Raw genomic sequence first — 44,386 nt, 5'->3', positions numbered from 1 at the left:
AAATCACTTCCCAAGATGCCCACCGTCTCTCCGATGCGTCTCCGCCGTCTCCAGCGTCCCAACAACCGCCTCAGCAGCGCCGGTGAAGGGGTATTTACGGATTAGGTCTGGGACCTGCAACCCCCATTTTGAAAAAACTTCACAATTCTCGGCAGAAACTTACTCATATCAATGAAAACAACAGGTTAGCTTCATAATTCCCGTCGCTATCTTGCTCACGTATAGCTTAATACCAGGGATTGGATAGCCTTTCAGCGGAATCGTACCCAATGCTTGGTATGCACCTAAGAGCCGAGCTATAGAAAACGCCACCCGAGTCTCCTCGGGTGGCGCAAATCACGGCAATGGTCGCGGGGTTAGTTCAGATCAAAGCGATCCGCATTCATCACCTTGTTCCAGGCCGAGACAAAGTCACAAACGAACTTGCCCCCGGCATCGGCCTGTGCGTAAACCTCGGCCAAGGCGCGCAGTTGCGAGTTTGACCCAAAGACCAGATCGACACGGGTACCGGTCCACTTGACCTTGCCGCTGGCGCGGTCACAGCCCTCATAGACACCTTTGCCCGACGGTTTCCATTCGGTGCCCATGTCCAGAATGTTGGTGAAGAAGTCGTTGCTCAGTGTTCCAATGCGATCCGTGAACACACCATGCTTGCTGTCACCAAAGTTGGCACCCAGCACACGCAGACCACCGACAAGCGCAGTCATCTCGGGTGCGGACAGGTTCAGCAACTGCGCGCGGTCGACAAGCAGCTCCTCGGGCGAGACGGTATAGTCAGCCTTCTGGTAATTGCGGAAGCCGTCGGCGACGGGCTCCATTACCGCGAAACTGTCGATATCTGTCTGCTCTTGGGTTGCGTCGGAACGGCCCGGAGTGAACGGCACCTCGACATCCTGACCGCCGGCCTTTGCTGCCTGCTCGATACCAACAGCACCGGCCAGAACAATCACATCGGCCAGCGACACTTTCTTGCTGCCGGACTGCGCGTCGTTGAACGATTTCTGAACGCCTTCCAGCGCCTCCAGCGCCTTGGACAGCTTCATCGGCTCGTTGACGTCCCAGTCTTTCTGCGGCGCAAGGCGGATACGGGCCCCATTGGCACCACCGCGCTTGTCCGACCCACGGAAAGTCGAGGCCGAGGCCCATGCGGTCGAGACCAACTCGGATACCGACAGGCCTGAAGCGGCGATCTTGGCTTTCAGGTCGGCCACATCCGCATCGTCGACCAGATCGTGATCCACGGCTGGGACGTTGTCCTGCCAGATCAGCTCTTCGGTCGGGGCTTCGGGTCCGATATAGGCCGCGCGCGGCCCCATATCGCGGTGGGTCAGCTTAAACCAAGCGCGGGCAAACGCGTCTGCAAATTCTTCGGGGTTCTCGTGGAAGCGTTTCGAGATCGGGCCATAGATTGGGTCCATGCGCATCGCCATGTCGGCGGTGGTCATCATGGTTTTGACCTTCTTCGACGGATCATGCGCCGCCGGAGCCATGTCCTCTTCCTTGACGCCGATCGGTTCCCAGATATACGCGCCCGAGGGGCTTTTGGTCAGGTTCCACTCGTATCCGAACAGCAGGTCAAAATAGCCGTTATCCCATTTGATCGGGTTCGCGGTCCAGGCGCCCTCGATACCGCTGGTCATAGTGTCGTCACCCTTGCCCGAGCCGAACTTGTTTATCCAGCCAAAGCCCATTTCCTCGATCGGTGCGGCCTCAGGGTCCGGACCAACCAGATCGGGGTCGCCCGCGCCGTGTGCCTTACCAAAGGTGTGGCCACCGGCGACCAGAGCGACGGTTTCCTCGTCATTCATCGCCATCCGACCAAAGGTGTCTCGGATGTCGCGACCGGAGGCCAGAACGTTCGGCTCTCCGTCCGGGCCTTCCGGGTTCACATAGATCAGGCCCATCTGCACAGCAGCCAGTGGGTTTTCCAGATCGCGTTCGCCTGAATAACGGCTGTGCGGGTTATCGGTCGGAGCCAACCATTCGGTTTCCGAACCCCAATAGATGTCTTCCTCGGGGGCCCAGATATCTTCGCGGCCACCGGCGAAGCCGAAGGTCTTGCCGCCCATCGACTCAATGGCGCAGTTGCCAGCCAGGATCATCAGGTCGGCCCAGGAAATCTGGTTACCGTATTTCTGCTTGATCGGCCACAACAGACGGCGCGCTTTATCGAGGTTGCCGTTATCCGGCCAGCTGTTCAGCGGCGCGAACCGCTGGTTCCCGGTTGAGGCGCCGCCTCGACCATCTGCCGTCCGGTAGGTCCCGGCGCTGTGCCAGGCCATGCGGATGAACAGACCACCGTAGTGACCATAGTCGGCAGGCCACCAGTCCTGTGAATCTGTCATCAGCGCATAGAGGTCTTCCTTGAGCGCCTTCATGTCCAGCTTCTTGAATTCTTCGGCATAGTCGAAATCCACACCCAACGGATTTGACGCAGGCGTTTTCTGATGCAGGATCGACAGGTTCAGCTGATTTGGCCACCAGTCCCGGTTGGACCGGGTTCCCGCACCGTGCATTACCGGGCAACCGCCCGTTTTGGGGTTATCACTTCCGTCCATATCGATCTCCAATCCTGGCTAATTTCCGGCAGGTTCGCGCGGTTAAAACTTGGTCGATCAAGAACACATGTAGATGCCGTTGCTTCACACCCCAATAGCGCGCCGAAATCTGCGCGCTTTTTCTTATGTGATGTTTGCGACACTTTGGTCTTGTCACCGTCAGAAGTAGCAAATTCAAACCATGCAAAAAAGTTTTGTTTAATGATGATTGTGATAGGGTTTGGTTATGAAACTTTAATACGCGGCGCCGTGCACAACAGGGTCTGCCAAAAGACCGCGCAGTGACCTTGGGTCACTTACGGAGGCAGCGATTGTTTTTCTCGAAACACGGTCACACTCTGACGCGAGAAATAGTGCAGCGGTCCGCCAGGAAGATGCCTGCACCTGAAATCAGGATGATCCGCGCATTCATCTGTCCGGCCAGAGTGGAGGGGAATCGAATTGGAGTTCGACTACGTCATTGTTGGAGGCGGTTCCGCGGGTTCAGTCCTTGCCAACCGCCTGAGCGAGGATCCCGCCAAACGTGTCTGCCTGCTTGAGGCCGGAGGCCGCGGTGACAATATCCTGGTCAGACTGCCTTCGGCTGTCGTAGCTGCTCTGCCCGGTCGCCCCAAAATCAACAACTGGGCTTTTCAGACGGTTCCGCAACCGGGGTTGAATGGGCGCCGGGGTTATCAGCCTCGTGGCAAGACCCTGGGTGGGTCCAGCGCGATCAATGCGATGCTTTATATACGCGGCCAGCGTCAGGATTATGACGGCTGGGTTGATCTGGGTTGTGACGGATGGGGCTGGGACAGCGTCCTGCCCTATTTCAAACGATCCGAGAATAATGAGGACGGTGCCGATGATCTGCATGGTGACAACGGCCCATTGCACGTATCCCGCCAGAAGGAACCGCGCCCGATCACCCATGCCTTTGTCAAGGCGGCAGAGCAGATGCAGCACCGCCGTACGCAGGACTTTAATCGCGGTGACAACGAAGGGGTTGGCCTCTATCAGGTCACACAGTTTCACGACCCGGCCAAAAACGGCGAGCGCTGCTCGACCGCTGCTGCCTTTATCCTTCCGGTGATAAGCCGCCCAAACCTGACGGTCATTACCCACGCGCACGCCAAAGAAGTAACCTTTGAAGGTAAGCGCGCAACCGGCGTAATTTACTGCAAAAAGGCGAAAGGTCCGGACATCACTGTCAAAGCCAGGCAAGAGGTGCTGATCAGCGCCGGCGCACTGAAGTCCCCGCAACTGCTTCAGCTGTCAGGAATCGGGGCAGCGGAAGACCTGTCAAAACACGGAATTTCCGTGCGTCATGATCTGCCCGGCGTCGGCAAGAACCTGCAAGACCATCTGGATTTTGTTCTCTCGTACAAAACCAAAGACACCGACAATTTCGGTATCAGCCCTGTTGCCGGGGCGCGGTTGTCTCACCACCTATGGCGATGGCGCAAAACCGGGGTTTCGATGGCCGCCACGCCGTTTGCAGAAGGCGCAGCGTTCCTGAAGACTTCCCCTGATCTGGACCGACCGGATATTCAGCTGCATTTTACCGTCGCACTGGTCGACGACCACGCCCGTAAATTGCATTATGGCCACGGTTTTACCTGCCATGTCTGTAAGTTGCGCCCTGAAAGCCGGGGCACGGTTGGCCTGAACAGCGCAGACCCCTTTGCTGCGCCTATCATCGACCCGGCCTTTTTGTCAGACAGCCGCGATCTGGACACCTTGATCAAGGGCGCGCGCTTAACACGGGACATTGTTCAGGCCCCGGCGCTTGAACGGTTCCGGCACAAAGAGATGTTCGGAACTGAAACGGCCCAGACCGATGCCGATTGGGAACACCACATCCGTGCCCGCGCCGACACGATTTACCACCCGGTGGGCACCTGCAAAATGGGTGTGGATGAAATGGCGGTGGTTGACCCTCAGTTGCGTGTGCGCGGCATTGACGGTCTGCGCGTGGTGGACGCTTCGATCATGCCGACATTGGTATCCGGCAACACCAATGCGCCGACCATCATGATCGCGGAAAAAGCCGCCGACATGATCAAAGCGGCTTGAGGAACGCTCAGGCGTCCTTCATCAGTGCCTGCAGACCGACGCGATAATCCGGATACAGCAGGTTCACGCCCAGCTCATCCTTGATCCGATTATTTCTGACCCGCTTGTTCTCGTTATAGAAACTGCGGGCCATCGGGGTCAGATCCGCCTTGTCAAACGGAACCGCCGGGGGCAGGGGCAGGCCCTGCAATTCGGCGGCATAGGCGATCACGTCCTGCGGTGGCACGGGTTCATCGTCACAGACATTGTATATGGCCCCCGGATTGGGCGCCGCCATCGAAGCCTCCAGAACCTGCGCAATATCCGTCACATGAATGCGCGAGAACACCTGCCCCGGCTTGATGATACGCCGCATGCCCGCACGTTTGAGTTTGGAAAACGGGCCGCGACCAGGGCCGTAGATACCGGCCAGACGAAAGATGTGCACCGGGAGGCCCGGGATGCTCTGCCATTGCTGTTCCGCTTTCACCCGCCAACGGCCACGCTCGGCGGTTGGCGCGGGCGGGGTGGTTTCGTCGACCCAATCCCCCTGATGGTCGCCGTAAACGGCGGTCGTGGACAGGTAACCGACCCATTTAAACTGCGCTGCCCGTTCGGCGATGTCGTCCCACAACTCTTCCAGTACGGGGTCGCCATCAACCTTGGGGGCCGTCGAAACCAGCATATGGCTCACACCATCCAGATTCGGTTTTTGCCCCGGCCAGACCAACGGATCAGCCCCCGAAGCCCGAATGTTGGCAGATTGGGCGGGATCACGTGTGGTGCCGCAAATTCGCCAGCCCTGTGGCCCCAGCAACCGCGACAATGCCTGCGCCGAATATCCGTGACCAAACGAAAAAAGAGTGCCTGTCATACCGCCTTTGATGATCCCCAATCCGGGCGAATGCAAGCACTTGAGTTGCAATACTTGATTCGAATCCCCTAATGCGCCTTTCTTTTGGGTATGAGTAAAAAAACGCCCAACCTGCAAGCTGCTTACGCCTTGGACTCACCCGAAGACCACAAACGGCTTTATGCCGAATGGGCCGGGGATTATGACGATACCTTCGCCGCGCGCGAGGATTATCAGCTGCACATCCAAACGGCCCGCGCTTTTGTTGGCGCTGGTGGACAAGGTCCAGTTCTGGATGTCGGCGCAGGCACTGGACTATGCGGTGCCATCTTGGCCGGGTTGGGCGTCGGTCCGATAGATGCCACCGACATCAGTGGCGAAATGCTAGATCAGGCCATGCGCAAGGATATCTATCGCGACGCGATCGTGGCCGACCTGAACCAGGGTATTCCAGTTCCGCGCGAATGTTATTCCGGTATTGTCTCGTCTGGCACTTTCACACATGGCCATCTTGGCCCCGAAGCCCTGACCGCGTTGCTGCGCGTGGCCCGACCGGGTGCGCAATTCGCCTTGTCGATCAATGCGCGGCATTACGAGAAACTCGGGTTTGCGGAAGCGCTGCACAGGTTGGCTCAGCATGAGATTCGGAACCTGTCCCTGCCCGAGGTACGAATCTATGGTGATCTCGCAGCAGGTCCGAACAAGGACGACACCGCGCTGATCGCCCTGTTCGAACGGGTCTGACTTTAGCGAACGGGCGCGCCTGGCGTATCCTGCCCCGGATACGCCACGGTTACTTTTACGTATACATCTGCTTTTTAAAGGCCCGCGTCCGCGTCGTCGCCTCGGCAGAGCCGTCGTGGTAGGTTCCGAACCACTTGTCGAACGGAATCTCCGAAGTGCCATAGTTGCACTCAAAATACCGGTGATGCAGCTGGTGAAAGAAATCCCCGGCGCGCGCGGCGTCTGTGTTTGCAGCCTTGAGTTTTTCAAACCCGGAATGAGACAGCACCGGACTGATCTGTTGAAAATAGGTGTGGAACAGCACATGCAACGGGTGCGACGGAACGATCAGGTGGATAAAGTAGGTGGTGAAATACAAGATGTTCTCAAACCAGTGATTTGAAATGCCAGACCAGGGTCCCGTATTGACGTTGCGGTGATGCACCGCATGCACATGCTTGTACAGCTTGGGGTGATGCTCCAGCCGGTGCACCCAGTAAAAGTGCAAGCCTGACCACATAGGAATGAACATCATCCAGACAATGAACCAGACCGGTGCGCTGGCCCATGTCACTGAGGGCACAAAGCCGTTGGCCATCGCCCAGTAGATGATCCATTGATAGACGGTCGCCACGGTCATGGCGCTGGCCAGCGTCCACCAAATATTGTCCCAGACCTGACTGCGAAAGGTGAAGGTGCCGTTGTTGCGAGTCAGATCACGACGGTCGAATTTTTTATACATGCCCTGCCCTTTGCGCATGTACAGCCACCAATGCAGTCCACCGGCTACAAGGATTTGTGGCACCATATTCAGCAGCCAGATGCGGAACATCCAGCCTGGTGCGAAGGATTTCATAGTCTCTAAAGCAGGGAAAAACACCGCATATGAGGTAATCGCCAACGCTAGGCACAAAGTTAACGCGGTGATCTGCAACCACGCACCGCTATACCATTTCAACACGGCGGAAGGTTTTGGAGGCCAGTTGAACAGCGGGTTCAGGCCTACTTGCCCCTCAGGGCGATAGTTCCAGCGGGCGGCTTCGGGGTCATACGAAGTATCGGTCATGGCTGGGGCTCACTATGTGGCGTAGTCGGAGTTTTCAGCATCAAGGATCGCCTTGATCTCGCGCAGATGCGCCTCGGCCTGGTCGGGGTAGTCATCCAGCTCTTGCGCGGTCTTCTCGGCAATCTCATCAGACAGCACGCGCAATGGCTGACCGGTTTGCAGCGCACGGATGTAAGTTTCAGCGGCGCGTTCGAAATAATAGAGTCTATTAAAGGCATCTGCGGGGTCACTTCCGATTACCAGAACCCCATGATTGCCCATGATCATGACCTTCTTTCCCGGGTCCGACAGCATCCCGGCACAACGTTCGCCTTCGTTTTCAAAGGCGAGACCGCCATAACCCTTATCCACAACGTATCGGTTGAAAAAAGTGGCCGTATTCTGGTCGATCGGCGGCAATGTGCTGTCGGCAAGCGAGGCCAGAACGGTGGCAAAAATCGAATGCACATGCATAATGCAGCGCGCATGCGGGCAGTGACGATGGATCGAACCATGCAAGCCCCAGGCTGTCGGATCGGGTGCGCCGGGCTGGGTCATGATCTCAGGGTCATTGGCATCCAGGAACAGCAAGTTCGACGCCTTAATGCGAGCGAAATGCACCTGATTTGGGTTCATCAGGAATTGCGTTCCGTCCTCATTCACCGCTAGGCTGAAGTGATTTGCCACACCCTCATGCATGTTCAGCCGCTCTGTCCAGCGGAAGGTGGCGGCCAAATCTACGCGTTCCGGCCAATGATCAATATTCGGTCGCAGGTTGGTAACAGTCATTTCGGGCTCCGCTGCGGGTTTCTGAGGTTTCAAAAAAAGCGTGCCTGCCACGTCCGAGTTTGACCAACGAAAAAAACGCAACTATTCCATTAGTTGAGCTAATGGCAGGATTATGCTAATGCAGAAATCTCTTCCCCCACTGGGCTGGCTGCGCACATTCGAGGCCGCAGCGCGTCATTTGTCGTTCACCGGCGCAGCCCGGGATCTGAACATGACCCAAAGCGCGGTCAGCCAACAGATCAAATCGCTGGAAGGATATCTGGGCCAACCTCTGTTCCTGCGCCGCCCCCGAGCCTTGGAACTGACCGAGGCCGGCATCACCTATCTGCCGGTGGTACGCGAGGCCTTTCGAACCCTAGTGCGTGGCACGCAGGCCGTAACCGGGGCGCAGCAAAACGCCGTGCAGGTGCAAAGCAACATTACCTTTGCTGTCAACTGGCTGGCTCCGCGCCTGCCACAATTCCGAGCGGAACATCCCGAGGTGCAGTTGAACATCTTCACAGAACTGTGGGAACCGCGGGAAATGGCCGAAGGGTCTGCCGTCGAAATCCGATATTCGCTTCGCCCGTCGGATACAGTGCGCACCGAGCTTCTGCGGACGGATCACTATTACCCGGTCTGCTCCCCGCAATATAAGGTGACGCTGGACACGCTGCAGCAGCAACCCTTGTTTGATTGCTCGAACTTGCTGTCGAATTGGGCGAACTGGGCAGAAGATCAGTCTCTAATATGGGGTAACCCGCCGATCACATACTCGACAACCTATCTGGTCAGCCTATCGGTTGCGATGGCCGGAGGCGGGTTGTGCCTGACCCATGACACGATTGCGCGAGGGTTGATCGAGCAGGGACGTCTGGTTGCCCCATTCGCTCATCGGGCGGCGATGCCCGAGGCCTATTATCTGCTGTTGTCCCCTCAGGCCGAGGAAACGCCAGGGGCCGTGGCCTTTGCGGATTGGCTCCGACGCGAGATGGAGGCGGACAGGTTGGCCTGATGGGGTGCTCCCGTCTATCGTCAATGCCCCATTTGGGCATCTCCTCTGGTTGGGCCGGGCAGCGCTGACGCGCTGCGTGATGGTTTCATGACAGCTGCGCAACAGGGGTTGAACCTTTGCGTGCATTCGGGAAAGTTGAGCCATGGAACATACACCTTTCCCAAGCTGGCCCGATGTCGCCCCTCGACTGATCTCTGTCGCCGCGGGTCGTGAGGCTGCGGATCTGGTCATTCGGCGTGGTATCTGGGTGAACGTGCACAGCCGCGAGACTTTACCCGATCATGACATTGCCATTGCTGCGGGACGCATCGCGTTTGTTGGCCCGGACGGGTCCCACAGTATCGGCCCGGATACGCAGATCATCGAAGCACGGGGGCGCTATATGCTGCCCGGCCTGTGCGACGCGCATATGCATATCGAATCGGGAATGCTGACGCCCGCTGAATTTGCCAGGGCGGTGATTCCGCACGGCACCACCTCGATGTTCACCGATCCGCATGAGATTGCCAATGTGCTGGGGCTGGACGGCGTGCGCATGATGCATGACGAGGCGCTGATGCAGCCGGTCAACATCTATACGCAGATGCCATCCTGCGCCCCTTCGGCACCAGGGCTTGAGACCACCGGCTATGAAATCACCCCTGAGGACGTGACCGAAGCGATGTCGTGGCCCGGCATCATCGGGCTGGGCGAGATGATGAACTTCCCAGGTGTCATTCATGGCGATCCCAAGATGCTGGCCGAGATTGCAGCGACACAGCGGGCTGGGAAAACCGTGGGCGGCCACTACGCTTCGCCTGATTTAGGGTCTGATTTTGCCGCTTACGTTGCGGGTGGGCCCGCAGATGATCACGAAGGAACCTGCGAGGCTGACGCCATTGCCCGCGTGCGGCAGGGGATGAGATCGATGATGCGTCTGGGCTCGGCCTGGTTTGATGTCGAAAGCCAAATCACCGCCGTAACGGAAAAGGGGCTGGATTCGCGCAATTTCATTCTGTGTACGGATGATTGCCATTCCGGAACGTTGGTCAATGACGGGCATATGAACCGGGTGGTGCGCCACGCGATTGCCTGCGGTTGCGATCCGCTGGTCGCTTTGCAGATGGCAACGATCAACACGGCCTCCCATTTCGGGCTGGAACGTGAGATCGGTTCGATTACTCCGGGGCGCCGGGCGGATATCATCCTCAGTTCGGACCTGCGCGACCTACCCATCGAAACCGTCATCGCGCGAGGTCACGTTGTAGCCGAGAATGGCGCGATCACGGTCGAGTGCCCGCATCTGAACTGGCCGGACACCGCGCGCAATACAGTACATTTAGGGCATGCTCTGACAGCAAGTGACTTTGAAATCCACGCCCCCGCCGGTGCCAACCGCGTACAGGCCAATGTGATCGGGGTCGTTGAGAACCAGGCGCCGACCAAGGCGCTGAAGGCCGAACTGCCGATCATCGGCGGATTGGTCGAAGGTGAAGGTGAGGTCTGCCAGATCGCTCTGGTCGAACGCCACCGTGCGACCGGAGGGGTGACAAATGCCTTTGTCTCGGGCTTTGGCTATCAGGGCAAGATGGCCATGGCCTCGACTGTGGCACATGACAGTCACCACATGATCGTGGTGGGTACAGATCGCGACCAGATGGCACTTGCCGCCAACCGGTTGGCGGAGGTGGGTGGTGGCATCACCATTTTCCGCGATGGAAAGGAACTGGCGCTGGTGGAGCTGCCTATTGCCGGGCTCATGTCCGATAGTCCGGCGACGCAGGTCGCGGCAAAAGCAGAAGAGATGGTCGAGGCGATGCAGGCCTGTGGCTGTCAGTTGAATAACGCGTATATGCAGCATTCGCTGCTGGCGCTGGTCGTGATCCCCGAATTGCGGATTTCCGATCTTGGGCTGGTGGATGTGCGTACATTCGAAAAGATCGACCTTTTGGAACCTCTTGCATGACAATAATTAAAACACCTGACGTCCCCAACCCCGAGAAGTTCACCGATCCCGCGGCGGCGGTTGCCCGTCTGGAAGAGCTGTATGAAAAGGCCACTCGGTTTTTGTGCGACAGCTTTGCGCAAGCGATGGAGCAGGGCACCCCTGTCGAACGATTCAGAGCCTATTACCCGGAAATTCGCATCAAAACCTCGTCCTATGCGCATGTCGACAGCCGCCTCAGTTTTGGGCATGTCTCGGAACCTGGCACGCACGCGACGACGGTGACGCGCCCCGACCTGTTCCGGTATTACTTGACACAGCAGATCGCCCTGCTGATCCGGAACCACGATCAGCCGGTGACGATCGGTGCGTCGGATACCCCTATCCCCGTTCATTTTGCCGTCTCCAACAATCCCAATCTGGTGGTTCCGCATCAGGGGGCTGCCGGTTTCACCCTGCGCGACGTGTTCGACGTGCCGGACCTGACCACCACCAACGACGACATCGTCAACGGCGTTCACGATCATGAGGCTGAACACGGACCCCTGTCGCTGTTCACGGCCCAACGGGTTGATTATTCGCTGGCCCGGCTGTCGCATTATACAGCCACTGATCCCAGTCATTTCCAAAACCACGTTCTGTTCACCAACTACCAGTTCTATGTGTCCGAGTTCGAAAGCTATGCGCGGGCGCAGCTGGCCGACCCGAACAGTGGCTACACCAGCTTTGTTTCAACCGGGAATGTCGAGATCACAGACCCCGAAGCAGCGATTGAGCAGCCCCTGAAACTGCCGCAAATGCCGACCTATCATCTGAAACGGACGGATGGGTCAGGAATTACGCTGGTAAATATCGGGGTTGGCCCGTCGAACGCGAAAACCGCCACTGATCATATCGCAGTGCTGCGCCCGCATGCCTGGCTGATGGTTGGGCATTGCGCCGGGTTGCGCAACACTCAGGCGCTGGGGGATTTTGTCTTGGCCCATGCCTATCTGCGCGAAGACAAGGTGCTGGACGACGATCTGCCGGTCTGGGTGCCGATCCCACCACTGGCCGAGGTTCAGGTGGCGCTGGAACACGCCGTGGCCGAGGTCACCGAACTGGAAGGGTACGAACTGAAACGGATCATGCGCACCGGCACCGTGGCCTCGGTCGATAACCGCAACTGGGAGCTGCGCGATCAGTCCGGCCCGGTCCAACGCCTCAGCCAATCGCGAGCGATTGCCCTGGATATGGAAAGCGCCACCATCGCCGCCAATGGCTATCGCTTTCGGGTTCCCTATGGCACATTACTGTGTGTCTCGGATAAACCTCTACATGGCGAATTAAAGCTTCCAGGTATGGCTTCGGCGTTCTATACAACTCAGGTCAGCCGCCATCTGGCGATCGGAATACGCGCGATGGAACACCTGCGCGGCATGCCGTTAGAGCGTCTGCACAGCCGGAAATTGCGTTCATTTGACGAAACGGCCTTCCTCTGAAGCAAAAAAACAACGGATTCCCCCTATTTTTAGGGTTTTCAGCGCTACTATTCGTTGTGTTCGCCCACAATATCCCGTTACAGTTACGCGGTGAGGCCCTATTTATCGGGCACGTTAAGGAGACCAAGAAATGGCAAAGCCTATGACAAAGACTCAGCTGGTTGCTGCTCTCGCTGAGGAAATGGGAACCGACAAGAAAGCTGCAAACGCGGCGCTGGAGGCCGTGACCGGCCTGATCACCCGCGAAGTGTCTGCTGGTGGTGCGGTCACCCTGCCCGGCGTTGGCAAAATCTACTGCCGCGAGCGCCCCGAGCGCATGGTGCGCAACCCCGCCACCGGCGAGCAGTTCAAGAAAGAGGCCGACAAGGTGGTCAAGATGACCATCGCAAAGGCCCTGAAGGACAGCGTGAACGGCTGATCCCAGCTTTTACGGACAAGCGATTGAGGGCCGCCAGTTGGGGGCCCTTTTTCTTTTGCGTATCTAGAATTCGGCTTTTTTTGTTTCTGTGCAGTGAATCCGAAAGGGTTGTTCGATACTGACTGTGTTCTTCCGTTCGCGATGCTCATTTAGATATGGCGAATAGTTCACCAACCAGAACTGTCTGGTGACTTGTTGCCGGTTTTGAAGTACTGTGGTGCGTAGAGGAGGTAATCGAAATGAAAGCCATCCTTGCCATTCTTGTCACCCTCTTCGGTTCGCAATCGATTGCACAAGAGGATGCAATCAGCGGCCGCTTGATCTGTGAGGTCCTGGCCAGCAAGTTCGTTCCGACAAGTGATGAAAACAGCGTCTCCTCCGCCCTTCAAACTGATGGGTTTTCGTCTGGCACTGTTTTCAACTTCGATTTCACGCACGACTTGAATGACGGCATAGAGATTTTTCTGGGAGAGCCCAACCGGACAAACATTCTGATTGAAGAGCCGTTTCCAGCAAGTAGCTTCAAAGGGCTATCACGTATAACAAATAGCGCCGAATACCGCACCGTCTTCAGTGAGGTTTCACTCGATAAATTCTTGATCAACTACAAGGGCAACGACCAGCTGTACCTTAAGAAGTGTCGCTCTGATGATTGGGAAGGGTTCTATATAAAAACTTATGTAAGCGGCCAGCACACTCAGGTTGTGTCGTTAAAGTGCAGCCCATTTGTCGATGCCATTGACGAGGTCCTGGCGCGCCTGAAGATTAGCTTCGCTGGCCCATCTACCCAGTAGCGCCTTGGGTAAAAGTATTCCCGACACTGGATCACAGCCCCCCTAACTGAGTTTCATTAGATCGGGTTTGGACCCGCACAAGTGACCAAAAGAAAAAACAGGCGCTTAGTAAAGCGCCTGTTCTAAAATGGGTGTTAACCCCGTGCTTAGTGAACGGTCTCAACCTTGTGGAAGTCCAGATCGCGGTCCTCGGGCATCGAGTCGATGCTCAGCACCTCTTTGCGCTTGGTTATCAGGATATAAACCACACAGGCCAGATAGAGGCCGACGACCACGGCTCCGATCCACTGAATCTGCAGCCACTGGCTCTGGAACAGCAGGGTCAGGACAAACAGCAGCACGACGTTGCCCGCCACGTAGGTCGCCTTGCCGAACCGCTCGACCGTCATGTTCAGGTTGTCGGTATAGAGCCTGATCAGCGAGTCCAGCGAGTTGATGACGAAGGTCACGCCCACTATCACCATCGCGATGTTGGTTATGCCCGCGGTGCTGATACCGTTCAGGTGATAGTAATAGAGAACGGTGAACCAGATCCCCAGCGGGATGGACGGAAAGATCAACAGCGCCGCCAGCAACTGCCACGTGGTCAGACCACCAACAAAGCGCGAAGTGAACTGCCCGATCATGATCGACCATGCGAACCACCAGAACAGGTAGAAGGCGTGGTAGTCGGTCAGCGGCAGGACGAATTTGTGCAGGTTGCTGAAATACGCGCCAATATTGCTGCCGGTTTCGGCGAACCCGGTGACACCCATGCCTGCGGCTGCCCACATGCCGATGATCAGCGCCAGGAACAGGAAGGTCGAGCCGACCGAAAGGATGCGCACATATTTCAGGTCAGTCGACGAATAGGCCGCCGCCAGAATGACCACGAACACGATGATATAGAAAGTTGTGACGACGGATTCACCGTCTCCGACCTCGGGCAGGTAGCCCGGAAGGTAGATCAGGAACAGGCTGGCAGTGAAGGCGCAGGTTCCGATGATGACTACGTTGTTGATCAGCTTGACCAGCGGGATTTCGAAGAATTTCACGCGCGGCTCGATCACACAGAAGTAGAAGGCCGTCAGGAAATAGAACGCCCAGATCAGAAAACCCCAGAACCCGAACTCGATCGCTAGCGGGTTGGCAAATGCATAGGCCGGATCTTCGGCATATCCTCCGAACTCGGTCAGCGGGAACATGATCAGGCCGACATCCAGACCGGATGTGAACAGGATCGCAATGAAGGTGAACAGGTGGACGGGTGTGACGCCGACACAGCGCAGGTTCCACCATTTCACCACAAAGAAAGCGACCAGCCCCAAAGCCAGCAGGACGCCAAAAGACAGAATATATTCTAAGAGCACTGACAAACCTCCCAATTTAGTCAGACCATTTGGCGGATATCTTTAATTGTTCAGTCAATCAATAAAAATTTCACAATATGACCCCTTACCGCGCACTTGGGGCTTTTTTGACGTGTACGCTTGCGACAAGACGGAAAATCGTGAACAGTTTCAGCTATGTGACAGGGGGTCCCAATGGATCTGCGCGCCATCGCCATGGGGCTGGTTTTTGCCTTCATCTGGTCATCGGCCTTCACCTCGGCGCGGATTATCGTCGCCGATGCATCCCCCCTGTTTTCTCTTGCTTTGCGGTTTTTGATTTCAGGCTGCCTGGGCGTCGCCATCGCCCGTGTCATGGGCCAAAGCTGGAACCTGACGCGGGCGCAATGGCGCGCTACGATCCTCTTCGGAATTTGCCAGAATGCCCTTTATTTGGGTCTGAATTTCTATGCCATGCAAACGGTAGAGGCTTCTATGGCCGCCATTATCGCTTCGACCATGCCGCTGTTGGTGGCATTGGCTGGCTGGTTGTTTCTGGGGGAAAAGTTGCGCCCCTTTGCGGTGCTGGGCCTGATTGCGGGTTTTGCCGGGGTCGCATTGATCATGAGCACGCGGATCAGTGGCGGGGTGGATCTGTTCGGGGTTACCTTATGTTGTCTGGGGGCGCTGGCGCTGACCTTTGCAACCCTATCCATACGCAACGCCACCTCGGGCGGGAATTTTATGATGGTCGTTGGTCTGCAAATGTTGATTGGGTCCGCCGTTCTGTTTGCTGCAGCGCCACTGTTCGAGACGATCTACATCCACCCGACCGTGCCCCTGGCCCTGGCTTTCACCTATACAACCCTGTTCCCCGGCCTCCTCGCGACATTGATCTGGGTTCTGCTGCTGAATCGGATCGGGGCCACCCGGGCGGCAACCTTCCACTTTCTCAATCCGGTTTTTGGTGTCACCATTGCGGCCATTCTGCTGGGGGAAAAACTGGGGCCGCTGGATGCCCTGGGTGTCGGCATCACAACGCTGGGTATTCTGGCGGTTCAGTTGTCCAAGCAAACCGATCAGGGTGGAAAGGCCGCAATCTGACGCCATAGCTACTTAGTGCGCGGCCTTACTCGGCAGCCATGTCACTCAAGAAGCGATTGGCGCCTCCGAGCACGACTACGCGAGGGCGATGAAATAGGGCTTTGATTTCCGCGCCGCTACCCCCAGATTATGCCCCAAGACAAACGACCGGAGGAGCCATGACCCGCTTTCACAAAGACCCCGAGGCCATTGCCGCCCTGTCACCCGAAGAATTCCACGTGACCCAACGCAGCGGCACAGAACGTCCGGGCACCGGCAAATACCTCAACAACAAAGAGCCCGGTATCTATGTGGATATTGTTTCGGGCGAACCATTGTTTGCCTCGACCCACAAATACGAATCCGGATGCGGCTGGCCCAGTTTTACCAAACCGATCATCCATGAACATGTCGAAGAGTTTAGCGACCAGTCCCTTGGCATGATCCGAACCGAGGTTCGCTCGAAACATGGGGACAGTCATCTGGGCCATGTGTTCCCGGACGGCCCACGCGAACATGGCGGGCTGCGCTACTGCATCAACTCAGCCGCCCTGCGGTTCATCCATCGCGACGAGATGGAGGCCGAGGGATACGGCGAATACCTGATCCATGTGGAGGAAGTCCAATGACCGAACAACGCGCTGTCCTTGCCGGGGGATGTTTCTGGGGTATGCAGGACCTGATCCGTAAACTGCCGGGCGTCTCCCGCACCCGTGTCGGTTACACCGGAGGTGACGTACCCAATGCCACCTATCGCAACCATGGTACCCATGCCGAAGGGATCGAGATTTGGTTCGACCCGGCGACAACCTCTTACCGCGACCTGCTGGAGTTTTTCTTTCAGATTCACGACCCGACGACGTTGAACCGCCAAGGCAATGACCGTGGCATGAGCTATCGCTCGGCCATCTACTATGCCGATGACGACCAGAAACAGGTGGCGCTGGATACGATTGCCGATGTGAACGCCAGCGGTCTTTGGCCCGGCAAAGTGGTGACCGAAGTCGAGCCCGTCGGTGATTTCTGGGACGCCGAGCCCGAACATCAGGATTATCTTGAGCGTATCCCCAACGGTTATACCTGCCACTTCCCGCGCCCTGACTGGGTTTTGCCAAAACGTGACGCGGCTGAATAACGGGATGGCCCCTTGCGGGGCTAACCCGACGCCACCCTCGGACGACCACTGGCTTCGACTGTGACCTGCGCTTCGACAAACACCTCTTGCGCCTCAACGCGGGCGGTTCGGATGTCGCGGTCCACAACGATTCGGATATCCGCCGCCCCGGCTTGACGTACGGCACCCTCTGCCTCTGTCCGCAACACCGACTCGAGCAGGTCCAACGCCTTTTCTGATTCTGTGAAATCCTGCGGGCCGTCCTCAAGATGCACCCGAAAGCGACCCTCGGACGGTGAGGTAACCGTACCGGACCGGCGCAAGGTCAGCCGACCAACCACCGCGCCGATGGCATTTGCCACGCCAGCATGTTCCGGCAATGTCATGCGGCAGTGCAGCCGATCACCGACCGCCGGATAGTAACTGGGGGCCGATGCACCAAGCCCCACCACATCCACGTTCAGGGCAGCATCCAGCGCCAGCAATCCACGATGGCGGGACAACCCCTTTTGTGTCAGCACATGACGGGCGAGATCAGCAGGCGAAACACCAAAATCTTCGACCTCTTCCGCAAAAGCAGTCTCTAACAAGGTCAAAGCGGTCTGTTCCGTCAGCTGATCCACAATCATCTGCGCCAGCTCTTCCGGCGACCCGGCCAGCTTATCCCCGCTGCCCACACGTTTGCGCGCTACCAGTTCCAGCGCTTTGTGCGCGGCATCTGAATCCCACGCATCCAGACGCCCCAGAACATGACTGGCATCCGACGGCGTCACGCCCGAGACCTGTACGATTCCCCGGTCTACCAACCGCGTCAGGGCTCCGCCCTCCATACGGGTCCGCAACAAGTCGCTGAGAGGCAAAACCTGATCCCCCATCCGTTCCAGCAGCGCCTGCTCTCGCGCGCCCAGACCTTCGGCATGGATACCGGGCACGCGACGGGCGAACCGGGTATCGTGTTCACCCACTGTCGTGGCGCGCAATTGCTTGTCTAGGACGTCATGAACCACCTCTGGGGCTTCCGAAGCGATTAGGGACACCGGCAGAACCCGTCTGGGGCCAAGAAACACGCCTCCCCCCAACCCTTCGGTGACCACGTGTACCTGACTATCACCGCCCAGCCCGTGCGTTCGCATCGCCACAGCTTCAACCATGGTTCGAAATCCTCCGACGCGTGCGCCGGCCGGATCAATCGCCGGTTTGCCATCCCGGATCAAAGCCACATCGGTGGTCGTCCCGCCAATATCCGAGACCAGTGCGTTTTCAGCCCCCGTCAACCAGCTTGCCCCGACAATCGAGGCCGCCGGTCCGCTGAGAATAGTTTCAATCGGCCGCTCCCGCGCCTGTTCCGCGCTCATCAGTGCGCCGTCTCCGCGAACCACCATCATGGGCGCGGTGATCCCCATTTCCAGCAACCGATCCTGTGCACGCCCGATCAATCGGTCGATCATTCCGATCAGACGGGCATTCAGCACGGCCGTCACCGCCCGTTTCGGGCCATTCAGCTTGGCCGATAATTGATGCGAACAGGTCACAGGCGCACCGGTTTTTTCAGTGATGATCCGCGCCGCCTCTAATTCATGAGCGGGGTTTCGTGTGGCGAATTGAGAGGCGACTGCAAAGCCGGAAACCCCTGTGTGAGAGTCTAAAAACGTCTCCAGCGCTGCCACATCCAGGGGTGCAGTTTCGTTTCCAGCATGGGAATGACCGCCCCCGATCGCCAAGGCCGGATCGCCTTTCAATGCCTCGCGCAGCCCGTGCTTTTCGAGATCACTATCCTTGAACCCGACATAGATCAGCGCCACACGCCCGCCCTGCCCTTCGACCAGAGCATTGGTGGCCAGTGTCGTTGACAACGACGCCATCGAAATCTGATCCGGCGCCACCTGCGCCGCATCCATGACCGACTGAATCGCCTTACCCACACCAATCGCCAGGTCGGCCCGCGTGGTCAGCGACTTGGCCGAGGCGATCACCTCATTCTCATCCCGGATCAGCACCGCATCCGTATAGGTTCCGCCCGTATCTACCCCCAAAGCCAGTGCCATCGGGATCTCCTTCCTGTTCGCTTCAGGGGGGTGTAGCGGATTGGAGCGACACGTCCAGCCTGTTTGCGGCACTCATGCCAGCTGTTTCACCGCCCAGCGCGCAGCATTAGCCACCGTTGGATCGGAATCATCGGTCAAACCCTCTGCAACTGGTCGCAAATGGGGCAAACCTGAATTTCCGATGGCATAAAGAACATTGCGCACAAACCGATCACGCCCGATCCGTTTGATGGGTGAACCGGAGAACTTTTCCCGAAACTTTGCATCATCCAATACCGCCAACTCGGCCAGTGGCGGCGCTTTCAGATCGTCGCGTGCGGCATAGCGGACATCGCTCGCCTCAACTGCGAACTTGTTCCAGGGGCAGGCCGCCAGACAATCATCACAGCCATAAATCCGATTACCCAGCTTACGGCGCAATTCTTCGTCAATCGGGCCTCTGTGTTCGATGGTCAGATAGGAAATGCACCGCCGTGCGTCCAATTGATACGGCGCGGGAAACGCGTCCGTCGGGCAAGAGTCCAAACAGGCCCTGCAGTTCCCGCAATGATCGTCCTCCGCCGGGTCTGCGGGTAGGTCCAAGGTTGTAAAAACAGACCCTATGAAAGCCCAATTTCCCCAATCTCGACTCAGCAGATTGGTGTGCTTGCCTTGCCAACCGAGCCCTGCGGCATAGCCCAGAGCTTTCTCCGGGACGGGCGCAGTATCGACAAACACCTTCACCTCGCCACCCGATTCAGCAATCAGCCAGCGCGCCAGTCGCTTGAGCCGTTTCTTCACCAGATCATGATAGTCCTTGTTTTGCGCATAGACCGAAATCGCCCCACGATCGGGGTGCGCCAGCACTTCGGTTGGATCATGCTCGGGCGTATAGCTCTCGGCCAGCATGATCACCGATTTTGCTTCGGGCCACAGCGCCGCCGGGTCGCCGCGCCAGTGGGTGCGTTCGGTCATCCAGCCCATTTGCCCATGATATCCCGCATCCAGAAAAGCCTGCAGCCGTTCCGGTACCTGCGGCACATCCCAAGGGCGACATATCCGACACGAGACAAAACCCTCGGACAAGGCTTGGGCGACCAGCCGTTCCTTCAAATCCGATGCGTTGTTCATCTGGCTGCAAATATCCTCAGGGCTCAGAAGAGGCAGTCAGCCCCTACACCATGACCCTATCAGAAATCCAGATCGGCGTAATGCGGCGGAGGCCGAAACCCTGGCACTTGATCTGCTAAAATTGACCGGAACGCCGGGCGGGATTTGATTTTGGCGTACCAATCCTTGACCACCTGTGACCGGTTCCAGTCCACGTCCGAGATGTAATCCAGAGCCGACAGATGCGCCGCTGCGGCAAAATCGGCCAGCGTCATCTGATCGCCCGCCAGCCAACGGCGGTGATCCAGCAGCCAGGTCATATAGTCCAGGTGATACTTGATCGCCCGTGCACCTTCCTTGACGTTCTTGCTGTCAGGATAGCCTTCACCTGTCACCTTCTTGTTCACCCGCTCATACAACAGTTTCGACGTGACCTCATGATGGAACTTGTCATCAAACCAGCCTACCAGACGCCGCACTTCGTAGCGCGCTTCAGGTGTTTTCGGCATCAAAGCAGGTTCGGGGCGGGTCTCTTCGATGTATTCGCAGATGGCTGCGCTTTCCGACATGACCTGCCCATCCAGACGCAGCACAGGCACTTTGCCCGCTGGGTTGCGGCGCAGAAAATCCGGGTCTTTCTCCCAGTATTTTTCCTCGACCAGCTCAACCTCAATCTTTTTTTCCGCCAGTGACAGACGGACCTTGCGGCAATACGGGGACAGGGGAACGTGAAACAGACGCGCCATGGATTTCCAATCGAACCAGATTAATACCCCTCAGCTTTAGCCTTGAGGGGCAATGAGTTTCAATCCTCGAAACAATTCGCGCGACCATCTGCGCGGATGGTGGCCGCCCCGTCCCGGATCGACGCCGCACGCCTGCGGGTCCAAACCGAGGGGTCTTTGACAGATCGATCGCGTGGGGCTGGCAGGATCGCCGCGATCCGGGCCGCCTGAACCGGGCTCAGCTGCGCTGCGCTCACATTGAAATTGCGTTGCGCCGCAGCCTCAACACCAAACACACCTTGGCCGGTTTCGGCCACGTTCAGATAGACTTCGAGAATACGCTGTTTGCTCCAGAATATTTCCACAACCGGCGTGATCGAGGTTTCCAGCGCCTTGCGTACCCAGCTGCGCCCTTGCCACAGGAACACGTTCTTCACCACCTGCTGCGTGATGGTTGACGCCCCGCGTGACCCACCATCTTCCAACGCGTCACGGATGGCCTCGACGTCAAAACCCCAGTGCAGGCAGAAATTCGCGTCCTCTGCCGCCACGACTGAGCGTGCCATGACGGGCGAGATTTCCTCGATCGGCACCCAATCCCGCTCGACCTTGCCCAATCGGCGCCATTCGGACCAGATCGTATGGGTAACGGGCGGGTTCACCACGGAATAAAACGCCACCAAACCCACAACAAAGACCACAATGCCCAGTGCCCCCCGGATCAGCCATCGGCGAATCCGCGACAGAGTTTGTGTCTTTGCCTTTGACGCTTTGCTTTTCTTACTGCTCGACTTGCGCGCTGCTTTTTTTGCCATGCTGTTGCTATACGACGCGGCGCTGAGGTTGGGAACGGTTTATATCGCCAAAGCGCGCGCCTCGCGCGGGCGAACGACCGGGCGTGCTGTCTTGGGCAAAACAGGGTTGCGGGAACGCAGCTCGGGGAACAGGCGCAGCACCTCAGCTTGGGTGTCGTGATCCGCTTGTGTTACCGCATGGCCGGGATAATAGCTTTCGCTTTTTGCCCCGTTGGCCATGATGATTTCATGCCGCGAAAACAAAAGGTGGATATACTCGACCTCATCGCCCTCGATGCGGGTCACGGTGTTTCCGTTAACAAGGCAATGCGCTGCGATCAGTACCTCGGATTGCCCGAACAGATAGGGTGCACGCCAATCCGTAACCAACATCCGATGCTGTGGCGACACTGTCAGCGGACGGTCCAGCCCCAGCACTCCGGCCTCGAACCGGATGGGGGCCTGCTTACCCTGCGCCTTCACTGTGGTTCGGCCAATCCACAGAACTGGCTGTGCGCCATGATCGGCAGTATTGACCTGATCACCCACGCGCAGATCTTCGATAAGGCGTTGACCCTCCGGCGTATCGATCAGGGTTCCTGGCGTGAAGCAGGGCGGACCAAGATCATCATTGATGATGTCGACAGATCCAAACGACCCACCCGAGTCGCTGAAATCGGTGACGGACGAGCTGACAAATGTTCCGTTTTGCAGAACCTGTCCGTCCGTAGGCGTAAACACCTCACGCCCATCGGCCAGATAGAAAGTCACGCCAGTATAGGTAACCGTACTTCCGTCAGACAGCTGAATCGTGACCATGTCGTTGAAGTAAGAAGCCGTAATATCGGACCCATCAACCGAATCCCCGTCCAGTCTGTTGATGAGGTTATTGTCGTTCTGATCGATGATGTCGAATTTCTGGACCGTCAGAGCCGTGCCGGGCGTGGTACCGTTAGCTCCGGGGTTGGCCGGATCCAATACAAAGAACTGGTCCGTATAGGTCGTTGGCATGCGCCTGCTCCTGCCTACTCGTATGACTGGGTTGCAGTTTGGCTGCAAATCCCGAAGAAACTATGGCCATAGCTAGGCGCGTTCCGCGCAAAAACGCAATAAATTCACAAGAATTGCCGAAAAATAGATGAAACCCGCGTGGTTCTTACGACACGCGGGTTTCCTATACAGAACGATGACCGAATTTTATTCCGCCGGAACAGCGGTCACTTCACTGGTCAGAGGATGGCTGAGCTTGTTCAGCATCTCTTTCGGGCAGACTTGTAGGAAATTGGCTTTTTCCACATCCCAATGCTGCAAGATGTCAGCGGCCTTGCGGCTGTAGGTTTCGGCCTGGTGGGTTTCAATCAGGGTTTTCAACTGATCCTCCCAGTGGTCAACCGTCACCGGACAGGTGACCAGCGTTTCCATGTTCATCAGTGCCTCGGCCTTACCTTCGGGGTCATACAGGTAGGCCATGCCACCAGTCATACCCGCACCAAAGTTGGCACCGATATCGCCCAAAATCACAGCGACACCGCCAGTCATGTATTCGCACCCGTTCGAGCCACAGCCCTCGATCACCACAGTGGCACCCGAGTTCCGCACCCCAAAACGCTCACCCGCGCGGCCTGCTGCGAACAGATGGCCATCGGTCGCGCCATAAAGAACGGTATTGCCGATGATTGTGTTGTCATCCGCCTTCAGCGGGCTGACCTGCGGCGGACGCACAACGATAGTTCCGCCCGACAGACCTTTACCGACATAATCGTTGGCATCGCCAGACACTTCCAGCTTCAGACCCGGGGCCGCAAACGCCCCCAGCGACTGACCGGCCGATCCTTGCAACTTGACGTGCAGGTGGTCGGACTGGAACGTGTTCCGCATCCCGAAATTCTGCACGATATGGCTGGAGACACGGGTTCCGACTGTCCGGTGCGTGTTCTGGATCGCGTAAGACAGCTGCATCTTTTCACCATCCTTCAGGAACCGCGCCGCATCGCGCACGATTTCCGCGTCCAGCGTATCCGGCACCGCGTTGCGATCCTTGTCGCGGTCATAGACGATGTCATGCGCGCCATCGACGGTGATCAGCAGCGGATTGAGGTCGAGATCGTCCAGATGAGCCGAGCCGCGGCTGACCTGCGCCAGCAGATCGGCCCGTCCAATGATCTCGTCGATCGAGCGCGCGCCGAGGCTTGCCAGCAGCTCACGCACTTCCTGCGCATAGAAGGTGATCAGGTTCACCACTTTGTCTGCGTTACCGGTGAATTTGGCGCGCAGATCTTCGTCTTGCGTACAGACGCCAACCGGGCAGGTGTTCGATTGACACTGGCGTACCATGATACAGCCCATTGCGATCAGGGCGGCGGTGCCGATGCCGTATTCCTCGGCCCCCATCATCGCAGCCATGACAATGTCACGCCCGGTGCGCAGGCCACCATCGGTCCTTAGGGTAACGCGGCTACGCAAGTTGTTCATTGCCAGAACCTGATGCGCCTCGGTCAGGCCCATTTCCCACGGCAGACCGGCATATTTGATGCTGGTCGCGGGGGACGCCCCTGTGCCGCCATTGTGACCCGAAATAAGGATAATATCGGCTTTTGCCTTGGCCACACCTGCCGCAATCGTGCCAACTCCGGACGACGCCACCAACTTAACCGTCACCTTGCAGCGCGGGTTGATCTGCTTCAGGTCATAGATCAGCTGAGCCAGATCCTCGATCGAGTAGATGTCGTGGTGCGGCGGCGGCGAGATCAGGGTCACGCCCTTAGTCGAATGCCGCAGTCGCGCGATCAGGTCTGTGACCTTCATGCCGGGCAGCTGACCACCCTCACCGGGTTTCGCACCCTGAGCGACCTTGATCTCTAACTCTTCACACTGGTTCAGGTATTCCGCAGTCACGCCAAACCGGCCCGAGGCCACCTGTTTGATCTTGGCCGACGGGTTGTCACCATTGGGCTCTGGCACGAAATGCGCCGGATCTTCGCCGCCTTCGCCCGAGTCGGACTTCGCGCCGATTCGGTTCATCGCCACGTTCAGCGTCTTGTGGGCTTCGGGGCTCAACGCGCCCAACGACATGCCCGGGGTCACAAACCGCTTGCGGATCGAGGTGATCGATTCCACCTCTTCAATCGGTACTGGTTTGCCCAGCGGTTTGAAATCCATCAGGTCGCGCAGATGGATCGGCGGGTTCGACTGCATTTTGGCCGAATACTGCTTCCACAGCTCATAGGAGGCGCGGTTACAAGCCATCTGCATCATATGCATCGAGGTCGCTTCCCACGCGTGAGTCTCACCTGATTTCCGCGCTTTGTAGAAACCCCCGATGGGCAGCACATCCAGACCGCTATCCCAGCCCTTGGCATGAATTTCCTCAAGCTTGGTCTGAATGCCGGTGACGCCGATGCCAGAAATCCGGCTGGTCATGCCGGGGAAGTATTCGGCCACCATGGCACGGCTGAGACCAACAGCTTCAAAGTTCAGGCCGCCGCGATAAGAGGAAATCACCGAAATGCCCATCTTGGCCATAATCTTCAACAGACCCTGGTCGATGGCTTCGCGATAGCGCGCGACATTCTCGGTCAGAGTGCCGTCCAGCAAACCGCGATCAATGCGATCAGCCAGTGAATCCTCGGCCAGATAAGCGTTCACAACGGTCGCGCCGCAGCCAATCAGTACGGCAAAATAATGCGGGTCCATACATTCCGCCGACCGGACATTCAGCGAGCAGAATGTACGCAGGCCCTGACGGGTCAGATGCGAATGCACCGCACTGGTGGCCAGGATCATCGGCATCCCAACGCGCCCCTGGCCCGAGTTCATGTCGGACAGTACCAGATGCCCAGCCCCCGAGCGCACAGCTTCTTCGGCTTCGGCTCTAACACGGGCCAAAGCGGCGCTGAGCGCGCCCTGACCGGGCTCGAAACTGCAATCGATTTCTGCCAGCGGAGTATGGAAATTCTCGACCAGCTCGTCCCATTGTGCGTTACCGACAAAGGGGCTTTCCAGCACGATGATCTCGGTCTGGCTGCTGTCCTCGTCCAGAACGTTTTTCAGGTTGCCGAACCGGGTTTTCAGCGACATCACCCGGTATTCGCGCAAACTGTCGATTGGTGGGTTGGTCACCTGACTAAAGTTCTGACGGAAGAAATGGCTGAGCGGGCGATACTGTTTCGACAGAACCGCCGAAGGTGTGTCATCCCCCATCGAGGCCAGCGCCTCTTTGCCATCCTCGGCCATCGGGGCCAGAATTTGTTCAAGGTCCTCAACGGAATAGCCCGCCGCAATCTGACGTTTGCGTAGTTCTTCGCCCGAGAAGATCGGAGCTTCGGTTGCTTCGGCCAACGCGTTATCGAGATCATTGATTTTGCCGACCCAATCGCCAAAAGGCAGCGCGGCGGCCAGCTTGTCCTTGATCTGCGTGTCGCGGAACAGCTTGCCCTTCTTCATATCAACCGCGAGCATCTGGCCGGGACCAAGCGCACCCTTTTCAGTCACGCTGGCCTCGTCAATCGGCACCATCCCAGCCTCAGAACCCGCAATCACCAGCCCGTCGCCGGTGACGACATAACGCATCGGGCGCAGACCGTTGCGATCCAGACCAGCACAAACCCAGCGGCCATCGGTCATGGCCAGCGCGGCAGGGCCATCCCATGGCTCCATCACAGAGTTGCAGTAGGAATACATATCACGCCAGGCCTGCGGCAGTTCCACCGCCTGCTTGGACCAGCTTTCCGGCACCATCATGGTTTTCGCCATCGGGGCCGAACGGCCGGCACGCACCAGAACCTCGAAAACAGAGTCTAATGCGGCCGAATCCGACGATCCACCGGCAATGATCGGCTTAATGTCCTCAGCGTGATCTCCGAATGTCCCAGAGGCCATGCGGATCTCATGGCTTTTCATCCAGTTGACGTTGCCTTTCAGCGTGTTGATCTCGCCGTTATGCGCCAGCATGCGGAACGGTTGCGCCAGCCACCACTGCGGAAATGTGTTGGTAGAATATCGCTGGTGATAGATGGCAAAGGCGGATTCGAACCGTTCGTCCATCAGATCGGGGTAGAACACCGCCACCTGTTCAGCCAGCATCATACCCTTGTAGATGATCGAACGGCAGCTGAGCGACGCCAGATACAGGCCGGAGATTCCTGCGGCCAGCGCCGCCTTCTCGATACGGCGGCGGATAACATACAGCTCGCGTTCAAAGGTTTCTTCGTCCACACCTTTGGAATTCGAGATCAAAATCTGCTCGATCTCGGGGCGTGTCGCGTTGGCTTTTTCGCCCAGACAGCTGACATCAACCGGCACGTGACGCCAGCCGTAGATGTAATAACCCATCCGCAGAACCTCGGTTTCCACGATGGTCCGGCACTGTTCCTGCGCGCCAAAATCGGTGCGGGGCAGAAACACTTGGCCAACCGCAATCAGCTGGTTCAAATTAGGTTCGTGGCCGGTCCGGCGGATCTGGTCATAGAAAAAGGACACCGGGATCTGTACGTGGATACCCGCGCCGTCACCGGTTTTTCCGTCCGCATCCACGGCCCCACGATGCCAGATCGCCTTGAGCGCATCGATCCCGGCATCGACAACCTTACGGCTTTTCTTGCCATCGACAGAAACCACAAGACCCACACCGCAAGAAGAATGCTCGTCTTCCTCGGAATAGAGACCGTTTTCCGCCATCCATTTGCGTTTCGCTTCCTCGGCCCGCACCCAATCGGAATCGTATTTTGTCATTGGCTGTCTCCTTCTTCCGAGGGGGCAAACATGGCTTCGACTTGCGCCTTAGTCATCTGCTTGCGTTCTCCTGCGAACGCGTACCCGTCGGGCTTTTTGTCGATAAATAGTTCCAGTTGCAGTTCGTGGCCTGTGTCTTCGAACAGGCCCGCTGCCATTTCTGTGTGACCATGCAACTCGCCCGGTGCGGTGACCCGGTACCAAAGGGCCGATCCGCATTCGGCGCAAAAGGCGCGTTCAGCCCAGTCGGACGAGGTGAATACTTTGACCGGGCCCAAGGCGGCATAGCCTTCCTCGGCCTGAAAGGTCACCAGCATCGAACTGGTCCAGCGGCGGCATTGATCACAATGGCACGCGCCCAGCGCTTTGCGCACCGGAGTAGCGGTGACTTTGACCGCGCCGCACATGCATTGGCCTTGCAATTCGGGCATTCGACCCTCCTGTCGCTGGGCTGTAGGGTTATTCGGCCGCGATGGCGGCTTTGGTGTTGAACCGGTCGATGATCGCATCGGCGCAATCGCGCCCGTCACGGATCGCCCACACCACCAGCGAGGCACCGCGCACGATATCCCCGATGGCATAGACACCATCCATTTCGGTCTCACCGGTCTGGAAAGCCGCCTTGACAGTGCCCCAGCGGGTTACGGGCAGATCTGGTTGACCAAATAGGGTGGGCAGATCTTCGGGTTCAAAACCCAGCGCCTTGATGACTAGATCGGCCTCTTCCACATAGTCCGCGCCTTCGATCACCTCGGGGGCCTGGCGGCCCGAGGCGTCGGGCTGTCCCAGACGCATCTTCTGCACCATCACACCGGACACGGAGTCATCACCGGTGAACCCTTTGGGCGCGCTTAGCCATTCAAAGATCACGCCCTCTTCTTCGGCGTTCTGCGTTTCCCGCTGCGACCCCGGCATGTTGGCACGGTCACGGCGGTAAAGGCACTTGACCGAAGTCGCGCCCTGGCGCACCGAGGTTCGAACGCAATCCATCGCAGTGTCACCACCACCAATGACTACTACTTTTTTGCCCTTGGCGTTCAGTCGTCCGTTGTCGAAATCGGCGACCTCGTCGCCAAAACTTTTGCGGTTCGATGCGGTCAGAAAGTCGATGGCTTTTTCAATGCCGTTCAACCCACTGCCGGGCATCGTCAGATCGCGAGACTTGTAAACGCCGGTCGCGATGATCACTGCATCATGCTTGGTGCGAATTTCAGCGAATTTATCGGCGTGGACGTCACAGTTCAGGACAAAGTCAACCCCGCCGTCTGCCAGCAGATCGTTGCGGCGTTGCACAATGTCTTTTTCCAGCTTGAAGCCGGGGATTCCGTACATCAGTAGACCACCTGCACGGTCATAACGGTCATATACCGTCACCTGAATACCCGCACGGCGCAGCATATCTGCGGCTGCCAGACCTCCGGGTCCACCGCCGATGATGCCAACGCTTTCGCTGCGCTCAGCTGCGGGGGCGGCGGGTTTGACCCAGCCCTGATCCCAGGCGGTGTCAGTTATGTATTTCTCAATCGTCCCGATTGTAACGGTGCCGTGGCCCGATTGTTCGATCACGCAATTGCCTTCGCACAAGCGATCCTGTGGACAGATACGACCACAGATTTCGGGGAAAGTGTTTGTGGCCTGGCTGGTCTCGTAAGCCTCTTCCAAACGACCTGTTGCTGTCAGGCGCAGCCAATCGGGGATGTTGTTGTGCAGTGGGCAGTGAGACTGGCAATAGGGCACACCGCACTGACTGCAGCGGCTGGCCTGTTCTTTGGCCTTGGCGGCAGCAAATTCTGCATAGATTTCGTCAAAGTCTTCCTTGCGGTCCTCGGCGGCACGCTTTTCAGGCATGACTCGGTCGATCTGCACAAATTTCAGCATCGGTTGCTTGGCCACGGGTCGGACTCCATGAATTGGCTAGGTCGGGCTTCTTTAAGGGATACGATATCGGATTAAAAGTCAATTATACTGACCTAAATTGAAAAAATTTAATCCAGATCGCCAATTCCAAGGGAATATTTCATTATTTTAGTTCCGATTCGGACCTATATGTGCGCTTTCTTTTTTCACTTCACCCTTATACCCATTGTGGCAAACAACACGTGACGGCAGCACGGGCAGTAAAATGAATCTTTTTCAGCTGATTCTCGCAGCAATTATTCAAGGCATTACCGAGTTTTTGCCGATCTCGTCGTCAGGCCACCTGATCCTGCTGCCCAGCCTGACCGGGTTGGATGATCAAGGCCTGGCCATCGACGTTGCTGTTCATGTCGGATCGCTGGGTGCGGTGGTTCTGTATTTCTGGGCCGACGTGAAACAGGCTGCTGCCGGCTTGCCACGCGCGATGACGGGCCGCATCGACACTCCGCAAGCACGACTGGCGATGAGTCTGATCGTTGCAACGATTCCAACGGTTATCGTCGGTGCCATTCTGTTTAAATCCGGCCTCAACCAATCCTTGCGATCAATAGCGGTTATCGGCTGGACGATGCTGGGGTTCGGCTTGCTGCTTTACTGGATGGACCAGAAAGGACCACAAACCAAAATAGCCAAGGAATGGGGCCTGCGCGATGCATTCATCATGGGATTGTGGCAGGTTCTGGCGCTGATCCCCGGCACCTCGCGCTCGGGCATCACGATCACCGGCGCGCGACAACTGGGTTATAGCCGCGAAGACGGTGCGCGGATTGCGATGCTGATGTCGATCCCGACAATCATCGCCTCTGGTGCTTTGCTGTCCGCCGACGTCATTCGCGAGGCTGACGCGCAATTGGCCAGAGACGGCGCTATTGCAGCGCTGTTTGCGTTCTTCGCGGCCCTTCTGGCGCTGACCTTCATGATGCGCCTTCTGCGCAGCGTCAGCTTCACACCCTATGTCATCTATCGCGTGGTTCTGGGTGCGATCCTGCTGATCATTGCCTACAGCTGATCAGGTGCGCAGATTGTCCGCCGAATTCTGGATGTCGTCGTACTGACCAGCAGGGCGAAACTTCCACAGGTAATCCGGCAGGACGGATTCCAGCGTGGCGGGCTCGATCCCCAGGTCACCGAAGCCTTTGGCCCCTTCGGACACCACGTTGTCGCGCCGCAGGTTCTTCAACTGATCGCGGGTTAGTATGTGGTTCGGAAACAACTGGAAGCTGACGAATTTTGCGATATCCAGCACACCGGCCATGATCCTGGCCGCAAAGAAGGGCACCCCGAGAATGACCCGGCGACGGTGGATCACCTCAAGCATCTGCTGCATCAGCGCGCGGAAGGTCTTCACCTCGGGTCCGCCCAACTCATAAACACCCGCCTCGGCATGACCCAGAACGCCTTGAACAGCTGCCTTGGCGACGTCATCCACATAAACTGGCTGGAACTTTGTCTCGGCCCCGACCAGAGGCAGGAACGGTCCCATCCGGGTCATCCCGGCAAAACGGTTAAAGAACTGGTCCTCGGTCCCGAAAATGACCGACGGGCGCAAAATTACCGCGTCCGGCATATGAGTCAGCACGCCAGCCTCACCATGCGCCTTGGTGCGGGAATAATCACTGTTGGACTCCGCATCCGCACCAATGGCCGAGATATGTACCATCCGAGCAATGCCCTGCGCCGCCGCGTGGCGGGCGATCCGCTCTGCCCCTTCGGCCTGCACGGTATCGAACGCATTCTTGCCCAGTTCGTTGAGGACACCCACGCAGTTCACCACCGCATCCGCGCCCTGCATCGCCGCCGCGACCGAGGCATCATCCCGAATGTTGCACAGGATGGGCTCCACCTGACCGACAACGCCGTAAGGCTTGACGAACATGGCCTCATTCGGGCGTCGCACCGCGACCCGCACGCGCCACCCTTCGTTTGCCAAGCGCCGCGCAATATATCGGCCGACAAATCCAGATCCGCCATAAATCGTGACCATTTTGGACATGAGTGGGCTCCTGTTGATGGGTCCTGCTTCGATCTACCCGCCAACGCCCCGGCAAACAAGGCGCAATAACGCCGCGCGCCGGGGAAAACCGTACGATGCGGGTGCTTTTAGGCTGGAGTCAAAAAACTTTCAAAAATCTTTCCGAATCCGGTTGACGCCCCCCGCCAGTAGGCTTAAACGCCCCACCACGACACCTGCCCAGGTGGCGGAATTGGTAGACGCGCTAGCTTCAGGTGCTAGTGTCCGTATGGACGTGGAGGTTCGAGTCCTCTCCTGGGCACCATTTCTTCCGCTAAAACAGTTACTTCAACGGGTTGCGGTTAACTTCGCTACACACGAACGAAGTGGGGCGACTAGGCCTGTCGTCATTGGACTGGACCACCTGACAACAGCTTCAAAACTCTGGTGAAACAAGTGACGGCGCCCGCATCCCCCCGGCCCTTCACGCCTGCGCGGCCAGTTCCAACATCTCACGCCGCCTGATGTCAGCCTGCCCTTTCACCCTGTTCACAAACAGCGCGGGCAAATCCGGGCCTTTATCAGCCTGAAATTTCCGACTTGTTTCGTCTCCGATCAACGCGGCGTATTTGACCCATGTACGGAACCCGAACACATCCCGCAGGCTGATCAGTTGTTTTGTGTTGGTACCAGTCTGTAGCGGCGGCAGCTTCAGGCGCCCAAAGTGTTCACCCTCGATGCCCTGCCATTTCTCCGGAGCCTTGAATCGGTTCTGATCTTCCGTCTCGGAGTATTTGAACTCGGGATATTCCTGCCCGTATTCCGAGCAGCCGTGAGAGATCTTGGACTGCACCCCGGTTATTCCAAAATTCGCCTGCAAATCCTGAAATGCCGCCAGACTGGCTTTCACTTCGGCAATGCTCTCGCAAAAGATGTAGGCTTTGTAGGGATACTTGATACCATCGCGCAGCTCGATCATGCATTTTCTGGCATTGTCGCCAGGCAGATCGAGATTGAGCAGCAAGAAATAAGTTTGAAACATCGCCTCAAGGTTTTCCGGCAAAATCTGAACCTTATAGCAATCATGACATAGGCCCGGTATAACGCTGGTTTTCTTAAAAAATTCAAGCTTTTCCCCGCAATACGGATGCTGCCCCTGAATCGTCATGACCCGACCGGAAAATATTTGCCCGATGGGCACGGCCTGCCTGATCCCTGCGGATTTCAGGACATTCAACCAATTCTCATAGGCCGCAATGCTGCGCGCAGAGTCCAGAAATGACTGTTGCCAATCGGGCTGCAGGGATTTTCCGATCCGCGCCTGGGCTTTTCCGAAAGCACCGGATGGTGCGACCGGAGCTTTGGTCGATTCCAAAAGCAACGTAAGACGCCGGATCGCAGGCAAATCCGTGGGATTGACCGCCAGCCAGCTTTCCAGTTTCTCCAACTGTGCCCGGTTCTGCACTCTGACCTCCTGCGATGGGGTTGCCATGGTGATTGCTCCGATCGGGACCGGCGTCAACTGAATTGATCAGCGATCAACGGTCAGGGTGAACATCATGACCGGCGAATCTGTGGTTACGACACCGATTGCTCTGAAACGATCTCACCAAAACGCGTGAAGAACTTGGCCGACAGCTTTTTGGCCGTTCCGGCAATCAGACGGCTACCCAACTGTGCAATCTTGCCGCCGACATCAACCTTGGCAGTGTAGGTCAGAACCGTCTCGTCGCCGTTTTCAGCTAGGGTGACCTCGGCCCCACCCTTGGCAAATCCTGCCGCTCCGCCTTTACCTTCGCCGGACAGGGAAAACCCGGCAGGTGCATTTGACGTGTCCAGAGTGACCTCTCCGGCGAACTTCGCTTTGACCGGTCCGATCTTCAGGACAACTTTCGCCTCAAGTTCTTCGGGCGAATTCTGGATCAGTTCTTCGCATCCCGGAATACATTCCCGCAGGACATCGGGGTTGTTCAGAGCCCGATAAACCACGTCCCGTGGGGCCGTGATACGGATTTCGTCACTGAGTTCCATGCGTGTTTCCTTTGTTCGACAACCTTAGATTTACCAAAACCGCCGTTTCCATCGTCCGTTTGGACATAAGTGCAGCAGGCAAAACAAATCCGGCCTTTCGTACAACCAGTTCTGCTTTCAACGTATCAGCCTTTCAGCGGCTGGCCACTCTTGAAACGCGGACCGCATTCGTTTTCACGGCGGCTTTCACATCATCAGAGCTTAAGGGGCCGAGGTGAACCCTATTGAATTACAGCGTTTTCCCATGCGGAAATGAATTTTTTTCGTTTCAGATCATCCAAAAATGTCAACAAGGCCGGATTTAACCCAATCGTTTCCTGCTCGTTTGACGTCCCAGCGGACGACAAAAGTGGCAGTGGCGGCTGTCTGTTGGCTGCAGATTCTCCGGTGATCAGAAATCGGACAAAACGTTCCGCGGCCTCGGCGGCCTCGGTTGCTTCTGAGACCATCGCCGTGCGCATCATCGTTGTCTGAAAGTCCGAGGGCAGAATAACCTCAAGCGCGTCTTTACCCTCGGTACGGACGGCTGCATAACTGCCCAGCACATTATAGGCGACCAATATCGTTCCATCGGCCAGGTCCGAGATCATTTCACCGGAACAGCAGTAAAGCCTGACATCCAACCCCCCCATAACCTCCATCAGGCGCCAATAGGTTTCCGAGGCACGCGCATCCTGCGTCGCAAACAGATAGCCCAGCCCTGATTGGCGCACGTCATAGGTTCCAACCTTGCCGTGAAATTCTTCGGGCCGTTCTCGCAGCGCTTCGATCAGGCCCTGGCGGGTATTTGGTACCGGCTGCCCCTCAAACGCCGTGCGGTTGATAACAATGGTTGCCGGCTCGGACGTGAAAGCAAAAAGACTGTGGTGCCACTGCGCCCATGGCGGGACAGGCATATCGTCTATGGGCAGCGCATAGCCATCATTTGCAAGCTTCAGCTGCAAATCCATGGCGCTGGAGATAATGACGTCAAAAGCAGCGGGAGTGGCGCGAACGCGCTTGTCGATATCGGCCGTACCGGACACCAGATATTCGATACTTATCGAAGGATTTCCGGCAACAAATTCATCAATGATCGGTGCGAACAGAATTGTATCGGTGCTGGAGATGACGCGGAGATGCGCGCCTTGAGCACCGTCATTGAAAATCAGACGGTCTTCCCACTCTTCCCCCGACCCTAGATGGGGGATCAGAATTAGAATTACAAAGACAAAGAAACGCATGCGCCGCCCTCTGGCTGGTTTTTCAGGACAAGCGTACCGCCATGGGCCGTCGCCACGTCCTGTGCGATGGTCAGGCCCAGACCCGAGCCAATCGTCCCGGCCGCATTCTGTCCGCGTTCAAAACGGCGGGTCAGCATGTCGATCTCATCGGGCGGAAAACCCGGCCCCGAATCTGTGACTGTGATCCGGGCATTTGGGTTTGCAGAAACATCAATCTCGACCGTGCTGTCGGACGGTGCGTATTTCAGCGCATTGTCGACCATGTTGCGCACCGCATTCTGCAGCAGGATCGGGTCGCCGGAATAGGGCACAGACGGGTCACCGGTCAGGGACAGCGACAGCTCTTTCATTTCGGCAATGGGGGTCAATCGCTGCACAAGCTCACGGGTCAACGTGACAAGGTCGATATCCTCGCGTTCCAGATGGTCCGCGCGGAAAGTAATCATTGCATGATCCAGCAACTGCCCAGCCGCGCGCGAGCTTTCATCGATCGCACGCACCATCGCACGCAATGCCTCGCGGTTGTCTTTCCGCTCGACCCGGTGCAACGTCGCCTCGGCATAGGACCTGACTGTTGCCAACGGTGTGCGCACCCGGTGCGCAGCCTCGGCAATAAAATCCTCGGACTGGCTGAGTGACTGATCCAAACGCCCCATCAGCGAATTCAGCGAGGACACCAAAGGTGCCATTTCGCGTGGCACCGGCTTTTTGAACGGGCTGAGATCTTGCGGCCCCCGGCGCGTAACCGAATTTGTCAGTTTTTTCAGCTGCCCGATAGTCGACGACGTGACCCAGAACGAAAGCGCGGTCGTCAGCAGAAAGAACCCCAACCCCAATAGGGCGGCGTTGCGTGAAATCTGATCCATCGTTTCCGCAAGCGCATCCTGGGTCTGACCAAGTGCAACCTCGATCTCGGTTTGCCGTCCCAGCCCGACAAGGGTGCGACTGGCGCTGACCTGTCGGACACGCTCACCGCGCACCTCGCCAGATCTGAAAACCCAGTTCCCTTCTGCCGGACCACCTGCAAGATGCAGATCTTCGTAACCGGATAGGAACTCTCCGTCCTGAAAAATCGCATAAAACACCCGGTCGTCCGACGGTGTGCTGAGCATTGAAAACGCGGCATAGGGAATATCGACCTCAAGCACCCCATCCCGCAGTGCCGCCGCGTCGAGGATGGACGTCACCGAAGCCTCAAGCAGGTTATCCTGACCCTGCTGAGCCACTTTGGCCGCATAGTTGCGAACGGCAAAAAACAGAAGGATCGCAAGAATGGCCGCACCGCCGATCAGTGTCAGCACCAGCCTGTTGCGCAAAGATCCTGAAACCGTCGGGCTAGTCGTCATGATCCAACCTGTAGCCCAGACCGCGCAGCGTGGTGATTTTCAGATCTGACGCCTCAAGGTGCTTGCGCAAGCGGCCGACATAAACCTCGATCGCGTTATCCGAGACGTTGTCGTCATAGGAAAACAGCCTGTCAGCCAGTTTCTGTTTCGAGAACACATGACCTGGCGCGTTGATGAACAGCTCCATCATGCGCAATTCCCGGTTTCTTAGGGACACTACTGCTCCGCCTACCGTCAAATGACCGGCCACCGGATCAAACACCACCCCGCCGATCTCGATTGTTGTCTTTGCGGCCCCGGATTTTCGACGTAGCACCGCGCGACAACGGGCCTCAAGCTCGGCATGGTCGAAGGGTTTGGTTACGTAATCATCGGCCCCAAGGTCGAGCGAACCGATTCGGTCCGACACCTGACTGCGCGCGGTCAGAACGATCACAGGCGTGTCCAGCCGACCCGCCCGGTGCCGTTTCAGAAAGTCGCGACCATCCCCGTCTGGCAGCATGATGTCCAAAAGGATCAAGTCATATTCATCGGTTTCGACAAAGGCGGTTGCATCTTCGATATTCGCTGCGTGATCAATGACATGGCCATCCAACCGCATACGGGAACTGATCGCATTCGCGAGGTCCAGATTGTCTTCGACAAGGAGAAATTTCATCAGGCTCAGACAGTATTTTTGCGCGTGACAGGTTGATGTCAGGTTGATGTGGTTTTGTTGCCTCTAATCTGAGCCGCCATGCGGCCTGTTGTCAAACGGGAGGAAATCATGACGACATTCAATTTGGGCCGGCGCGCCCTGATCGCAGCTGTGGCTGCCATTGGTCTGACGGGGCCGGCACTGGCCGAAGATCAGGTGGTCGATAGCATCCACTTTCTGATCCCCGGCGGTGCTGGCGGCGGTTGGGACGGCACTGCCCGCGGTACGGGCGAGGCGCTGACCAACGCCGGTCTTGTGGGCACCGCATCCTACGAAAACATGTCGGGTGGCGGTGGCGGCAAGGCCATCGGTTTTCTGATTGAAAACGCCGACAGCAACCACGGCACGCTGATGGTAAATTCGACCCCCATCGTGATCCGGTCGCTGACCGGTGTTTTCCCGCACAACTTCCGCGACCTGACGCTGGTTTCAGGCACCATCGGTGACTATGCCGCCATTGTTGTGGGCAAGGACAGCCCAATCAACTCGATGGAGGACCTGTTGGTCGCCTTTGACGCAGATCCCGCAGGGACGGCGATTGGCGGCGGCTCGGTCCCAGGCGGCATGGACCATCTGGTTGCCGCCATGGTGATGGAAGCCGCTGGCAAGGACGCGCTGGCGGTGAAATACATCCCCTATGATGCAGGTGGTAAAGCCATGGCAGCCCTGTTGTCGGGTGAGATCGCCGCGCTGTCGACCGGGTTCTCGGAAGCGGTCGATCTGGCGAATGCGGGCGAGGTCAAGATCATCGGTGTCACTGCCGACGAACGTGTGGATGCCGCACCGGATGCGATGACCATGAAGGAACAGGGCATTGATACGTCCTTTGTGAACTGGCGCGGGTTCTTCGCAGCCCCCGGCCTGCCCGAAGACAAGCTGGCCGCCTATCAGGACGCCATCGCCAAGATGTACGACACCCCGGAATGGGAAGAGGTGCGTGCCCGCAACGGTTGGGTAAACATCCACAACTCGGGTGATGATTTCCAGTCATTCCTGGAACAGCAGGAACAGCAGATCGGCGATCTGATGAAAAAGCTGGGCTTCCTCTAAAGGTAAACCTTTGGCAGAGCGGTGAACCGCTCTGCCATCCCCAACGATCACAAAAAAGGAGGGGGTATCATGGCGCTGGATCGCTGGATCGCGCTTGTTCTGCTGGGTGTGTGTTTGATGTATGGCTACGCCGCCTGGTTTACGATGGACAGTAGCCTTCCCCCTTTCATGCAACGCAACCCCATCTGGCCAAGCACTTTCCCGAAAGTGCTGTCCATTCTGGGCATCGTCACAACAACAATCATCCTTCTGGGCTTTGAAAAATCCGAGCCCAAAGAGGCCGATATCGATTATCGGAGGTTGGGTGAATACCACCTGGATCAGGCGCTGATGCTGCTGGCCCTGATGGTCATCTACGCCCTGTGCCTGCGCCCTGTCGGTTTCCTGATTTCAACCTCGGCTTTCCTGATCCTCGGATCTTTCATTCTGGGCGAGCGCAGGTGGCACATCATGCTGCCCGTCGCGTTCATCGCCACTGGTTTTGTCTGGTATCTGGTTCAGGAAGTTCTGGGCATCTACATGCGCCCCTTGCCGGGCATTTTCGGAGGCTGACATGCTTGAAGGACTTCTGATCGGCCTGCAAACGGCATTCTCTATTCAAAATCTTCTGATGGTCGTCGCGGGCTGTCTGATCGGCACGTTCATCGGCATGCTGCCAGGCCTTGGGCCGATGTCAATCATTGCGATCATGATCCCGGTCGCCATTTCCATGGGTGACCCGTCGGCCGCATTGATCCTGCTAGCCGGGGTCTATTACGGGGCAATTTTTGGCGGTTCGACCTCCTCCATCCTGCTGAACGCGCCGGGGGTCGCGGGTACAGTGGCCTCCAGCTTTGACGGCTATCCGATGGCGCGTCAGGGCAAGGCGGGCAAGGCGCTGACCGTTGCCGCGATTGCCAGCTTTGCCGGCGGCACGATGGGTGCCATCCTTCTTATGGTGTTTGCGCCTGCTTTGTCCTCGGTCGCGCTGTTGTTCCATTCGGCCGAATATTTCGCGCTGATGGTCGTGGGCCTGTCGGCCATTGCGGCCTTCGCGGGCAGCGGACAGGTCGCCAAAGCGGTCATCATGACGGTTTTGGGATTGATCATGGCAACCGTGGGTGAAGGCGCGCTGTTCAACTTGCCGCGTTTCACAATGGGGATCATGGACCTGCAATCGGGTTTTGGGTTCATCACGCTGGCCATGGCCATGTTCGCCCTGCCCGAAGCCCTGTTTCTGGTCCTCAAGCCAAAGGACCTGAAAGGGGATGACGGCGAAATCAAAGACCTGCGCATCACCAAAGCCGAAGCCAAAGCCATCGCTCCGGTGGTCGGGCGTCAATCGGTGCAGGGGTTCTTTATCGGTGTCCTGCCCGGCGCTGGCGCAACGATCGCCAGCTTCCTTGGCTACGCGGTTGAACGCAATATCGCCCCGAAAGAAGAACAGGAAGAATTCGGCAAAGGCTCGATCAAAGGTCTGGCTGCGCCTGAAACAGCCAACAACGCGGCCTGCACAGGATCCTTTGTTCCGCTGCTGACACTGGGTATTCCCGGATCGGGCACAACGGCGATCCTACTGGGGGCTCTGATCGCCCTGAACGTAACACCTGGACCCCGGTTGATGATAGATGAGCCGCAGATATTCTGGGCGGTCATCATGTCAATGTTCATCGGCAATCTGGTTCTGCTTATCCTGAACCTGCCGCTGATCCCCTACATCGCCAAAGTTCTGGCCGTTCCGCGCAACTATTTGATCCCTTTCATTTTGTTCTTCACCCTGATGGGGGCCTATATCGGGCAGAACAATACGACTGAATTGCTGATCCTTGTTGGCTTCGGCGTCTGTGCCACGGCCCTGAAATTTGCCGACTACCCGCTGGCCCCACTGCTGATCGGTTTCATCCTCGGCGGTATGATGGAGGACAACTTCGCACGGTCCATGCAGCTCTATGACGGGATCGCCTTTATCTGGGAACGCCCCATGACGCTGGGCCTGCTGGTGATCGCTGCGTTGCTGGTGCTGCTGCCCAGCTATCGCGCACGCCGGGCGCGGGCGCGGGCGGCCGGGGTTGCCGATGGCGACTGAGCCCCTGGCTGGCATAAGGGTTCTGGACCTGACGAATGTTCTGGCAGGTCCGTATTGCTGTTATCAGCTGGCGCTGATGGGGGCCGAAGTGATCAAGGTTGAGCGCCCCGAGGGTGGCGACCTTGCCCGTGTTCTGGGCGCGGACCCGGATAGGAACAAGGCGGGCATGGGCATCAGCTTTCTGGCGCAAAATGCCGACAAGAAATCCGTCACGCTGGATATGAAATCCGCAAAAGGCAAAGCGCTGTTGAAGCGGCTGGTGAAGACCGCGGATGTACTGGTTGAGAACTTTCGACCGGGAGTCATGGACCGTTTGGGGCTGGGGTATGAGGTCTTGCGCGCCGAGAATCCCCTCTTGATCTACTGCGCCATCAGCGGCTTTGGTCAGGACGGGCCGCGCCGAAAAGACCCGGCCTATGACCAGATCGTGCAAGGTCTCAGCGGTGTGATGTCGATCACGGGTGCGGCTGATACGGCCCCCTACCGTGTTGGCTATCCGCTGGCCGATACCGTCGGAGGCCTGACGGCAGCGTTCGCCATCAGCGCAGCTCTGAACGCCAAGCCACGTGGCGCGTTTTTAGACGTCTCTATGTCCGAGGCGGTGATTTCGACGATGGGCTGGGTGGTGTCGAACTATCTGGTTGGCGGCGTCACCCCCGGCGCGCATGGCAACGAAAACATGACCTCGGCGCCGTCCGGCACATTCGCGACCGCAGACAACCCGATCAACATCGCCGCAAACCGCGACGAGCAGTGGCAGGCCCTCGCAGGGCACCTTGGGCGAGAGGACTTGCTGACCAACCCTGACTACGCAACCCGCGAGGATCGCAAAACGAACCGCCACGCCCTTCGCAGTGAACTGGAAGCGGCGCTGCGCCAACGTTCTGCCGATGATTGGGTCCGAGAATTAAACGCGCTGGGTGTTCCGACCGGGCAGGTGCTGACGGTGCCCGAAGCCCTGTCGGATTCGCAACTCGCAGGCCGCGGTCTCGTCGGATCCCTGTCTGTTCAAGGCGAAGAGATGAAGCTGGCCGGAAGCCCGGTCGTGATGGATGGCGCGCGCAGGATGCCGCAAACCGCTCCACCCGCGCTTGGTGCGGACAACGCAGCGATCTGGTCAGAGCTTGGGCTGTCAGGTGCTGAAATTGAAGCGTTGCAGGCGGAGGGTGTCCTATGAATGACGTGGCCGATTGGTGGGCAACTGCCATCATCGACATGGAACCTGGGCGAATAGATCTGCGCGGGGAACCCATTCAGGACCTCATCGGCAATCTCAGCTTCGCAGAGATGATCTGGTTCATGGTGCGCGGAGACAGGCCATCACCGGCACAGTTGCGTTTGTTCGAAGCCGCGTTGGTCGCCGCTGTCGATCATGGGCCGCAGGCCCCCTCAATCGCGGCAGCCCGCATGGCGGTCACCTGTGGATTGCCCCTGAACAACGCCATGGCCAGCGCTGTGAATATGCTGGGCGATATCCATGGTGGTGCGGGCGAGCAAGCCGTCACGCTGTACCACTTCGCCCAATCGCATCCGTCCGGAATCGACGTCGCAATGGATGACTGGATCGTTGAGCACGGAAAAATCCTGCCCGGATTTGGTCACCGGTTTCACGCACCAACGGACCCCCGCGCACCGCGTTTGATGGCCTTGGTAGACGAAGCGATCGCGCAAAAGGCGTGTGAGGGTCACTTCAAAACCGTCGCGGAGAATATCGAGGCTGAACTGGCACGGCGCAAAGGCAAACCGGTGCCCATGAATATCGATGGGGCCACGGCCGTGATTTATGCAGAACTCGGGTTCGCGCCGCCGCTGGCGCGCGGCCTGTTCTGCCTGTCCCGGTCAGTAGGCATTCTTGCGCATGCCTGGGAACAGGTTCAACAGGGCGGCCGCAACAAAGGCCCGACGCCCCCGAAATATCGCTGGACCTACAGGAGCGATTCAACACCAGGCGAAACGGAGAGCTAACCCTGTCTGGGCGGGGGCAAGACTCTAAACCTGCTTTTCGACCGGAGGATCAACGTCAGGCCGGACGGGTTCGACCTCGATATCGATGACCTCGGAAGCCTCCGGTTCCTCAACCTCTTCCACTTCAGGCTCAGGCTCGGGTTCAACATCAGAGTTGTCCTCCAACGCACCGACAATCAGAGGCAGCATATGCACACCGGTCGCCGTCGCAATCTCGGGCGTTTTCGGAGTTTGCCAGCTGAGCGTGTCAAAGCTGCCGCAGTTCTGACAGACCGGGCCCCATTCGGGCTGAATGTCATGGCAGTTGTCACAGACCCATTGCGGGCCGCGGGGCGCGTTCAGTGCCTTGGCCAGCCACCCCTGAACAACCGCGTCCGAGGCCCCTTCGCCCCGTTCAATCGCCGCCATCAAGGTATAAGCCCGCGCGTCGGCCTGTTTTTCGACCACATCGCCCAGCGCACGGCGCGCCTCGGGGAAGTCTTCGGCCACGATGTTGAGTTCAGCCAGAATCAGGCGGGTTTCCATGTTTTCCGGGTGAATGCGGGTCAGGGCGGTGAACCGTTTGATCCGCTCTTGCGGGGATTCATCCGGCGCGATTTCGGCAAAGGCGTGGGCCAGATCGGGGTGAGGTTGAACTTCCCAGGCTTTTTTCAGAATCTTGGTGGCAGGGCGCGGCTTGCCTTTTTCGATATAGGCTCGCGCGGCCATCGCGGCGGCAGGCACCAGATCGGGCGACAGGCGGTTGGCCTCGATCGCGTGCTCCTGCTGTTCTACCGTGGCGCTGTCGTCCAGAATATCCTTGGCCTCGGACAGCGCCAGCACCGCATCCCGACGCTTGAACACGTCGCGCGGCAGGTGGCCGGCCTTTAGCTTGGCGGTCAGGGTCGAGCGCGCCCCGGCCCAGTCCTGCGATTTGGTCTGAAGGCCCAATAGAATGTCCTGCGTTTCGGCGTGGCGCGGTTTGATTGCCAGCGCCTTTTCGGCCAGTTTGCGAGCGGTTTCGTCATCGCCCTCGGCCAGTTTCTGTTTCATGATGCCGCGCACACCAACAAAGCGGGTGGCGTTATTCGTCACCAGTTTCTTGTAAGTCTCGGATGCTTTCTTAGTGTCACCGTTCATCTCGGCAGCCTGCGCCACCAGAAGGTTGGTCAGTTCGGGTTTGTTCAACAGTTTCTCGGCCTTTGTGGCCTTGGACATGGCCACGCGCCCTTCACCCGAAGCCAGCGCCATCAGACCATCCGCCAACGCCTGATATCCACGCTTTTCGCGGCTGCGATCGAAATACCGCGACAGGGCGGTCTCATCCCCATTGAGGAAATGAAGCGTTGCGATCAGCAGGGTCAGCAGCTTGAAGAACACCCAAATCGCAAGCACCAGAACACCCAGTGCGATCACCGATTGTAACGGCCCCAGCGTATATTCCACGCCTGCGACGGTGATCTGAACCCCGCCGCTGGTTTCCATCAGGAACATGGCCCCCATGGCCAGCAAGCCAATAATCGCTACAAAAACAAGGATCTTAAACAATGACCACAGCATGGCAGGTCCTTCAGTTCGAGTTTACGCTGGATTGCAGCGCATTTGCGGCATCCACGGCGGCAACCCGCGTCTGAGCCGCCTGTTCCCAGTCGGCCAGCGCGGCCTGCGCCGCGTCGGGCAGATTTTTGAGTTCGGTCAGCGCACCAGCGATGTCTCCGTCAGCCAGCGCAGCTTCGGCCCGCGACAGGACGGCATCGGGGCCGTCCCCTTCTTGCGGGGTCACCGACCGCGCACCGGTCTGGCGTTGCAGGAAGGCGACCAACCCGGTGCTCTGGTCAGCGTCTCGTGCATCCGCCAATGCTGTGCGGGCTACCGGCGCAAAGGACGAACGCAATGAAGCCAAAGTCTCGACACCCTTTTCGGCTGGGGCTGACAGGGCTTCGGGAACGGTCACACCACCCGCCGTCAGTTCTGCGATCAGATCGCTATAAGGCTGACCGGCCTCCAATTGCCCATGCACCTGAGACAGGATTGCCGCGTTGCTTGCCGCTTGGGCCTTTGCGGCGGCCTGCGCCTCAAGCGCCTGCGCGTCAGACACCATTTTCTCGACCTCAGCCCGCTGTGCGGCCAGTGAATCCTGCAGCTTTTTAAGTTCGGCTTCAAAGGCGGCGGTCGCCTCGGACGACGCGCCCTGGGTCAACGCACCGGATTCCAGCTTGCTCAGACGCTCCGCCAGAGGATCAACCTTGCCAGCCAATCCATCGAGGCTGGATTTCAGCGCCGCCAAATCCGCGCTGAGCGGGCTGACCTGATCGGTCAGCGCGGCGATCTTGCTGTCCACATCGGACCCGTCAGACAGGGATTTCGTCAGTGCTGCAATTTGGCTGGATTGATCATTCAACTTCGTTTCCAACGCAGCGATCGCGTCGTTGTCGCCCGAGTTGAACAGTCCGGCATTGCCCGCCGCAAACCCGATGGCCGCAGCAATCGCGCCGCCAATCAGGGCTGGCACAAAGCCGCCGCGCTTTTCTACCGTGTGCTCGATGACTTTTTCTTCGACCGGGTCAGAGGCGGCTTCGGCTTCGGCTTCGGCTTCGGCTTCGGCTTCGGCTTCGGCTTCGGCTTCGGCTTCGGCTTCGGCTTCGGCTTCGGCTTCGGCTTC

Annotated in this window: 37 protein-coding genes and 1 tRNA gene; 17 read left to right on the top strand and 21 right to left on the bottom strand. The window is 57.9% G+C overall.

Features of this window, described 5'->3' with window-relative positions; all coding sequences use genetic code 11:
• Positions 1-356: 356 nt before the first annotated feature.
• Positions 357-2,558 (bottom strand): catalase/peroxidase HPI, encoded by a 2,202-nt coding sequence (gene katG / locus ACR0IY_RS21765; protein WP_480677105.1) that lies wholly within the window; start codon positions 2,556-2,558, stop codon positions 357-359.
• 441 nt (positions 2,559-2,999) lie between these two features.
• Here katG and ACR0IY_RS21760 point away from each other — a divergent pair, with 441 nt between their 5' ends.
• Entirely contained in the window at positions 3,000-4,613 is a 1,614-nt protein-coding gene (locus ACR0IY_RS21760) for a GMC family oxidoreductase (RefSeq protein ID WP_480677103.1), read from the top strand.
• Positions 4,614-4,620: 7 nt separating this feature from the next.
• Here ACR0IY_RS21760 and ACR0IY_RS21755 read toward each other — a convergent pair whose 3' ends face one another.
• Complete coding sequence (locus ACR0IY_RS21755; protein ID WP_480677101.1) at positions 4,621-5,466, bottom strand: SDR family oxidoreductase; 846 nt, start codon at positions 5,464-5,466, stop codon at positions 4,621-4,623.
• A 90-nt stretch (positions 5,467-5,556) separates the two neighbouring features.
• Here ACR0IY_RS21755 and ACR0IY_RS21750 point away from each other — a divergent pair, with 90 nt between their 5' ends.
• Positions 5,557-6,189 carry a class I SAM-dependent DNA methyltransferase gene (locus ACR0IY_RS21750; protein WP_480677099.1) on the top strand — a complete coding sequence of 211 codons (633 nt, stop codon included), beginning with the start codon at positions 5,557-5,559 and terminating at the stop codon, positions 6,187-6,189.
• Positions 6,190-6,244: 55 nt separating this feature from the next.
• Here the strand turns inward: ACR0IY_RS21750 and ACR0IY_RS21745 are convergent, their stop codons facing one another.
• Both ACR0IY_RS21745 and ACR0IY_RS21740 read right to left on the bottom strand, forming a co-directional pair.
• Positions 6,245-7,234, bottom strand: a complete 990-nt coding sequence (locus ACR0IY_RS21745; RefSeq protein WP_480677097.1) for a sterol desaturase family protein — start codon at positions 7,232-7,234, stop codon at positions 6,245-6,247.
• 12 nt (positions 7,235-7,246) lie between these two features.
• The gene (locus ACR0IY_RS21740; protein ID WP_480677095.1) at positions 7,247-8,002 is read right to left on the bottom strand and encodes a class II aldolase and adducin N-terminal domain-containing protein; all 756 of its coding nucleotides are present in this window, start codon (positions 8,000-8,002) and stop codon (positions 7,247-7,249) included.
• A gap of 118 nt (positions 8,003-8,120) precedes the next feature.
• Here ACR0IY_RS21740 and ACR0IY_RS21735 point away from each other — a divergent pair, with 118 nt between their 5' ends.
• From ACR0IY_RS21735 to ACR0IY_RS21715, 5 genes are all read left to right on the top strand, one after another.
• A complete protein-coding gene (locus tag ACR0IY_RS21735) occupies positions 8,121-8,996 on the top strand; it encodes a LysR family transcriptional regulator (protein WP_480677093.1) in 876 nt (291 codons plus the stop codon).
• Between the two features lie 142 nt (positions 8,997-9,138).
• Positions 9,139-10,941 (top strand): adenine deaminase, encoded by a 1,803-nt coding sequence (gene ade, locus ACR0IY_RS21730; protein ID WP_480677091.1) that lies wholly within the window; start codon positions 9,139-9,141, stop codon positions 10,939-10,941.
• Complete coding sequence (locus tag ACR0IY_RS21725) at positions 10,938-12,401, top strand: AMP nucleosidase (protein WP_480677089.1); 1,464 nt, start codon at positions 10,938-10,940, stop codon at positions 12,399-12,401. Before ade ends, ACR0IY_RS21725 begins: the two co-directional genes overlap by 4 nt.
• A gap of 130 nt (positions 12,402-12,531) precedes the next feature.
• Positions 12,532-12,819: an HU family DNA-binding protein gene (locus ACR0IY_RS21720; protein WP_170349467.1), complete on the top strand. Its 288-nt coding sequence runs from the start codon at positions 12,532-12,534 to the stop codon at positions 12,817-12,819.
• Positions 12,820-13,058: 239 nt separating this feature from the next.
• The gene (locus ACR0IY_RS21715) at positions 13,059-13,613 is read left to right on the top strand and encodes a hypothetical protein (RefSeq protein WP_480677087.1); all 555 of its coding nucleotides are present in this window, start codon (positions 13,059-13,061) and stop codon (positions 13,611-13,613) included.
• A 146-nt stretch (positions 13,614-13,759) separates the two neighbouring features.
• Here the strand turns inward: ACR0IY_RS21715 and ACR0IY_RS21710 are convergent, their stop codons facing one another.
• A complete protein-coding gene (locus tag ACR0IY_RS21710; protein ID WP_480677085.1) occupies positions 13,760-14,962 on the bottom strand; it encodes a BCCT family transporter in 1,203 nt (400 codons plus the stop codon).
• A 174-nt stretch (positions 14,963-15,136) separates the two neighbouring features.
• On the opposite strand from ACR0IY_RS21710, the gene ACR0IY_RS21705 reads away from it, so the two are divergent.
• From ACR0IY_RS21705 to msrA, 3 genes are all read left to right on the top strand, one after another.
• The gene (locus ACR0IY_RS21705; RefSeq protein ID WP_480677083.1) at positions 15,137-16,024 is read left to right on the top strand and encodes a DMT family transporter; all 888 of its coding nucleotides are present in this window, start codon (positions 15,137-15,139) and stop codon (positions 16,022-16,024) included.
• A 158-nt stretch (positions 16,025-16,182) separates the two neighbouring features.
• Positions 16,183-16,632 (top strand): peptide-methionine (R)-S-oxide reductase MsrB, encoded by a 450-nt coding sequence (msrB, locus tag ACR0IY_RS21700; RefSeq protein ID WP_480677081.1) that lies wholly within the window; start codon positions 16,183-16,185, stop codon positions 16,630-16,632.
• Positions 16,629-17,138 carry a peptide-methionine (S)-S-oxide reductase MsrA gene (msrA, locus tag ACR0IY_RS21695; RefSeq protein ID WP_480677080.1) on the top strand — a complete coding sequence of 170 codons (510 nt, stop codon included), beginning with the start codon at positions 16,629-16,631 and terminating at the stop codon, positions 17,136-17,138. Before msrB ends, msrA begins: the two co-directional genes overlap by 4 nt.
• A 20-nt stretch (positions 17,139-17,158) precedes the next feature.
• Here msrA and ACR0IY_RS21690 read toward each other — a convergent pair whose 3' ends face one another.
• From ACR0IY_RS21690 to ACR0IY_RS21655, 8 genes are all read right to left on the bottom strand, one after another.
• Positions 17,159-19,162 carry a hydantoinase/oxoprolinase family protein gene (locus ACR0IY_RS21690; RefSeq protein WP_480677078.1) on the bottom strand — a complete coding sequence of 668 codons (2,004 nt, stop codon included), beginning with the start codon at positions 19,160-19,162 and terminating at the stop codon, positions 17,159-17,161.
• Positions 19,163-19,234: 72 nt separating this feature from the next.
• Entirely contained in the window at positions 19,235-20,272 is a 1,038-nt protein-coding gene (queG, locus tag ACR0IY_RS21685; RefSeq protein ID WP_480677076.1) for a tRNA epoxyqueuosine(34) reductase QueG, read from the bottom strand.
• A 59-nt stretch (positions 20,273-20,331) separates the two neighbouring features.
• Positions 20,332-20,997, bottom strand: coding sequence for an FtsZ-binding protein FzlA (gene fzlA, locus ACR0IY_RS21680; protein ID WP_480677074.1), 666 nt, complete (start codon positions 20,995-20,997; stop codon positions 20,332-20,334).
• A 59-nt stretch (positions 20,998-21,056) separates the two neighbouring features.
• Entirely contained in the window at positions 21,057-21,791 is a 735-nt protein-coding gene (mtgA, locus tag ACR0IY_RS21675; protein WP_480677072.1) for a monofunctional biosynthetic peptidoglycan transglycosylase, read from the bottom strand.
• Between the two features lie 39 nt (positions 21,792-21,830).
• Positions 21,831-22,781: a Hint domain-containing protein gene (locus tag ACR0IY_RS21670; RefSeq protein ID WP_480677070.1), complete on the bottom strand. Its 951-nt coding sequence runs from the start codon at positions 22,779-22,781 to the stop codon at positions 21,831-21,833.
• 186 nt (positions 22,782-22,967) lie between these two features.
• On the bottom strand, positions 22,968-27,500 hold the full coding sequence (gene gltB / locus ACR0IY_RS21665) for a glutamate synthase large subunit (protein ID WP_480677068.1): 4,533 nt from the start codon (positions 27,498-27,500) through the stop codon (positions 22,968-22,970).
• Entirely contained in the window at positions 27,497-27,931 is a 435-nt protein-coding gene (locus tag ACR0IY_RS21660) for a GFA family protein (protein WP_480677066.1), read from the bottom strand. The genes gltB and ACR0IY_RS21660 overlap by 4 nt, the downstream gene beginning before the upstream one ends.
• A 28-nt stretch (positions 27,932-27,959) precedes the next feature.
• On the bottom strand, positions 27,960-29,393 hold the full coding sequence (locus tag ACR0IY_RS21655) for an NAD(P)-dependent oxidoreductase (protein ID WP_480677064.1): 1,434 nt from the start codon (positions 29,391-29,393) through the stop codon (positions 27,960-27,962).
• Positions 29,394-29,622: 229 nt separating this feature from the next.
• On the opposite strand from ACR0IY_RS21655, the gene ACR0IY_RS21650 reads away from it, so the two are divergent.
• On the top strand, positions 29,623-30,426 hold the full coding sequence (locus ACR0IY_RS21650) for an undecaprenyl-diphosphate phosphatase (protein ID WP_480677062.1): 804 nt from the start codon (positions 29,623-29,625) through the stop codon (positions 30,424-30,426).
• On the opposite strand, the gene ACR0IY_RS21645 is transcribed toward ACR0IY_RS21650, so the two are convergent.
• Positions 30,427-31,410, bottom strand: coding sequence for a complex I NDUFA9 subunit family protein (locus ACR0IY_RS21645; protein WP_480677060.1), 984 nt, complete (start codon positions 31,408-31,410; stop codon positions 30,427-30,429).
• A gap of 196 nt (positions 31,411-31,606) precedes the next feature.
• Here ACR0IY_RS21645 and ACR0IY_RS21640 point away from each other — a divergent pair.
• Positions 31,607-31,693: transfer RNA gene (locus tag ACR0IY_RS21640), tRNA-Leu, on the top strand.
• Between the two features lie 159 nt (positions 31,694-31,852).
• Here ACR0IY_RS21640 and ACR0IY_RS21635 read toward each other — a convergent pair.
• The 5 genes from ACR0IY_RS21635 to ACR0IY_RS21615 all read right to left on the bottom strand — a co-directional run bounded on the left by ACR0IY_RS21635 (position 31,853) and on the right by ACR0IY_RS21615 (position 36,626).
• Positions 31,853-32,860 (bottom strand): hypothetical protein, encoded by a 1,008-nt coding sequence (locus ACR0IY_RS21635; RefSeq protein WP_480677058.1) that lies wholly within the window; start codon positions 32,858-32,860, stop codon positions 31,853-31,855.
• 86 nt (positions 32,861-32,946) lie between these two features.
• Complete coding sequence (locus ACR0IY_RS21630) at positions 32,947-33,399, bottom strand: SRPBCC family protein (protein WP_480677056.1); 453 nt, start codon at positions 33,397-33,399, stop codon at positions 32,947-32,949.
• A gap of 221 nt (positions 33,400-33,620) precedes the next feature.
• Positions 33,621-34,622: an ABC transporter substrate-binding protein gene (locus ACR0IY_RS21625; RefSeq protein WP_480677054.1), complete on the bottom strand. Its 1,002-nt coding sequence runs from the start codon at positions 34,620-34,622 to the stop codon at positions 33,621-33,623.
• Entirely contained in the window at positions 34,601-35,968 is a 1,368-nt protein-coding gene (locus ACR0IY_RS21620) for a sensor histidine kinase N-terminal domain-containing protein (RefSeq protein ID WP_480677052.1), read from the bottom strand. Before ACR0IY_RS21620 ends, ACR0IY_RS21625 begins: the two co-directional genes overlap by 22 nt.
• Positions 35,958-36,626 carry a response regulator transcription factor gene (locus tag ACR0IY_RS21615; protein WP_480677050.1) on the bottom strand — a complete coding sequence of 223 codons (669 nt, stop codon included), beginning with the start codon at positions 36,624-36,626 and terminating at the stop codon, positions 35,958-35,960. The genes ACR0IY_RS21620 and ACR0IY_RS21615 overlap by 11 nt, the downstream gene beginning before the upstream one ends.
• A gap of 108 nt (positions 36,627-36,734) precedes the next feature.
• On the opposite strand from ACR0IY_RS21615, the gene ACR0IY_RS21610 reads away from it, so the two are divergent.
• The 5 genes from ACR0IY_RS21610 (at position 36,735) to ACR0IY_RS21590 (ending at position 41,745) form a co-directional block, all read left to right on the top strand.
• Complete coding sequence (locus ACR0IY_RS21610) at positions 36,735-37,715, top strand: Bug family tripartite tricarboxylate transporter substrate binding protein (RefSeq protein ID WP_480677048.1); 981 nt, start codon at positions 36,735-36,737, stop codon at positions 37,713-37,715.
• A 69-nt stretch (positions 37,716-37,784) separates the two neighbouring features.
• Positions 37,785-38,267: a tripartite tricarboxylate transporter TctB family protein gene (locus tag ACR0IY_RS21605; protein WP_480677046.1), complete on the top strand. Its 483-nt coding sequence runs from the start codon at positions 37,785-37,787 to the stop codon at positions 38,265-38,267.
• A gap of 1 nt (position 38,268) precedes the next feature.
• Positions 38,269-39,780 carry a tripartite tricarboxylate transporter permease gene (locus ACR0IY_RS21600; RefSeq protein WP_480677044.1) on the top strand — a complete coding sequence of 504 codons (1,512 nt, stop codon included), beginning with the start codon at positions 38,269-38,271 and terminating at the stop codon, positions 39,778-39,780.
• Positions 39,770-40,957, top strand: coding sequence for a CaiB/BaiF CoA transferase family protein (locus tag ACR0IY_RS21595; RefSeq protein ID WP_480677042.1), 1,188 nt, complete (start codon positions 39,770-39,772; stop codon positions 40,955-40,957). Before ACR0IY_RS21600 ends, ACR0IY_RS21595 begins: the two co-directional genes overlap by 11 nt.
• Entirely contained in the window at positions 40,954-41,745 is a 792-nt protein-coding gene (locus ACR0IY_RS21590) for a citryl-CoA lyase (protein WP_480677040.1), read from the top strand. The genes ACR0IY_RS21595 and ACR0IY_RS21590 overlap by 4 nt, the downstream gene beginning before the upstream one ends.
• Before the next feature lie 24 nt (positions 41,746-41,769).
• On the opposite strand, the gene ACR0IY_RS21585 is transcribed toward ACR0IY_RS21590, so the two are convergent.
• Together ACR0IY_RS21585 and ACR0IY_RS21580 are read right to left on the bottom strand one after the other, a co-directional pair.
• Complete coding sequence (locus tag ACR0IY_RS21585; protein WP_480677039.1) at positions 41,770-43,284, bottom strand: heme biosynthesis HemY N-terminal domain-containing protein; 1,515 nt, start codon at positions 43,282-43,284, stop codon at positions 41,770-41,772.
• Positions 43,285-43,294: 10 nt separating this feature from the next.
• A partial coding sequence (locus ACR0IY_RS21580; RefSeq protein ID WP_480677037.1) for a COG4223 family protein occupies positions 43,295-44,386 on the bottom strand: 1,092 nt, incomplete at its 5' end.

Source organism: Ruegeria sp. BC1 (assembly GCF_056539305.1).
Note: the sequence above shows the minus strand (reverse complement) of the source record. Positions and strands in the feature narration are given on the sequence as shown.

Excerpts from the sequence above, each read along its gene's own strand:
- katG (WP_480677105.1), bottom strand. The coding sequence starts at position 2,558 with ATGGACGGAAGTGATAACCCCAAAACGGGCGGTTGCCCGGTAATGCAC.
- ACR0IY_RS21755 (WP_480677101.1), bottom strand. The coding sequence starts at position 5,466 with ATGACAGGCACTCTTTTTTCGTTTGGTCACGGATATTCGGCGCAGGCA.
- ACR0IY_RS21750 (WP_480677099.1), top strand. The coding sequence starts at position 5,557 with ATGAGTAAAAAAACGCCCAACCTGCAAGCTGCTTACGCCTTGGACTCA.
- ACR0IY_RS21745 (WP_480677097.1), bottom strand. The coding sequence starts at position 7,234 with ATGACCGATACTTCGTATGACCCCGAAGCCGCCCGCTGGAACTATCGC.
- ACR0IY_RS21740 (WP_480677095.1), bottom strand. The coding sequence starts at position 8,002 with ATGACTGTTACCAACCTGCGACCGAATATTGATCATTGGCCGGAACGC.
- ACR0IY_RS21735 (WP_480677093.1), top strand. The coding sequence starts at position 8,121 with ATGCAGAAATCTCTTCCCCCACTGGGCTGGCTGCGCACATTCGAGGCC.
- ade (WP_480677091.1), top strand. The coding sequence starts at position 9,139 with ATGGAACATACACCTTTCCCAAGCTGGCCCGATGTCGCCCCTCGACTG.
- ACR0IY_RS21725 (WP_480677089.1), top strand. The coding sequence starts at position 10,938 with ATGACAATAATTAAAACACCTGACGTCCCCAACCCCGAGAAGTTCACC.
- ACR0IY_RS21720 (WP_170349467.1), top strand. The coding sequence starts at position 12,532 with ATGGCAAAGCCTATGACAAAGACTCAGCTGGTTGCTGCTCTCGCTGAG.
- ACR0IY_RS21715 (WP_480677087.1), top strand. The coding sequence starts at position 13,059 with ATGAAAGCCATCCTTGCCATTCTTGTCACCCTCTTCGGTTCGCAATCG.
- ACR0IY_RS21705 (WP_480677083.1), top strand. The coding sequence starts at position 15,137 with ATGGATCTGCGCGCCATCGCCATGGGGCTGGTTTTTGCCTTCATCTGG.
- msrB (WP_480677081.1), top strand. The coding sequence starts at position 16,183 with ATGACCCGCTTTCACAAAGACCCCGAGGCCATTGCCGCCCTGTCACCC.
- msrA (WP_480677080.1), top strand. The coding sequence starts at position 16,629 with ATGACCGAACAACGCGCTGTCCTTGCCGGGGGATGTTTCTGGGGTATG.
- ACR0IY_RS21690 (WP_480677078.1), bottom strand. The coding sequence starts at position 19,162 with ATGGCACTGGCTTTGGGGGTAGATACGGGCGGAACCTATACGGATGCG.
- queG (WP_480677076.1), bottom strand. The coding sequence starts at position 20,272 with ATGAACAACGCATCGGATTTGAAGGAACGGCTGGTCGCCCAAGCCTTG.
- fzlA (WP_480677074.1), bottom strand. The coding sequence starts at position 20,997 with ATGGCGCGTCTGTTTCACGTTCCCCTGTCCCCGTATTGCCGCAAGGTC.
- mtgA (WP_480677072.1), bottom strand. The coding sequence starts at position 21,791 with ATGGCAAAAAAAGCAGCGCGCAAGTCGAGCAGTAAGAAAAGCAAAGCG.
- ACR0IY_RS21670 (WP_480677070.1), bottom strand. The coding sequence starts at position 22,781 with ATGCCAACGACCTATACGGACCAGTTCTTTGTATTGGATCCGGCCAAC.
- gltB (WP_480677068.1), bottom strand. The coding sequence starts at position 27,500 with ATGACAAAATACGATTCCGATTGGGTGCGGGCCGAGGAAGCGAAACGC.
- ACR0IY_RS21660 (WP_480677066.1), bottom strand. The coding sequence starts at position 27,931 with ATGCCCGAATTGCAAGGCCAATGCATGTGCGGCGCGGTCAAAGTCACC.
- ACR0IY_RS21650 (WP_480677062.1), top strand. The coding sequence starts at position 29,623 with ATGAATCTTTTTCAGCTGATTCTCGCAGCAATTATTCAAGGCATTACC.
- ACR0IY_RS21645 (WP_480677060.1), bottom strand. The coding sequence starts at position 31,410 with ATGTCCAAAATGGTCACGATTTATGGCGGATCTGGATTTGTCGGCCGA.
- ACR0IY_RS21635 (WP_480677058.1), bottom strand. The coding sequence starts at position 32,860 with ATGGCAACCCCATCGCAGGAGGTCAGAGTGCAGAACCGGGCACAGTTG.
- ACR0IY_RS21630 (WP_480677056.1), bottom strand. The coding sequence starts at position 33,399 with ATGGAACTCAGTGACGAAATCCGTATCACGGCCCCACGGGACGTGGTT.
- ACR0IY_RS21625 (WP_480677054.1), bottom strand. The coding sequence starts at position 34,622 with ATGCGTTTCTTTGTCTTTGTAATTCTAATTCTGATCCCCCATCTAGGG.
- ACR0IY_RS21620 (WP_480677052.1), bottom strand. The coding sequence starts at position 35,968 with ATGACGACTAGCCCGACGGTTTCAGGATCTTTGCGCAACAGGCTGGTG.
- ACR0IY_RS21615 (WP_480677050.1), bottom strand. The coding sequence starts at position 36,626 with ATGAAATTTCTCCTTGTCGAAGACAATCTGGACCTCGCGAATGCGATC.
- ACR0IY_RS21610 (WP_480677048.1), top strand. The coding sequence starts at position 36,735 with ATGACGACATTCAATTTGGGCCGGCGCGCCCTGATCGCAGCTGTGGCT.
- ACR0IY_RS21605 (WP_480677046.1), top strand. The coding sequence starts at position 37,785 with ATGGCGCTGGATCGCTGGATCGCGCTTGTTCTGCTGGGTGTGTGTTTG.
- ACR0IY_RS21600 (WP_480677044.1), top strand. The coding sequence starts at position 38,269 with ATGCTTGAAGGACTTCTGATCGGCCTGCAAACGGCATTCTCTATTCAA.
- ACR0IY_RS21595 (WP_480677042.1), top strand. The coding sequence starts at position 39,770 with ATGGCGACTGAGCCCCTGGCTGGCATAAGGGTTCTGGACCTGACGAAT.
- ACR0IY_RS21590 (WP_480677040.1), top strand. The coding sequence starts at position 40,954 with ATGAATGACGTGGCCGATTGGTGGGCAACTGCCATCATCGACATGGAA.
- ACR0IY_RS21585 (WP_480677039.1), bottom strand. The coding sequence starts at position 43,284 with ATGCTGTGGTCATTGTTTAAGATCCTTGTTTTTGTAGCGATTATTGGC.